Here is a 57,671-nt window from a genome sequence, read left to right as displayed (position 1 = left end):
TGTGGTGCAGTGTCTGGATTCCATGCTCTTGTTTCATCAGGTACGACGCCGAAGATGATTGAGCAAGAGGGACACGCACAGCCAATCGGTTATGGAGCAATGTTAATGGAGTCGTTTGTAGCAGCGATGGCGATGATTGCAGCTTGTGTATTAACACCGGGAACGTATTTTGCAATTAATAGTCCCGCAGCACTTATCGGTACAGATGTCTCACAGGCAGCTCAAGTTATTTCCTCATGGGGATTTGCTATTACACCAAATGAACTAAAAGATCTTGCTGTAAATGTTGGAGAGCAAACGATTTTATCACGTACAGGTGGTGCGCCAACATTAGCGATAGGTATGGCATATATTTTCTCACAAGTAATAGGTGGAACGGCCATGATGGCATTTTGGTATCATTTTGCGATTCTCTTTGAAGCCCTATTTATTTTAACAACGATTGATGCCGGAACGCGTGTCGGCCGATTTATGATTCAAGATATTTTAGGGCATGTATATAAGCCATTTGGGAAAACGGATTCTACATTAGCGAATGTAATCGCTACAACATTATGTGTATTAGGGTGGGGATATTTCTTATACCAAGGGGTAATAGATCCGCTCGGTGGAATTAATACATTATGGCCACTTTTCGGTATTGCAAATCAAATGCTAGCAGGTATTGCATTATTACTTGGAACGACAATTTTGTTCAAAATGGGGAAAAAGGCGTACGTTTGGGTAACACTTATTCCAACTGTGGGATTGCTTATTGTAACAATGACAGCTGGTTATCAAAAGCTATTTCATGAAAATCCTAAAATCGGATTTCTATCTCACGCGAAGGTGTTTCAGGGAGCGTTAGATGAAGGGAAAGTGTTAGCACCAGCTAAAAATGTTACTCAAATGAAGCAAATTATTTTTAATGATTATATCGATGCAGCGCTTTGTGGGATTTTTATGATAGTTGTAATCGCTGTGTTAATTTCAGCACTTCGAATTTGGATACAAGTATTAAGAAATAAGCCAATGCCGTTAAAAGAGGCACCATATATTCCTAGAGATGAAAGTGAGTCGAGGAACTATGCTTAAAAAGCTGTGGCAAGTATGGGGAGAAAGGAAGCGCTTTATTAGTTTGCTCGTTGGGGTACCAAGTTATGAAGTATATGTGGAGCATATGAAAAAGCATCATCCTGAAGAAGAGGTTTTATGTCAAAAGCAATTTTTTGCTGAGGCACAAGAAGCAAGATTTAACGCAAAGGGTGGAAAAATATCACGCTGTTGTTAATGAAAAAGGGCGAGTTTTCGCCCTTTTTATTTTTTGCTGTTTCACGTGGAACAGCAAAAAATAAATAAAAACTTTGGGAATTATAGGGATTTCGTATAAAATAAAGTAAGGAAAGGGATAGATAGAAAAGTAAGGAGATCATTTTATGTTAAGGGACTTATTTGTAAATACAACAATTATTCTTTCCTTTGTTTTTGTTGGAGGTCAGCTTTTAAGAGATAAGCCGTTAAAAGAAGGATTCTCTTTTGGGCAGAAATGTGTAGTAGGCATTTTTACTGGGATACTAGGTATATTACTAATGTATTTCGGTGTTCGTGTTGGTACCATCCTATTGGATTTACGCTACTTAGCTGTTATTCTAGCTGTTATTATTGGAGGGCCGATAGCGAGTACCATAACAATTATTATGATTTTAGTAACTAGACTGTTGTTTATGGATTATTCATTAGCTTCTCAAGTGGCCTTTTATACAATCATTGCGATAGGAATAGGGAGTATCTTTATTTCGCGTATGAAGCTTTCTTTAGGGGAAAAGTGGGTATGGTTACACGCATATATTTTATCTATTCTAATCCCAGCGTTATATATATGGTTAATTAAAGAGATCCACATAGTGGGATTATATTTAATTTCTAGTATTATTACAGGTTACATAACATTCATAAGTGCAAATTATGTTTTACAATCCAATGAGCTATTTCAAACGATGAAGCAATACGCAACGATAGATGCATTGACAGGTCTAGGAAACGTAAGGCAGTTTGATTTAGAGATGAATCGTCATATTAGTAATAAACACTTGAAAAACGATTCACTTTGTTTACTACTTATAGATATTGACCATTTTAAGCATGTAAATGATACGTATGGGCACCCAGCGGGAGACGAAGTGTTAAAACAAGTAGGGCATATTTTGCGAGAAATGTCAGCATTTCCGGATTTGGTTTTTCGAAAGGGTGGAGAGGAGTTTGCGCTTTTGATATCAAGGAAAGGAATAGCTTATGGAATTCATGTTGGGGAACAAACTCGTATAGCTGTTGAAAAACATTCATTTGAATTGTTAGATGGAACAAAAATAAAAATTACAGTTTCGGTAGGGGTTTCAGAGTATGAAGGGGCATCAGAGCAATTTATTCAAGCGGCGGATGATGCGTTATACTACTCGAAACGAAATGGTAGAAATAAGGTCAGCTCTGCATCTTAAAGATAAGATGACCGGAAGACATAAAGCTTATAAAAAACACTCACAGAGGCAATGTATGAACCTTGTGAGTGTTTTTATTTATATATTAGACAAGTTCTTTTGATACAACGAATTTACGATATGCACCATGGTGAGTTGGACCTACGTATTCGTTAATTTTGAATGAGTAACGAATAGCAGCTGTGATGAATTCTTTAGCAGTTTTTACTGCTTCTTTCACAGGTTTTCCTTTTGCAAGTTCTGCTGTAATTGCAGCAGAATATGTGCAACCTGCGCCGTGTGTATTTGTAGTATCAATTTTTTCTGATTCTAAAAGATCGAATGTTTCTCCATCATATAGGACGTCGATTGCAGTTTCCGTACCAAGTTTGCTTCCGCCTTTAATTAGTACGTATTTGGCACCTAAAGCGTGGATTTTCTTCGCTGCTTCTTTCATGTCCTCAAGAGAATTAATTTTCACACCGCTTAATTGGTAAGCTTCAAATAAGTTTGGCGTTACAACTAATGCCTTTGGCACAAGAACGTCACGTAAGCAATCGTTCGTTTCAGGGTGTAATGCTTCATCTGCACCTTTACATACCATAACAGGGTCAACTACTACATTTTTGAAATTGTGCTTTTCGATTGTTTCTGCAACCATTTCAATAATTTCTACTGATCCAAGCATACCTGTTTTTAAAGCGTCTACGCCAACACCTTCAATTGTTGTTTCTAATTGTGGTTTTAATGTAGAAGCTGGGATTGGAAATACGTTATGTGCCCAACCGTTATGTGGATCCATCGTTACGATTGTTGTAAGAGATGTCATTCCGTATACGCCCAGTTCTTGGAATGTTTTTAAATCTGCTTGTATACCAGCACCGCCACTTGTGTCAGAACCAGCGATAGTAAGTGCTTTATTTAATGTCATTATGAAAGCCCCCTCGAGTGATATAATGAAAACTATGTTTTCACCATTATATCAATGTTACGAATAAGTACAAAGTGAAAAGTAGATGATTTATTTTAAGAGCTATTTAAAATCTTGTATGCAGGAGAATGAGTATGTTTCGAGATAATCGTACGAATGAATTAGTTATATTAAAGGAAATTGCAGAAACTTTAAATACATCAAATGATACATATCATGTATTGCAAGCTGTCCTCGAGAAATTGCTAAGTGTAACAGGTTTAACGACAGGATGGATTTTTCTTGCGGATGAAAATGGGAAGTATACGAAGTTAATTGATTATCAATTACCAGAGGCACTTACATATGAAAATAAACGCCCGATGTGCGAAGGTGAATGTTGGTGTTTACGAGGTTTTGTAGATGGAAAATTAGAGAGAGCCGTTAATATTATTGAATGTAAAAGAATTAATAATGCAATTGAATATAATTGGGGGGATACGGAGGGCATTCTTCATCATGCTACGGTTCCTTTAAAAGCTGGGGGAGAAAAATTTGGGGTGTTAAATGTTGCAAGTCCGGGTAAAACACATTTTTCAGAAGAAGAATTAGTATTACTCCAATCGGTTGCCTTCCAAATTGGTACGGCTTTAAAGCGAACAAAATTATATGAAAATGAAAAGAGAAGAGCACATTATTATGTGAAATTAGAGCGTTTCATTCAAGATTTAAAAATGATTCATAAGTTTAATGTACTACCTGAAAAGGTGGTAAATCACGTAGGTGAAGTATTTCAATGGAATCAAGTAGCGCTTTTTATTAGGGAGGAAAAAGAATTATCTCTGCGAGCGTCTTACGTTCAGGAAGAGTTACAAGAGGATGTAAAAGAGGCGGCCAAGAAGGCGTTAGAACAAGATGAACCAGTTCTAATAAAACATCAAATAGGACATAATGTACATCTAAATCGTGCTGTTATTGCTACACCAATACATATTCAAAACCATATATTTGGTGTTTTATGTGTTAGTTTGAATAATGGAGAGTTTGATGCTAATACAATAGATGTAATTCAAGCATTATCGAACCATGTTTCGTTAATAATAGAGAATTTGAGGTTAAACGAGCAGCGCCGTGAACTTGTACGAATGGAAGAAAGAAATCGGTTAGCAAGAGATTTACATGATTCTGTTTCGCAAAAATTATTTTCATTAACCTTCATGACAAAAGGCGCAGAGGCAGTTTTAAAAGGTAAAAATGAAAAGGTAGATCAATCTTTGCATGAGATGCGTGAACTTGCGCAAGGAGCTTTGAAAGAAATGAGGACATTAATTTGGCAGCTTCGTCCGGCAGGATTAGAAAAAGGATTATTGCCAGCTCTAAAGCAGTACGGTGAAAATTTGGGACTGAAAATTAGGGAGCAAGTTACGGGTGTTCGTGATTTACCTCGTGTAGTAGAAGAAGCTTTGTGGCGCATAGGCCAAGAAGCACTGAACAATGTAAGTAAGCATGCAGGTGTAAAAGAAGCGACGATTTATTTTACAGTGAATGAGAAAAATGTATCATTAGAAATAGTTGATCAAGGAAAGGGCTTTGTGGAAAAGAATATAAAAGAAAAGAAATCGCTAGGTATGACTACGATGCGTGAAAGAGTAGAATTAGTTGGTGGAACAATTAAAATTGTAAGTAGTAATAAACGAACGAGCGTAAAAGTAAATGTACCATTATGATGTGAAAATGAGGGAAGTTTGTGAAAATAAAAGTATTGTTAGTTGATGATCATACAGTCGTTTTAAAAGGATTAGCATTTTTCTTAAGTACACAGGAAGATTTAGAGTTAGTTGGAGAAGCGAATAATGGGAAAGAAGCGTTAGTGAAAGTAGGAGAAACAAATCCCGATGTTATATTAATGGATTTATATATGCCTGAAATGGATGGTGTTGAGGCGACGGCATATATAAAAAAAGAGTATCCAAATGTGAAAGTAATTGTATTAACTAGCTTTTCTGATCAGGCGCATGTGTTACCTGCATTAAGGGCTGGAGCAAGTGGGTATATTTTAAAAGATGTAGAACCAGATCAGCTTGTTGAGGCTATTCGAAGCGCATATAAAGGTAATATTCAATTACATCCGGATATAGCAAATGCTCTTCTCTCTCAAACATTACCTGTAGAAGAAAAGGAAGAAGAATCTTCTATTCAAGTGGATGTGCTAACAGCGAGAGAAAATGAAGTATTGCAGCTATTAGCGAAAGGGATGAGCAATAAGGAAATTGCATCTGTTTTAGTTATTACAGAAAAGACGGTTAAGGCGCATGTAAGTAGTATTTTGAGTAAGTTGAATTTATCTGATCGTACGCAAGCGGCATTATATGCAGTTAAAAATGGAATTGTATAAGACGAAAGTCGTAAGACCAAGTTCGCCTTTAGAAGGTGGACTTTTTTTATGGAAAAATACGTCTATGTGAGGACGAAATTGTCTTTATATAAAGATAAAATATGTTTGTAAGCAACAAAACAACAATTACAAGGGATACCTTTTTTGAAAGCATATAACAACATAAGAGTGAGTACTAGGAGGAATAAATAATGGCAACAGTTTTATTCGTTAAAGCAAATAACCGTCCAGCGGAACAAGCAGTTAGTGTAAAATTATATGAGGCATTTTTAGCAAACTATAAAGAAGCACACCCAAATGATACAGTAGTAGAACTTGATTTATATAAAGAAGAATTACCATACGTAGGCGTAGACATGATCAATGGTACATTCAAGGTAGGTAAAGGATTTGATTTAACAGAAGAAGAAGCAAAAGCAGTAGCAGTTGCTGATAAGTATTTAAATCAATTCCTAGAAGCTGATAAAGTTGTTTTCGGCTTCCCATTATGGAACTTAACGATTCCAGCAGTATTGCACACATATATTGATTATTTAAACCGTGCTGGTAAAACGTTCAAATATACGCCAGAGGGTCCAGTTGGCCTAATTGGAGATAAGAAGATTGCATTATTAAATGCAAGAGGCGGCGTATATTCAGAAGGTCCAGCAGCTGAGGTAGAAATGGCTGTTAAATATGTAGCAAGTATGATGGGCTTCTTCGGCGCAACAAACATGGAAACAGTAATTATTGAAGGACATAACCAATTCCCAGATAAAGCAGAAGAAATCATTGCTACAGGTCTTGAAGAAGCAGCTAAAGTAGCAAGTAAATTTTAATTAAAATGATAATCGTCACTCGAAAAAGCAGCATTAACATGTAAACGTTAATGCTGCTTTTTTTATATTTTTAGTTCATCAGCAAGTTTTTTTAATTGAATTCGATCTCGTATGTAATAGGTTCTTCCGTCTTTTTTTAAGTAATTTTGTTGGCAAAACTGATTTAATACATATAAAAGATGACGGTAGCTGACATTTAAATATTCCGAGGCCTCAGTATGCTTTTCTATATAACAATTATTTTGTTCTGTTAATAAAATAAAAGCAGCTAATCGATTTTCAAAAGGATAACTATAGTTTTTTGCGTAATTTTCAGTGCGAGTAATTGTCTTTTCTCCAATAAATTTGCATAAGTGCTGTAAAAATGTTGCATCTTGTAATAAAAGTTGCTGACAATCTTTAAGAGGAAGTGCCAAACAAACACAATCTTCTAGTACTTCAACGGACTTAGTAATATTTTCTACTCCTATTAATCCTAATTCCCCGATAAAAGATGGTGCTTGAATAAAATTAATTAATGAAACCTTCCCGTTTTTATGACTCATATATATTTTTGCCTTCCCAGAAATTAAGTAATAGAGATAAGGGAGAGTATTTCCTTCGCTACATATCATCTCTTTCGTTTGAAAAGAATGTAGCTCTACATATGGCAAGACATGAAATGAAAATAGGGTATGGAATTGATGGATTTGCATGTATTGATAAATTTCTTCCTCATTTTTGCTGATTTTCATATTTTCACCTCTATTTATAGTATGAGATATCTCCTATTATCTTTACAAGAAGGAATGATACGATTTATGTAAATTTGTTTTTGTAGAAAAGAGAGTGTGATGAGTTTATGAAAAAATATAAAACATTGCTATTTGATGTAGATGATACATTATTAGATTTCCAAAAGGCTGAAAAAGTGGCTTTACGGGTGCTTTTTGAAGAGAAGGGAATCCCTTTAACAGACGAGATAGAGGCTCGTTATAAAAAAATAAATAAAGGTCTTTGGGATGCTTTTGAAAAAGGGGAACTATCACGCAATGAAGTTGTAAATACACGATTCTCTCTGTTGTTTAAAGAGTATGGAGAAGCAGTAGATGGAATATTATTCGAAAATAATTACCGTAACTACTTAGAAGAAGGAAATCAACTCATGCAAGGTGCGTTTGAATTTATAAATCAAATTCAAGGGGAGTATGAGTTGTATATAGTGACAAATGGTGTTTCTAAGACGCAAGATAAACGTTTGCGTAATGCAGGGTTACATTCATTGTTTAAAGATGTTTTTGTTTCGGAAGATACAGGTTTTCAAAAGCCGATGAAAGAGTATTTTGATTATGTTTTTGAACGGATTCCTAACTTTGCACCTGAAGAAGGGCTGATTATTGGGGATTCATTAAGCGCGGATATTAAAGGTGGATATGTAGCGGGAATTGATACTTGTTGGTTTAATCCAGAAAGGAAGTTAAATGATAGTGGGATTATACCGACATATGAAGTGCATAATTTTGAGGAGTTAGAAGCGTTATTGAAGCAGCATGTGTAATAAAAAAATAGACAGTGGAGCTTTCGTCCCCACTGCCTATTTTTATTTTCGTTATGTTTTGGGAGTGGAAAGGCATTCCCGATAGCAGCTGCACCAAGCATGGGCAATAGTAAATTAAGCGGGAAAAACATAAGTAATAGTAATGTTATAGCTATTGGCTTTCGTAACGCATAGCTTGAAATTGCTGTTGTTACGATGGCAACAGATGCTACTGGATCTATAGGAAGAATAGATGCTACAGCGTATCCGATACTTGACCCAGAAAATATAATTGGGAAGATATGTCCACCTCGCCACCCTGTGTTCAAACAAACGGCAGTAATGCACAACTTTAAAATCCCTGAAAGAAGTAGTATCCAAAAAGATAAATGGCTCCATTCAACAACTAATTCTTTTAATTGATGTTCCCCTGAAAATAATGTGTACGGAAGAAAGGTTCCCGCAATTCCTAATAAAATACCACCGATAATTCCGAGTGTCAGCTTGTATTCTCTAAAAGGGTGAATTAACTTTTCTAATGTGAATTCTAACTTGAAATAAAAGAAACCAACTATAGCACCGATACTAGCAAGTGGAAGAAATGCAATCCATTCATTGAAAGAAAGTGTACCTTCCCCGAAATCAACAATAAAGGATCCACGATTATCAAGTTTACTCAGTAGTAAATAAACAGAAAAACCTGCGAAAGTAGTAGCTAAGTATACAATCGCTTTTTTTCCTTTAGAAAAAGCAGCAATTTCTTCCCCCTCATTTTCATTTGGTGCTAAATAACCGAATAATGGTGCGTTAAAAATGACACTTAAAGTAGCGCCAATTCCGATCTCGGTTAGCTCATTCATACCCTTTAAGGCAAATTTAAAGCGATCCCCTACCCATGTGCACAGTCCGCCTATAATTCCAACTAGTGCGGCTTCTGGACCAAGACTAGCACCGAAAATTAAAACAATAATCGCTGTTAAAGTAGCCCGATGGACAAAGCGATATTCGATTCGACCAGTTTTTTTATATTCAGCCATTACTTCAGGCATAAGGCGTGGGTATGTACCGAAATGTTTTTGTGATAGACCAACAAGGACCCCGCCAATTATTGTTACGCAAAGGGTGTAATAAGAGGGAAAAGAGAGAACTTCAGGCAAGTATCCCCAAATAAAGTGGATTCCAATATTTATTGTGACTAAAAATAACCAGACTGTAGCTCCTACTATAGATCCTAGAAGAATGCCATATAGAGCAAGTATGTAATGCATATCTTTTTTATTTGTCATGTTATACCTCCGTTATGTAAATCTTAGTAGGGAAAAAAGTGAAATATACTAGTGAAAAATGGATTGAATATATATAGTATCTTTTTGAGAAGATGGCCTATTCAACATATAGGCTAACTTTTGGGGAATTTGAATTTATAGGTTAAATTACTTATTTAATTTTATAGACTGATTTGAGGTTTTTAAAGGTCTTTTTTGAAATAGACTAGAATATATTTCTTTTGTTGCTTTATATGAAACTGTTAACATTTATTTTAGAACATTCAGAAAAACTGTTTGACATTAGGAAATTATTGCTATAAAATCAACGGTAATTGCATAGTCTTATCAAGAAAAGGTGGAGGGACAGGCCCGATGAAACCTTGGCAACAGCCGTATAACGGAATTGTGCCAAATCCTGCAGGTAGTAATCCTGAGAGATAAGAAAGAGCCTTTAGAGCGTGTTTTCAAACTGCTCCTTTCTTGTTTTCAGGAAAGGGGCAGTTTTTTATTTTGTATAAAAGAAAGGAGAATGAGAGATGGGAGAATCATGGGGAAAAGGAACAATTTGTGTGCAAGGTGGCTATACGCCAAAGAATGGTGAACCACGTGTTTTACCACTTTATCAAAGCACAACGTATAAATACGATACTTCGGATGATTTAGCAGCTCTATTTAACTTAGAGGCAGAAGGATATATTTATACACGTATTGGAAACCCTACTTTAGCAGCATTTGAGCAGAAGTTATCAGATTTAGAAGGCGGTGTAGGAGCTGTTGCAACGGCTTCTGGGCAAGCAGCTATTATGCTCGCAGTTTTAAATATTTGTAGTAGTGGAGACCATTTACTTTGCTCTTCAACTGTTTACGGGGGAACGTTTAATTTATTTGGGGTGAGTTTACGTAAGCTTGGCATTGATGTTACGTTCTTTAATCCAAATTTAACGGCAGATGAAATTACGGCACTTGCTAACGATAAGACGAAACTTATCTATGCAGAATCATTAGGAAATCCAGCGATGAATGTTTTAAATTTCAAAGAATTTTCAGCTGCCGCTAAAGAATTAGAGGTACCTTTTATCGTTGATAATACATTAGCAACTCCTTATTTATGCCAAGCGTTTGAATATGGGGCAAATATTATTGTTCATTCTACGACTAAATATATCGATGGGCATGCGAGCTCTTTAGGCGGTATTGTAATTGACGGTGGAAACTTTGATTGGACAAATGGAAAATATCCTGAGCTTGTTGAACCAGATCCAAGTTATCACGGTGTAAGTTACGTTCAAAACTTTGGTGCAGCAGCGTATATTGTGAAAGCACGTGTTCAGCTATTAAGAGATTATGGAAATTGTATGAGCCCATTCAATGCATATATTAGCAATATTGGCTTAGAAACATTGCATTTACGAATGGAGCGTCATAGCGAAAATGCTCTTGCAGTTGCTAAGTGGCTTGCTAATCATGAACGTATTGAATGGGTGAATTATCCAGGCTTAGATAGTAATGAAAATTACTCATTAGCACAACAGTACTTGAAAAAAGGTGCTAGTGGTGTTTTAACTTTCGGTATTAAAGGCGGACTAGAAGCAGCAAAAGAATTTATCGCAAATGTAAAACTAGCAACTCTTGTAACGCACGTAGCTGATGCACGAACTTGCGTTATACATCCTGCTAGTACGACGCATAGACAATTAAATGCTGAAGATCAGCGTTTAGCTGGTGTTACATCTGATTTAATTCGTTTATCGGTTGGTATAGAAGATGTTTCTGATATTATTGCAGATTTGGAAGCAGCTCTAGTTGGAGGCAAAACACATGCCGATCATAATTGATAAAGATTTACCGGCTCGCAAAGTGTTGCAAAAAGAAAATATTTTTGTAATGACGAAGGAGCGGGCAGAAACACAAGATATACGTGCTTTAAAAATTGCTATATTAAATTTAATGCCAACGAAGCAAGACACAGAGGCGCAATTACTTCGCTTAATTGGAAACACACCGTTACAATTAGATGTTCATTTGCTTCATATGGAATCACATCTATCGCGTAATGTAACGCAAGAACATTTAACAAGCTTTTATAAAACGTTTCGTGATATTGAAAATGAAAAGTTTGATGGGCTCATTATTACAGGAGCGCCAGTGGAGACCCTTGCTTTTGAAGAGGTAGATTATTGGGAAGAGCTTAAACATATTATGGAGTATTCAAAAACGAATGTAACATCTACGCTCCATATTTGCTGGGGGGCACAGGCTGGCTTGTACTATCATTATGGTGTTCCAAAGTATCCCCTTAAGGAAAAAATGTTTGGTGTATTTGAACATGAAGTTTGCGAGCAACATGTGAAATTATTACAAGGATTTGATGAATTGTTTTTTGCTCCGCATTCTCGTCATACAGAAGTACGAGAGAATGATATTAGAGAAGTGAAAGAATTAACATTGTTAGCAAACTCTGAAGAAGCAGGTGTTCACCTTGTTATTGGGCCAGAAGGAAGGCAAGTGTTTGCCCTTGGACATAGCGAATATAGTTGTGAGACGTTAAAACAAGAATACGAACGAGATCGTGACAAGGGATTAAATATTGATGTGCCAAAAAACTATTTTAAACATAATAATCCAGATGAAAAGCCGCTTGTTAGGTGGAGGAGTCATGGTAATTTATTGTTTTCTAATTGGTTGAATTATTACGTGTATCAAGAAACCCCTTATATATTGTAAAGAAAGATTGTGTAACACGTGGTAACGTTTTCCTTGTAAAGATTAACCTTTATTTTTCCGAATGTTCAAAATACATTGTTTTTCAGATTTTTTACTCATATAATTTCATCTAAACACAATTTTTGAGGGGTGGACAGTACTATGAAAGAAATTCAAGTTGGGTTATTAGGTCTTGGAACAGTTGGCAGTGGTGTGGTTCGTATTATTACGGATCATCAAGAACGACTCATACACCAAGTAGGTTGTCCAGTGAAGGTAACGAAAGTATTAGTGCAAAACATTGAGAAAGAGAGAGAAGTAGAGGTACCCTCTACTCTATTAACACAAGATGCAAATGAAATTTTAGATAATCCAAATATTGATGTTGTCATTGAAGTGATGGGTGGCATTGATGATGCAAAATCATATATTTTACAAGCTTTAAAAAGCGGAAAGCATGTTGTAACTGCAAATAAAGACTTAATGGCATTACATGGAGCTGAATTATTAGCGACAGCAAAAGATAATAAGGCTGATTTATTCTATGAGGCGAGTGTGGCAGGGGGAATTCCAATTTTACGCAGTATCGTAGAAGGACTTTCTTCAGATCTTATTACGAAAGTAATGGGAATTGTAAATGGAACAACAAATTTTATTTTGACGAAAATGTCAGACGAAGGGAGAGCATATAACGACGTGTTAAAAGAAGCCCAACAACTTGGATTTGCAGAAGCAGATCCAACATCAGATGTAGAAGGTTTAGATGCAGCAAGAAAAATGACGATTTTAGCTACCCTCGGTTTCTCTACAAATGTAGAGCTTGGAGATGTGAAAGTAAAAGGGATTACCTCTATTACAGAGGAAGATATTGAATACAGTAAGAGCTTAGGTTATACAATTAAATTAATCGGTCTTGCAAAACGAGATGGTGAAAAATTGGAGGTTACAGTTGAACCAACTTTACTTCCAAATACACATCCTCTTGCAGCAGTACAAAATGAATATAACGCTGTGTATGTGTACGGTGAAGCAGTTGGGGAAACGATGTTTTATGGACCAGGCGCAGGAAGTTTACCGACAGCTACAGCTGTTGTTTCGGATTTAGTTGCTGTAATGCAAAATATTAGATTAGGGGTAACAGGAAATAGTGCTGTAGTCCCACAATATCAAAAAGTATTAAAAGAGCCAGACGAAATTGTCGTGAAAAAGTTTTTAAGACTGCATGTAAAAGACGAAATTGGTGTATTTGCAAAAATTACTTCATTGTTCTCTGAGCGCGGAGTTAGCTTTGAGAAAATTATTCAAATGCCGCTTGAAGAGAAAGGAAAGGCTGAAATTGTAATTGTAACGCATCGTGCGTCTCTTGCTGATTATGATTATATTCTACATACGTTGCAAGGGTATGAAGAAATAGATTGTTTGAAAGCGAACTATCGAATTGAAGGGGATGCTAAGTAGTATCTCTTACCATAAAACAGAAAGAGCCTATTAAGCAGCTTGCTTAATAGGCTCTTTTCTATTTAAAATCTGCGTACCAACTTGAATAAATGCTTGGATAATCCAGCCTGTTGTAAAGGATAAGATGATTGTTCCAAAATAGATAGGTCCATCTAATAAAAAGCTTAACGTTAAAAATAAAAAGGCTAATGAAATCTCTGTTCTTCTAAACGTCCATTTTTTCTTCTCGGCAACCGTTAAAACGAAAGCTTCTTGAGGCGCTGCACAAAGGTTTGTAGAGACGTAAAGACCAATTCCAACTCCAACGAATAGATTTCCGCAAATAAGTGTTATATATTTTGGAAGAGAGCGGATAGCGTCCATAATAGTTGTAATGGAACCAATCCAATCAACAAAAAGAGAAATAAGAACCATCGTTACAATTGTACCGATTGTAATTTGTTTTCTATTCCAAAAGAGTACGATAAGTGTAAAGGCAAAGTTAATCATGAAAATCCAAAAACCAATACTTATCCCAAAATTTTGATATAGTGCAATAAAGAAGGAATCATAAGGGCTAAGTCCAAAGGAAGTAATTGTCGTCATCATATTAATACCGATGGCAAGAATGAGTAAACCGCCAATGAAAAATATATATTCTAATTTGAATCGAAGCATAGTTGTATATCCTTTCTAAATGTATTTGCTAGGAAAGGATATATTGTGGAAAGCTTACCAGGTCAAGGAAGAATTTTTGTGAGAAGGGGAAAATGAGATGACAAATATAAGAAAGATTGCTGAACTTGCTGGAGTATCTGTTTCAACTGTTTCACGTGTACTAAATAATCATCCGTACGTAAATGAACAGAAACGAAAAGAAATTTTAGCGATTATAGAAGAATTAAATTACACGCAAAACGTGAATGCAATTCATTTAGTGAAAGGAAAAACGAATGTAATTGGCGTTTTATTGCCACACGTAAATGATCAATATTATAGCGCTATTATCGAGGGGATATCAAAAGAGACAGCAAAGAATAATTATAATATGATGCTTTGCCAGACGAATTATAGTGAAGAAAGAGAACTAGAAATTTTGAATATGTTAAAAATGAAAAAGCTTGATGGGGTTATTATTTGTTCTCGGACAAATAGTAAGGAGAAGCTTGAAGAATATACGAAATTCGGCCCGATTGTTATGTGTGAAGAAATAGATTCGAAGTATATTTCAAGTGTCCATATCGATTACTACAAAGTATTTTCACGTGGGATGAAAAGCTTAATAGATGCCGGTCATACACGTATTGGATATTGTATTGGAAGAAGTAATAGCGTTAATAGCCAAAGACGAAAGAAGGCGTACGAAGATTCGCTTCAACAGAGTATCGTAACATCGTTAGAGACCTGGAAATTTGAGGGATGTTTTACAGTGGAAGATGGACGCAATGTAATTAGAGAATGGGCTCATATGTCAGTAAAACCGACGGCGTTCCTTGTATCTTGTAACCATATTGCAGCGGGGATGGTTACAGAAGCAAAAAAACAAGGAGTTCGTATTCCAGAGGATATTACGATTATCGGGTGTGATGATCAAGAGGTGGCAGATATATTGGGTATAACGACGATTTCGCATTCTAGTAAAAACGTTGGAGTGAAAGCGTTTGAATTATTATATGAAAAGATTAATGAAGAGAAATTAGATGTGAAGCATATAGAGTTATTACCAGAGTTAGTAGATAGAGAAACGACATAATTGAGAAGGTGTGAAAATCGCTTTTCAAAATTTCGTTTGGTATAATTATGGACAATCTATGAGGGCTAAAAGGGGTTTTGATATGAGATCAAAAGTAGTAAAAGTAATTCTACTCATTACAATTGCATCTTTCTGTTTATTTGCATATGGCTTTGTTTCAGGTGTAAATGATGTATTAAATCCGAAAGCTTCAAATTTAATTAAAAAGACCGATGTAGTGGCAAAAGAGAAAAAGAAAATGGGAACGTTACAAATCGTTAGTTTAGGTGATTCATTAACGCGTGGCGTTGGTGATAAAGAAGGAATTGGCTATGTTGGGCGAATGAAAGAGGATTTACAAAAAGATTATAAGCAAAAAATTGCATTAACAAATTTAGCAGTTAGTGGTGCAAAAATGCCCGATTTATTAAAACAAATTGAAAGTAATGGCGCTCAATATTCAATTAAGCAAGCAGATGTAATTGTGTTAACGATTGGTGGAAATGATTTGTTCCCAGGCTGGGAATCACTTGGGAAAATAGATTTAGAGACGTATCGTCCTGACACAGAGACGTTTCAAAATGAAGCAAAGAAAATTATAGAAGAAATTCGTAAATTAAATACAGATAGTCCGATTTTTTGGCTTGGTTTATACAATCCTTTTGAAGATGTAGAAGATTTAAAAGGGTCTTCAAACATTGTTGTGGACTGGAATGCATCTTTAGAGAAATTAGCGCTAAACGATAAAAATGTGTATATTACACCGACATTTGATTTATTCCAAAACCGCGGGAAAGATTTATTATACTCTGATCATTTTCATCCGAACGAAGTAGGTTATACGTATATGGCAGAACGTTTAGTTCAAAATGTTGTAAGTAAATTAAAACTAGAACAAGGAGGGGTAAAATGACGACGATACTTTCTGTACGAGACTTGAAGAAGGTAATTGGAAAGAAGACTCTTGTAGAGAATATTTCCTTTGATGTAAAGCAAGGAGAAGTGTTCGGGTTCTTAGGACCAAATGGTGCTGGAAAGACGACTACCATTCGAATGTTAGTCGGATTGATTAAGGCGACAGAAGGTACGATTTCTATCGGTGGTTATTCGATTAAGGAAAATTTCAGAGAAGCGATGCGTCAAATTGGGAGTATCGTTGAAAACCCAGAGTTGTATACATATTTAACGGGATGGGAAAATTTAAAGCAATTTGCTCGTATGTTAGGTGATATATCAGATGAACGTATTATTGAAATTGCTGAAATGGTTCATTTAGATGAAAGAATTCATGACAAGGTAAAAACGTACTCACTTGGTATGAAACAACGCCTTGGAATTGCGCAGGCGCTCCTTGGAAATCCGAAATTGCTCATATTAGATGAACCAACGAATGGTTTAGATCCAGCAGGGATTAGAGAACTTAGGGAATTTATACATAAGCTTGTAAAAGAAGAAAATATGAGCGTGTTTATTTCAAGCCACTTGCTAAGTGAAGTGCAAATGATATGCGATCGCGTTGCTATTATTCATAAAGGAAAGATGATAACAGTTGCCAAGGTTGAAGAATTAATTAAAACAGCAAGTGATCGTGTAGAATGGATTGTTACACCGATTTCTAAGGCGAAAGATATGCTAGAAGCGGCCGAAGAAGTAAGGGAAGTGAGTGTAGAAGGCGATCGATTACTATGCCGCATGGATATTGCATCTATAAGTAGTTGGAATAAACACTTTGTCGCAAATGAAATAGATGTACATAGCGTTAAGGAGCTTGTATTTACGCTAGAAGATTTATTTATTGAACTCACAAGGGGTGAGCAGCATGCGTGAATTTGCGAATCTAGTTTTAAATGAATCAGAAAAGATTTACCGCAAGAAACGTATTTTTGTTGTCATGCTTATTTTAGCAATCTTGATCCCGCTTTTTGTGTATGCGCAGTATCGTGAAATAGAAACGACACAAAAAAGACTCGGTACAACTGATTGGAAGGTTTCATTGCAACAGCAAATTGTTGATTCTCAGAACCGGTTGAACAATTCTAGGTTGCCAGAAGAATGGCGTGATTGGTTAAAGGTAAGAGTTGAGCAACAACAATATTATTTAGATCATAATATTAATCCGATGGCACCGGGTGCACCGACTTTTGTCAGAGCATTTATTGAACAAGGAATTACATTATTTATTCCGCTTCTCGTAATGATTGTCGCCATTGATATCGTTTCAGGAGAACGAAGTGATGGGACGATGAAGATGTTACTTACGCGGCCGATTCGGCGCTGGAAAATACTCCTTAGTAAATACGTGACGATGTTATTTTTCATTTCGCTCATACTGTTTCTTGTAGGTTTGTTTGCTTACATATTATCAGGGCTTGTATTTGGGTACTCGGGATGGAATTTACCTGTTTTAATAGGATTCGTCATTGATAAGGAAACGTTAAATACGAACTTTGTACATCTTATTCCGCAGTGGCAATACATCTTAATGGCGTATGGACTAGCCTGGTTTGTTGCTATCGTTGTCGGAACTATATCATTTATGGTCTCTGTTTTAATTCGTAATACACCAGCTGGTATGGGCGTTATGCTAGCTGCATTAATTGCAGGCGGTATTTTAAGCTCGTTCGCAACATCTTGGGAAGGCGCCAAATATATTTTTAGTGTGAATTTATCATTAACGGATTATTTATCAGGAAAATTACCTGCATTACAAGGTTTATCGATGGGATTTTCTTTGATGAATTTAACTGTTTGGGCAGTTGTTTCTCTTGTTATTTCGTTCGTAGTATTTACAAGACAGGATATGGTGAATTAATTAGACAGGAAGTGACAGTATGGAAAATGTTTTAAAGAATGATTGGGAGCCATTATTGGCACCAGAATTCGAGAAAGAGTATTATCTTACTCTATCCAGTTTTTTGACAGAAGAATACAGCACGCATGTTGTTTATCCGAAGGTAGAAGATATTTTTAACGCTCTTCAGTATACAAGTTATGAAAATACAAAGGTTGTCATTTTAGGGCAAGATCCATATCATGGACCGAATCAAGCGCATGGTTTAAGCTTTTCTGTGCAACCTGGTGTTAAAACACCACCGTCATTGTTAAATATGTATAAAGAACTTCGAGATGAATATGGTTATGAAATCCCGAATAACGGTTATTTAGTAAAATGGGCGGAACAAGGAGTATTATTACTAAATACCGTATTAACAGTTCGTCAAGGCGAAGCAAATTCTCATAAGGGAAAAGGATGGGAGCACTTCACAGATCGTGTAATTGAACTGTTGAACGAACGTGAAAAGCCAGTTATTTTCATATTGTGGGGGCGCCATGCGCAGGCGAAGAAGAAATTAATTACGAATCCGAATCATCATATTATCGAATCTGTACATCCAAGCCCATTATCGGCAAGACGTGGTTTCTTTGGTAGTAAGCCATATTCTAAAATAAATACAATTTTAGCTAATATGGGCGAAAGAGAAATTGATTGGGAAATTCCAAATTTATAAATAGAAAAGGTAGTTAACAGTTGTTAACTACCTTTTTATTATCATTGTTGCTCGTTCTTTAATTTTGCATCTAGTACAAAAGTACCAAATGGGATAACTGATGAAACGAATGCTCCAAGTGCCCATAAAATTGATTTACGGTGTACGATTGTTACTTGAATTACTGCAAAGATGAATAGAATAAATAGAACACCATGAGCCATGCCTGTAATTTTAACAGCTGTTGCAAATCCTGCAAAATATTTTAATGGCATTGCTACAAATAATAGTAATAGGAAAGAAATACCCTCAACTAGTCCAATTGCTCTTAATCGTCCGATTGGTGTAGATAACATAAAGTAGCCTCCTTTAACGTATGCTTGTATATAGTAAATTTGTATTCTTTTTCAAAATAAAATAGTCTATTTTGTTTCATTATATACAAAAAGAAAGTTTACACTACGAGAATAGTGCAAAGTTCAAAATATAGTCACAAAAGCATGAGAATTTAAATAAAAACCTATTTGAAGTATTTGACTTCAAATAGGTTTTGTGAATGAAAATATTAAACAAGTACATCCGTTTTTAAAACGAATTTCTCTACAACTTTTGCAACACCATCATTCATATTTGTATCTGTTACGTAGTTTGCAATTTCTTTAATATCATCAGGTGCATTGCCCATTGCAACGCCAAGACCAGCAAATTCAATCATTGCTTGGTCGTTATAGCTATCGCCCATTGCGATAACTTCTTCACGCTTAATGCCAAGCTTTTGGATCAGTTTGTTTAAGCTCGTTCCTTTTGTAACACCGGCTTCTGTAAACTCTAAGAAGAATGGTTTCGAACGCATCACGCTTAATTGGCCTTCTAGTTGTTTTTGTAGTTTCTTTTCAACTTCAACAAGGCGCTCAGCCTCTTTATTCATTAATACTTTTACTACAGGCTCTTTAACTGCGTCTTTAAAGTCATCTACTACAACAATTGGCATACCGGTAATATCGCCCTCAATTTCAGTATAAGGATTATTTTCTTCCGTTACGATATCATCGCCCATATAAGTATGAATCCATACATCTTCAGTTTGACTAATTTCAAATAGGTTGTGAACGATTTCAGGAGATAGCGTACTACTAAAGATTTCTTCGTTTGTTTTACAGTTAATAATTTTTGCACCATTAAAAGATAGAATGAAACTGCCGTATTCTTCTAAACGAAGTTCTTTGGCTACATTGCGCATACCAAACGTTGGACGTCCAGAAGCAAGTACAACCTTTACACCTTGCTCTTGTGCAGTCATTAACGCTTCTTTCGTACGAGTTGAAATAGTATGGTCATCACGTAATAAAGTATCATCTAAATCTAAAACAATCATTTTATAAGTCATATAGAAAATTCCTTTCTTTAATTGAAATCAAAATACATGTTCATGAAGATGTTGAGGAATAATAGTAAGACATCAAACCTCTTTGAAAAGAAGTAGATAAATTATTATGAGTTGTTGCTCATAATATTGGTTAATAATCATTGGGGAAGAATAAAACCCCAATGATTAAAGTTTGATTTTATCGTAACAACTCTAAAGGTAGAGTGCAATAATGGAAGTTTTCCAATTTAAGATATTTGTTTTGCAGCGGAACGAGAAAATAGTATTTCTAGCAAGATTGCCATTACAGATCCAAGAACGAGACCATTACTTAAAAACGATGCTAGAAATGGTGGAAGTGTGGAATATGCTCCTGCTGGAACAAACATAACTCCGACTCCTGTAAAGATTGAAAGACCGGCTACTTTAAATAATCGTTCTTTATCCTGGACAGTTTCGTATTCTCGAAAGGCGAGACCAATCATGCTTGCGAATACAGGATAAATAGCGGCATAACCAACTGCAACAGGGATTGCTGCAAAGAATGAAGTAATCTTTGGAAATATACTAACGACAATAATAAAGCTTGACCCTAATATAAACGGGAGACGTTTATAAATATTAGTCGTTGCAATAAAACCTGCTGATCCAGAAATAGCGACAGGCCCAATAGCTGAAAATAGGCCGCCTAGCAATTGGTTGATTCCTGTTATAATGCCAGCTTGTTTAAAACGATCTAATGCAGCGTTTTCTTCATATTTAGAGACAACCTTTTGTACAACGCGAATACTTGCTAACATATTTGTTAGAAGTAAGAGTGTAACGAAAATGACCGTAATTACCATGTTCCATTCAACACGAGGCATTCCGAAAACAAATAAGGATGGAAAACGGATTATGTCTGTCACTGGTGTTATTGGATTAGATAATCCGAAACATGCGAATAATATCCAGCCGCATACGATACTGAAAAGAACGGAATATTGTCCAATAATAGGTAGCTTCATGATGAAAAAGGATAGTAAAATAACAATGAGTGAAAGAATAAATACGTTAGGTTGTACTTCTGTATGTTTTCCATCAAGGCCAAACATTCCCTTTAAGAAGGAGCCACTAAGCTGCGCGACAAGAAGAAATAAATACGTTCCAATGACTGTCGGTGTAAAATAGCGAACGAGTTTATCAATAAGTCCAAAAACGCTAAGAATAATACAAATAATACCGCTTAATAAGAAAGCATATTGAAGAACTTTAAGTGTCTCATTGCTTGATCCAAATAATACGACGCCTAAACTCGCATAAAGGGAGAAAATTCCCCACCAAAGGCCAGCAGGACCTTCTTGAATAGGAAGTTTATGCCCAAATATAGCTTGCAAGAGACCAGCAAAGCCTAGAACAAATAACGTTCTTTGTACGAATGCGATAGCTTCAGCACCATCAAGACCATAACTAGTTGCGACACTAATTGGTACAATAAGGCTTCCAGCTAAAATAAATAGTGCCCATTGTAAGGCGGAAAGAAATGTCTTCATTATATCAACCTCTTTCATAGATTCCGTATCTAGTATATACGTATTTTATTTCCACTGGCAAAGATTGTAGATAGAGAAAAGAGTTGAAACAAGGTATGAATGCACGTAAGCAATTATGGATAGCAGTTATATGTATGACTTTTGTTGTAATTCTAGGAACGATAGGATTTATGACGATTGAAGAGATTAGTTTGTTTCAAGCATTTTGGATGACAATGATTACTGTATTGACTGTTGGATACGGAGATTCCGTTCCTGTAACGCAAGCGGGGAAAGTATTTGCGCTCCTTATTATTCCTGTTGGCGTAGGTATTGTTACGTATGCAATTGGGGTAGTGGCAGCTATGATTATTGAAGGGAATTTATTTCATGCAGTACGGAGGAAGAAGATGGATAAACAAATAGCGCAGTTGAAAAATCATATTATAGTATGTGGTTGCGGTAGAGTGGGGCTTCAAGTTGTACATGAATTGCAAGAAAAGAATATTCCATTTGTCGTTGTTGATAAAGATGAAAGTATATTGGAGCAGGAAAAGCTTTTATTTGTACATGGAGATGCAACGGAAGATCAAGTATTACATAATGCCGGAATTTTAAAAGCAGCTGGTTTAGTTGCTATTGTTGCAAATGATGCCGAAAATGTATTTATTACATTAACAGCAAGAGGGTTAAACGATACGATTAAAATTGTGGCGAGATCTGAAAAGCCAGAAACTGAAGAGAAATTAAGGCGTGCCGGTGCAAATAAGGTTATTAATCCATCTAGTATGGCGGGTATTCATATCGCAAAAGGTATTGCAAATCCATTAACCGTTCATTATATTGATACAGTGTTGTATGGAATAGAACAGTCATTTGTCATTGAAGAAATTCTAGTTGGAAAAGATTCAATATTAGTTGGTAAATCGTTACTAGAGAGTAATGTAAGGAATCAGTTTGATGTAACAATATTAGCGATTTCAAGAAATGGGGATATTATACATAATCCAGCAGGGCAGGAAAAATTGAAAGAACATGATATGATAATAGTATTTGGTTCAGTAGAGAAGCTGGGACAATTTGAGAAAGAACTACAAAGTATGAGGTGATAAGGGATGCAAATATCAAGCGATAAGATTTTAAATAAAATGGCGAATGAAATTGCAAAGGCAAAAAGTAGTGAAGGACAAAAATCAAAAGAGCATTTATTAGTTGTACGTGCTTTATGCGATTTATTATTAGATGAGCAAGTTGAATCTTCTACGTATAGAGAGCCGCAAATTCAATCACAAATAATTGGATCACAGCCAGTAACGATGCAACCAATCGCACCGGTTTCTGGAGAACCAGTATATATAAAAGAAAGTGATGCAAACGGTAATTCTTTATTTGATTTTTAGGAGATAAATCGTTTGGCTTATATGTAAAAATTGCTTATGATAAAGGTAAAAAAGGGGAATTAAGATGAAAATTTTCTTTTTACTAGGTTGTATTGCAGCGGGGCTATCTGTTGCGTTAGGAGCGTTTGGAGCACACGGTTTAGAAAATAAAATTTCTGCAAAAATGTTAGAAGTTTGGAAAACAGGTGTTACATATCAAATGTTCCATGCAGTTGGGCTATTCGTAGTTGCATTATTGATGGATAAGATTCAATCATCACTTTTAACTACTGCTGGTTGGCTTATGGTAGCTGGGATTATTATGTTCTCAGGTAGTCTGTATGCGTTAAGCACAACAGGGATTAAGTTTTTTGGTCCAATTACACCTCTTGGTGGTGTAGCGTTTATCGTGGCGTGGATCTTAGTTGGAACTGCAGTTGTAAAAGGGTTATAAAGAACAAAAGCTGGCATATGCCAGCTTTTTTTATGGTCTTGGAGCATAAGTTGCTTGTTGACTAGGTAAATACGTAATTTCTTCTGGGAATTCTACATAATCTAAGTAAATCATTAATAGTAAATAACGTTTCCCTGATTGTGGTTCACTAATTACAATATGATCACGACCAGCAGCTTCGATAATACCTGTATACGATTGTGTACCGAGCGAGCTACCGCGCTCATAAGTCATTACAACTGTAGCTTGCTTGCCCTTGTTTAAGCGAAGGATGTTTTCAATATAGGATTGTTCTAGAGGTAACATGCCTTGAGAAATTGCATATTGGGCTTGCGCAGCTTGAGCTGCTTGTTGTTGCATCGCTTGCTGTTGTTGTTGCTGCCCAGCAGTCATTTGTTGCGGTTGTACATAAGTTCCAGATGGTTGATAAAATCCTGTTCCATAATACGGGTTTTGTTGCTGTGCCATTCAAAAATCCCTCCTCATTATCAATCCTTAATATACGCTAGGACAATCCTCGCCAGATGGCTGGAAGAAGCAGTGCTTTTTGAAGCGACCAGAGTTTTGTTGATTATACCAAGTTGGTGGACAAGGGCCTTCAGGTCTAAAAAACCATAAGGCAAAATTTGCAGGCCAAAAACGTTGTCCTTGAATCGTTCGCCTTGCTAAAGCGATATCCTGTTCTCTTGCACGTTGATAAAAATATCCTTTTTGCGTTGCCTCAAAACCACCAGGATTTTGATAAACCATTTGACGTAAATTACGTATTTTTTTAAAATCTAAACAATTTCCCCGGACACGATTTACCCCAACATTTCCGACCATTAACATACCTTGTTGCCCTTCTCCTTCGGCTTCAGCACGCATCAGTCTAGCTAATAGCTTTACATCTGCTTCGTTATACGCGATAACGCCCATTATGTGTCACCTCTCTTTTTGGAATACCTTGTGGAAAGAGGTTTATCTCTAGATGAAGTGTGTAACAATTACTAGTTCATACGTATGAGAAAAAGGACTCAGATATGACAACCAAAGGAAGTTTTACATTGAGAGTGGAAAATAAAAAAAGCTAGCGTGAGCCAGCTTTTTTATTAAAAAACTTTAGACCATAAGTTTGAGAAGAAATCTCCAATAGAGCGCATTGTTAAAACAAACCAATTTGCTTTTTCAACTTCTTCTGTCGTTTTTGCAGTAACTTTCATACTTTTACTACCGTCTAAGAAACCATATTTATCAGTTGATTCTAAAGTAATTGAGCCTACTTTGGTATCTTTCTTAATAGGAGCAACTAAATGTCCATCTTCAGAAAGAGATTTATCTAATTCAGTTCCAATTTTATAAGGATCTTTGCTACCTTTTTTCGCAATTACTGTTATTTCTTTTTCGGGTGCAACAGTTACTTGGTCTTCTTTCCCTTTTACTACAGAGATTGTATTGTTTTTATTAACTTTTAGTTTTTGTTTTTCAAAGTTATTAAATCCATATTCGATTAATTCACGAGATTCCGTGAAACGTTCATCCATTGATTTTGTTTTAATAATAACCGAGATAAGACGTACATCACCACGTTTAGCAGTAATGGTAAATCCGTATCCAGCTGTATCAGAACTTCCGGTTTTTAAACCATCAGTACCTTCATAAGCGAAAGCAGCTCCTGGTAACATCCAATTCCAGTTTTCCATACGAATTGGTTTTGGGTGATTGTCTGGGAAGTTTCTAAATCTTTGTTTTGTATCCTCTAGCATTTCTGGATACTTTGTAATCATTGCTTTTGAAAGCATACCCATATCACGAGCTGACATAGAGTTTTCTGCATTTGGATCAGTACCCTCAGGATGTTTTCCTTTTAAGTCAGCGTTATTTAAGCCAGTAGCGTTTACAAATTTATATTTCTTTAATCCTAGCTTTTTAGCATGTTCATTTGCAAGATTTAAGAAGTTTTTCTCACTTCCTGCAAGAAGTTCTGCTAAAGCAATACTAGATCCATTTGCAGAGAATATAACAATAGAATGATATAATTCTTTTACAGTATATTGACGTCCTTTTTCGAACGGTACATTAGAGAATTCATTATTACGAGAGACTTCATAAGCGTAATCAGAAATATTTACTTTCGTATCCCATGTGATTTTTCCTTCTTTAATTGCTTCTAAAACAGCGTAAACAACAATTAATTTTGACATACTAGCAATAGCTAGCAATTCATCTGGATTTTGCTCGTGAAGTATTTTTCCTGTATCTGCATCAAATAAAAGTGCAGCCGCCGCCTCAATATGTATTTTTTCTTCCGCATGGGATGTTGTTACTCTTAAGGGAGAAATTGACAATACAAGCAATAGTAAAATAGACAAGATTTTTTTCATATAGATTATCACCTTCGCATCGTTATTTAGCATATAGCTCGTATCATTTTAGCATATCTTTACATATAAAAAGGTTACAATTTTACAAGAAATTTGAAAAAATGTTGGTTTTTCTTCAAAAGTGCAGAAAAAAGGAGATTTTTGAGGATAAATATAGAGAAGAATAAAAAAAGGAACGAATTTCGTTCCTTTTCACCATTTATATGTGTAAAAATTTCTCTACTTTTTCGTCTGGTAAAATGTTTCCAACGAAGAATGTTCCAAATTCACCATAACGAGCACTTACTTCATCGAAGCGCATTTCGTATATAAGTTTCTTAAATTGAAGAACATCGTCAGCGAATAATGTTACGCCCCATTCGAAATCGTCGAATCCAACAGATCCTGAAATCACTTGGCGTACTTTACCTGCGTATTGACGCCCAATTTTACTATGGCTGTACATCATTTTTTTACGTTCTTCCATAGGAAGCATGTACCAGTTGTCATCACCTTGGCGACGCTTATCCATTGGATAGAAGCAAATATGATTTGCTTTCGGTAATTCAGGATATAAACGAGCTAAAATTTGAGGGTTTTGGTATGGATCCTCATCAGCTGGAAGGTAGTTGCTTAATTCAACAACAGATACGTAAGAATATGCAGGAACCATATATTCAGCTAAAGTTGTTTTATTCAATTCTGTCTCAATTTCATTTAACTCTTCCATTGTTGGACGTAAAATCATAAGCATAATATCAGCTTTTTGGCCAACAACTGTATACATTGCGTGACTACCTTTTTTCGCAGTAGCTACTTCGTTCCATTTTTCAACGACATTTAAAAATTCAGACACTGCTTGTCCGCGTTCGTCGCTAGATAATGTTTTCCATGCAGCCCAATCAATAGAACGTAAATCATGTAAACAATACCAGCCATCTAACGTTGTTGTTGCTTCACTCATTCTATTCACCTCAGTTAATGATAGTTTTACACGTTAACTATAGCATATATAGTTTTAAAATCATCTATATAAAACCTTGGCGCATAAAATTGTCACATTTAAGTGTTTAAGCAAGGTGAATTTAACGGCTGAATTTTATGAAAATATAATCATTTTTATTTTATCTATTTTTTGGGAGCTATAAGTTTAAAATATAGAAGAAAAGCAGTATTCTTAAAGATAGAGTTTTTTTAACATATGTAGGAGGGTTTATTCGTGAGCAACTTATTTACAACAGTAAAAGAAAAAGTTCAAGGAAAAGGCATTTCTATCGTACTTCCTGAAGGAACTGATGAAAGAATTTTAGGCGCTGCAGAGCGTTTAGCAAAAGAAGAGTTAGTAAAACCAATCTTAGTTGGTAATAAGGAAGAAATTAGCGCAAAAGCTGCTAGCATGAATTTAACATTAGCAGGCGTTGATATTTACGACCCAGCTACATACGAAGAAATGGATGCAATGGTAGCATCTTTCGTTGAACGCCGTAAAGGTAAAGCAACTGAAGAAGACGCTCGCAAAATCCTTAAAGACGAAAACTACTTCGGTACAATGCTTGTATACATGGGCAAAGCACACGGTTTAGTAAGTGGTGCAGCTCACTCTACAGCTGATACAGTTCGTCCAGCACTTCAAATTATTAAAACAAAACCAGGCGTTACAAAAACTTCTGGCGTATTCATCATGGTACGTGAAGAAGAGAAATATGTATTCGCTGATTGCGCAATTAACATTGCACCAAACAGCCAAGATTTAGCTGAAATCGGTATCGAAAGTGCGAAAACTGCTGAGTTATTCGGCATTGATCCACGTGTTGCTATGTTAAGCTTCTCTACAAAAGGTTCTGCGAAATCTCCAGAAACAGAAAAAGTTGTAGAAGCAACTCGCATTGCAAAAGAAATGGCTCCTGAGTTAACTTTAGATGGAGAATTCCAATTCGATGCTGCATTCGTACCATCTGTAGCTGAGAAAAAAGCTCCAGGTTCTACAATTAAAGGTGATGCTAACGTATTCGTATTCCCAAGCTTAGAAGCTGGTAATATCGGCTACAAAATCGCTCAACGTTTAGGTAACTTCGAAGCAGTAGGACCAATCTTACAAGGCTTAAACATGCCTGTAAATGATCTGTCTCGTGGATGTAACGAAGAAGAAGTGTACAAGTTAGCTTTAATTACAGCAGCTCAAGCACTTTAATTCTATAATGAATTGAAATAAAGACCGTCGCTATTATAGCGACGGTCTTTATTTTTCTAAGCCAAGTGCTTTATTATTACGATCAATAATACGTTGTAAATTCGTCTCATATAAAGGAATCTCGTCTATTGTTAATTGAGATGTTGTTAACTTTGGAGCGAACTGCTGCAATGTTTTTAAAAGACGCATCATTAAATCTTGTACTGTAATGGTTTCACCAAGTAATTCTGAGAGTGAGGCCATCGTACTTGGTACAATTTCAGGGTATGTAAAGCGTGTTTCTTCCCCTTGAATTGCTAGGTTGTAGAAATCACGAACGAGTGCGGCACGCTCAGAGCCACTTCCGGTAGCGCAGAGGTAAATTTGGACAGCGACACCGCCGCGAATACGACGTTGTGAAATACCAGCGAATTTTTGATCGCGAATACTTAAGTCATAACTACCAGGACAGTAAGAGCCAACAATTTCTTTTGCCTCGATAGTAACGTCGTAATCCTTTAACATCTCCTTAATCAAATGCCACATTGTATCGTATCCAAGATCAATATCGATACCTTTTTCTGTTTCTTGAAATAAAAGTGATACATTTAAAACACCTTCATCAAGCACGACCGCAAGCCCGCCAGAATTACGAACAATAACATTGAAGTTGTTTTGTTTTAAAAAAGAAATACCTTCTTCTAAATGCGGAAGGCGTGAATCTTGAATGCCAAGGACAATTGTATTGTGATGAACCCAAGAACGCATTGTTGCGGCTGACTTGCCATTTCCAATGCTTGTGCATAATGTGTCATCCATTGCGAATGACTGAAGTGCATGGAATGTTGGTCCCAAACTAGACTGATCTACAATGCGCCACTCTGGCTGAGATAAAATGGAACGGGAATTGCTCATATAACTAACCCCTTATCTTTAAAATGACAATCTCTATTATAGCAAAAAATGAAAAATGGAGTTTTCTCACATATAAAGGGGGAGCTTAGAGGTGAAATAATAAAAAGGATGCATTGCATGCATCCTTCTTATTCTGCAATTTTTTCTAAATTACCGTTTCGGTCCATTCGGAAAGATGTTTGAGAACGTTCTTCGTCATCCATGACTGCCAATTTACGAGCACGGTTCATAATGTTCATAAGTGTTTCGTAATCTTCTTGTACAGTATGAGATTGCTTTTCTAATTTTTCTAGTTTCTTTTCTAGTTCCTCATTCCGAAGGATTTGTGCTTTAATTTCTTGTTTCAATCTCGTATTCTCGTTTTCAAGAGCTGTCACTTTTATATTTGAAGATCCGACTGTTTGTAAAAAATAAATAACATCTTGCATTGTCATAGAGCTTCTTGCAGCAGGAGCAGTAGATTCTTGATATGGAATAGCTTCTTTATATTGTACGATTGATTCTTCTTGTACTAATTCTTCATAATCAGTTATCGAATCTGAAGCTGGTGGTGTATAAAGTAAACGTTTTTTCGCTTGTTCACCGCTTGCAGCACGCATTTTATCTTTACGATGTTTTTTTGCTAGTTGAAGAGCTTGTTCATAGCTATAGCGAACGACAGCATTCCAGCGGAAACCACAAGCAGCAGATGTACGATTTAACTGATCCCCTACTTCCTCAAATGCATTTAATTGCGTACTTCCTTCTCTAACATGACGAAGTACCGTTTCAGCAAGTAATAAATCATCCTCATCTGTCCAAGCATCTTGTCTTACTTTCATAGATTCAACTCCCTTTCTTTTTATGAACTTCCTATTTTTATAATGGGCAAAAAAATAAACTTTTATACAAAGCTTTTAAAAATATGGTAGATTTCGATGAAAGGTAAAAATTTTCCCATGAATGGTGAGCGCTTCTGTAGGAGAGCATATAAATATGTATCATTATGTAGAGAATAGGCTTTGTAGGGAAACTTGCAACGAGCTTCAAAGAGCGGTAAAATACCATTTAGTGTTTATTTTTAAATGTACTTGAGAAAAGTTTAAAATAGAGGAAGTGTTATGTAATGGGAAACGAGTTTCGCGTGTGCGATGACTGTCAGGCAACGAACATTAAAACGTTAGTTCCGAAGTTAAAAAAAGTAGATTCATGTGCAACGATTGAAGTTGGATGTCAGTCTTACTGTGGTCCTGGTCGTAAAAAATCATTCGCATTTGTAAATAACCGTCCAGTTGCGGCTCCAACAGAAGATGAGTTAATCGTGAAAATTGAAGCAAAGTTAAATAAGTAAGAAAAAGAAGAGTGAAAAGATTACTCTTCTTTTTTTATGCCCATAAGAGGAATGATTTATTCTGCGAAAGTACTCTTGTGTGGACGAACATTTTCTAAAGGATGAACATAACTTTTGTATTAAAATACCAATTTGTATAAATTTATATTTCAAAATAATGGTTGACAGTCTTTTAAAGCGATAGGTAGAATAGAAGTGTCTGATTCTGAGAATCATTATCAGGGAAATAACAATTCACCTAATTTTTTTATTACTATTTGAGAATAAATTTCATTTCAATAAATATATGTTGTTGGTTAGGATGGTTGAGGGATGGAAGCGAGCGCAAGCAGTATAGAACAGCAAGAAGAGAATGTTAAAGAGATTAAGAGCAGACCGCTCATCGCTTCTATTATTTTAGTAGCGGGTACAATTTTGTTAGCTTTAAGCATGGCAGTTTCTATTTCTTTTGGGGCTGCAGATATTAGTTTAAAGACTGTATGGCAAGCTGTATTTCAGTTTGATGGATCTATTACACATCATAACGTAATTCAAGAGCTTCGCATGCCTAGAGCAATAGGGGGCGTAGTTGCAGGTGCCTTTTTAGCGGTATCAGGAGCAATTATGCAAGGTATGACGCGAAATCCACTTGCTTCACCATCGTTAATGGGGATTACAGATGGAGCTGTATTTGGAATTGCAATTATGTATGCATTTTTCCCTAATTCACCTTATTTAATGTTTGTTATCGCATCTTTTATTGGAGCTGCGTTTGGTGCAAGCATTGTATATGGAATTGGATCTTCTTCACCAGGTGGATTAACACCTGTGAAATTAGCTTTAGCAGGTGCAGCTATTAGTGCTTTATTAGGGGCAATTTCATCTGGAATCGCGTTGTATTTCAATCTTGCCCAAGAGGTGAGTATGTGGAATGCAGGCGGAGTCGCTGGAGTGAAATGGCAAAGTATTAATATGTTAGTGCCAATTGGCCTTGTTTGTCTTTTTATCGCAATTATGATGTCGAGATATATTACAATTTTGAGCTTCGGTGAAGAAATTGCGATTGGACTTGGTCAAAATACGACATTGATTAAATTTATCGGAACAGTACTTGTTCTTGTTTTAACGGGTTCCGCAGTTTCCATGGCAGGATCAGTTGGATTTGTTGGTCTTGTAATTCCGCATATGACTCGTTTCCTCGTAGGCTCGGACTATAGATGGGTTATTCCATGTTCTGCGGTCTTAGGTGGGCTGTTAATTGAATGTGCAGATATGTTATCTCGCGTTATTAACCCGCCATTTGAAACGCCAATTGGAGCAATTACAGCGCTAATTGGGGTTCCATTCTTCCTCTACTTAGCACGTAATGAAGGGAGAGGAAAGATGTGAGGACGAGTGTCTTAACAAAAAAGAACATTTCTATATTAACGATTTTAGTAGGACTAATCGTTTCTATATTTCTTATTAGTTTAAATACAGGAACTTTTAAAATCCCGCCAATGGACGTATTAAAGTCATTGGTTGGACTAGGGGCTGAAGATCAGTCTGTTATTTTATTTGAATTCCGTATGCCGCGTATGGTAATTGCTATACTAGTCGGATCTGCTTTAGCTATGTCAGGCGCGATTTTGCAAGGTTTATCACGAAATCCGCTTGCTGATCCAGGTATTATAGGTATTAATGCTGGAGCGGGATTAACAGTTGTTATATTCGTCTACTTCTTCTTCGGAAAAGTAGGGACTGGTACATTTTTATCTGTATTCATTCTTCCATTCTTCGCACTAGTTGGAGCGATATTAGCAGCGGTAATTATTTATTTACTAGCATGGAAAGACGGCGTTTCATCGACTCGATTAATACTAGTCGGTATTGCCGTTGCAGCTGGATTTGGAGCTGTTAGTTTAATTTTCTCTATGAAGATGACATCTAACGATTTTCGTTTTGCTACGATTTGGCTGGCGGGAAGTCTATGGGGTACAGATTGGAAATTCGTATTAAGTGTACTTCCATGGATGGTTATTTTCTTACCGCTTGCTATAAGTAAAGCACACATATTAAATGTAATGAACCTAGGCGATTCTACAGCAGTTGGCCTTGGTGTAAACGTAGAAAAAGAAAGACGTAAATTATTATTTATTGCAGTTTGTTTAGCAGGGGCATCTGTTGCTGTTGCCGGCGGAATTGGCTTTATCGGTTTAATGGCCCCGCATTTAGCAAGGCGCCTTGTTGGTGGTAAACATCAAATTATGTTGCCCACAGCTGCGCTAATAGGAACGTTTTTACTTTTATTCGCAGACGTAATTTCAAGAAGTGTACTAACAACTTCAGAAATACCAGTCGGTCTTGTTATTTCTGTAATTGGTGCACCGTATTTTATTTATTTACTTATGAGGACAAAATAAAGGGAGGCTTTTCGTATGGCAACTTTAGCGGTGGATGCGGTATCGGTTGGCTATAATGAAGGTTTAATTATTGATGGATTAACAGTTGAAATTCCGGAAGGGAAAATTACAACAATTATTGGACCAAATGGTTGTGGGAAGTCCACATTATTAAAAACGGCGTCTCGTATTTTGAAGGCAAAGCAAGGTACTGTTTATCTTGACGGAAAAGCAATTGAGAAACAGCCAACGAAAGAAATTGCAAAGAAAATGGCGATTTTACCACAAACTGCAGAAGTGCCAACGGGTCTTACTGTATTTGAGCTTGTGTCATATGGAAGATTCCCTCATCAAAAAGGGTTTGGCACGTTGAAAGAAGAGGATTATCGCTACATTAACTGGGCACTGGAAGTGACAGGAATGAAAGAATTTGCGAATCGTCCAGCAGAAGCGCTATCAGGCGGTCAACGTCAACGTGTTTGGATTGCAATGGCTCTTGCACAAGGAACAGAATTACTTGTATTGGATGAACCAACGACGTACTTAGATATGGCTCATCAATTAGAAGTATTAAACTTATTGAAAAAGTTAAATGAAGAAGAAGGTAGAACGATTGTTATGGTTATCCATGACTTAAATCACGCTTCTCGTTTCTCAGATCATATGATTGCATTAAAAGCAGGTAAGTTAATGAAACAAGGAACGCCAGATGAAGTTATGACAAGTGAAACACTTCGTAACGTATTTGAGATTGAAGCTCAAATCGTTCCATGTCCAGTAAACTGTAAGCCAATTTGTTTAACATATGATTTAGCGATGATTAGTAATCAATTGCGTAAAAAAGCATAAGTAGAACCCCCTCGTGAAGAGGGGGACTTCTAATGGACGTTGAGCTTCTTATATAAGAATGGGAAGTTGAACGCCCGTTAGAATGGGTTATTAACAACAATTAATAAATATATATTAATTAATTGTTATCTTTGTTTCTTATAGTTCGTTGTAACTTATAAGATAAATACAGCTAGAAGGAGTGGGAACATGAAGAATTTTAAAATGGCACTATTAGCAATGGTACTAGTTGTGACTTCTGTACTATTTGCAGCTTGTTCTAACAAAGAAGAAGAAAAGAAAGCAGATGCAAAGACTGAAGAGCGCACTGTAAAACATGCAAAAGGGGAAATTAAAATTCCTGCAAACCCAAAGAAAATTGCTGACCTTAGTGGTTCAACAGAAGAATTATTAATTTTCGGTATGAAACCGGTTATTACTGCTAATACATCTCAAGAAAAAATTGATGCACATATTGAAAAGAAACTAAAAGACGTTAAACCAGTTGGTTCTGCTTGGGGCGATAAAATTAACATCGAAGCAGTAGCTGCTGCAAAACCAGATTTAATTCTTGTAAATAATCGTCAAGAAAAGATTTATGATCAATTATCTAAAATTGCACCAACAGTTATGTTAAACACTCCATTAGATCAATGGCGTCCAAAATTTGAAGAAGTAGGTCAAATCTTCGGTAAAGAAAAAGAAACAAAAGAATGGTTCAAAAAGTATGATGAAAAAGCAAGCAAATTACATGACAAAATCGTCGCTAAAACTGGTGAAGCAACATTCATGAAAATGGCTGCGTATCCAAATGCTTTCCGCGTCTACGGTGACTACGGTTACGGTAGCGTAATCTTTAATGATTTAAAACTACCAGCAGTTAAAGGTACACCAACTGATAAACCACTAGTACAAGTACAAAAAGAAGCTTTAATCGATTACAACCCAGATTACTTATTCGTATTTACAACTGGTGACGGTTCTCAGCGCTTAAAAGAATTTCAAGAAGAATCAATTTGGAAAAACATGAACGCTGTTAAAAACAACCACGTATTCACAATTAAAAATGAAGACTTAAACAAAGGTTACTTCCCATTAGGGAAAGATATGATCTTAGACGAAGTTGCTGAATTCGTTTTAGGTAAATAATGTATAAAGGAAATCACTTTTACTTCGGTAAAGGTGATTTTTTCTTTTTATAAAGGTAATTAATACAGTCTTTCATTTCTTTCTGTTTCTCATTTCGTTTATAATATAAAGTAAGAATGTAGTAAAGAAAGGGGGATGTCGGAAAGTGGTATATTTAAACGACAAACTCAGCGAAACAAAAGTGTTTAAAGACCCAGTACATAAATATGTGCACGTGCGTGATCGTGTTATTTGGGATTTAATCGGAACGAAAGAATTTCAACGCTTGCGCCGTATTAAGCAGCTTGGAACGACATTTTTTACATTTCACGGTGCAGAGCATAGTCGCTTTACTCATTCGTTAGGTGTATACGAAATTATTCGTCGTATGATTGATGATGTATTTGATGGCAGACCAAATTGGAATGCTGAAGATAGATTGTTATGTTTATGTGCGGCATTACTTCATGATGTCGGCCACGGCCCATTTTCTCACTCGTTTGAAAAAGTATTTTCATTAGATCATGAGAAATTTACGCAAAAGATTATTGTTGGCAATACGGAGATTAATGATGTATTAAGTCGTGTTGATAAGGAGTTTCCACAAAAGGTAGCAGATGTAATTGCAAAAACGTCTACTAATAAATTAGCGATTAGTATGATTTCGAGCCAAATTGATGCGGATCGTATGGATTATTTATTAAGAGATGCTTATTTCACAGGCGTAAAGTACGGAAACTTCGATATGGAACGTATACTGCGTGTAATGCGTCCGTATGGGAATCAAGTAGTCATTAAAAATAGTGGTATGCATGCTGTTGAGCATTACATTATGAGTCGTTATCAAATGTATTGGCAAGTATATTTCCACCCGGTAACGCGAAGTGCAGAAGTTATTTTAACGAAGATTTTACACCGTGCGAAATCACTGCACGAGAAGTATTATACATTTAAAAATCATCCTGTTCATTTCTATTCTTTATTTGAAGAAGAAGTAACAGTAGAGGATTATTTAAAGTTAGACGAAAACGTTATGTATTACTACTTCCAAGTATGGCAGGAAGAAGAAGATCCAATTTTAAGCGATTTATGCCGTCGTTTTATGAATCGAAATCTATTTAAATATGTAGAGTTTACAGATAAACACGGTTTAGATAATTGGATGGAATTAAGTAGTTTATTTAAAAAGATTGGACTTGATCCGGAGTATTATTTAGTAGTTGATTCAACATCAGACTTACCGTATGACTTTTATCGTGCAGGAGAAGAAGAAGAGCGTTTGCCAATCCTACTTCTTATGCCAAACGGAGAGCTTAGAGAGCTTTCACGTGAATCGGATATTGTTGAGGCGATTACAGGTAAGAAAAGAACGGACCAAAAGCTATTCTATCCACATGATTTAATCTATGAAGATGGAAGAAAAGGAAAATATAAAGAGAGAATTATTGAGTTGTTAGAAGGAAAGAAATAAGAAGCAGCTAGTGGCTGCTTCTTATGAAAAACTTGAAATTATTTGTCGCTTAAGCGTTTTCCGCCAACTGCATAATGGTTTTTAGACATTTCTTCGATGAAAACAACGATGTTTTCTTCAGGAGCACCAGTTGTTTCGCTTACTGCTGCTGTTACTTTCTCAGCAAGAGCTTTCTTTTGTTCTTCTGTGCGTCCTTCTAGCATTTTCACTGTTACGTATGGCATGTACAATCGCTCCTTTTATGTAAGTTACACTCTTATTATAGCGGATTATGGGGAAGAACAATCGAAAAAACAAATAATTTCTTTTTTTGACATATGGAAGAGGAGATGAAGTATGGATCAGTTATTTAGATATCCATTGCACGAAATTCCGTTAGTAGCAATGGCAATTATTATTGCACTATCCGTTCACGAATTTGCACATGCATATGTTGCATATAAATTTGGAGACGATACAGCAAAGAGACAAGGGCGTTTAACGTTATCACCGATGGCCCATTTAGACCCTATCGGTTTGATTGCAGTATTAATTCTTGGATTCGGTTGGGCAAGACCAGTTCCTGTTAATCCATATAACTTTAAAAGACCGCGTCTGGCAGGTATATTAGTTTCAATTGCAGGGCCGATTAGTAACTTAATTTTAAGTGCAATTGGTTTAATTATTTGGTATAGCTTATTAAAATTTGGTGTATTATACTCAATTCCATCTGCAGTGGCAGATACGTTAGCTCAATTTTTCCAGATTTTTATTATGCTGAATATCGTTTTACTTGTATTTAACTTATTACCAATCCCGCCACTTGATGGATATCGAGTTATGGAAGATTTAGCGCCAGCAAATATTCGCGCGAAAATGACACAGTATGAAAAATACGGGGCAATTGCGTTATTAATTCTTGTTATTACACCGCTTAGTAATTATACAATTCAACCTATTTTTCAGGTAGTTATTCCGCATGTATTTGTATTTTTAGATAGCATCATTGCGCCTATTTTTGGCCTTTTATAATTTTTAAGTGAGGAGGATTTTACATATGACAGAGAAAAAGAAAAAAATCGGTTTTAATATCGTGAAAAATGATTCAACAGATGGACATGGTGGATTTGGTGTTGGGGCATTAAGCTTAGAAAACATTTCACCTGTATTTGTTGATGTACTAGAGAAGACTGCATTCGTTGATATCGGTGCGATGCATGCGCGTAGTACAGTAGAAAAAGGTATTAAGTTTTTAACAAATAAAGATGAAGTTCCAAACGGAAAACCATTTTGGCTTGTTTGGGTAACAATTGAAAGAACTGCGACAGGTGCGTATTACGCAGGTGTAACAGCTTGTGAAATGACAGTTGATCGTGAGATTCGCCGCGGATATAAATCACTTCCAGAACACGTAAATAAAATGGATAAATCATTGAAGCGTCACATTATGGTTGACCATATGGATGAATCATCTAAAAAGGTACTTGGTACGTTCTTGAAAGAACATAATGAAGCGATTTGGAACGAATCTAGTGAAGAATTGCGCCGTGCATTATTAAGTGAATAAAAAATAGCTGACGGGTGCCCGTCAGCTATTTTTTTTACCAAGGAAGATATTTTTTCCACCAACTTGTTTTTTTCTTTTCTTCAGTCGTTTTTTCAAATTCTTCTTTATCATCAACGTGATCCATACAATATTCAGTCGGTTCGGTACCTTTAGCGAAATACATTTTCACAGAAATAGGACAATTTTTTGTAGCAATTTTACCGTTCTCTGGATTGATATTAACCGCTACGACGTCACTTGGTTGTTTAAATTCTTTTTTAGGCTGTCCATCTAAGCCTTTCTCCATCGTATCAGTCCATATTTTCTTCGCATATCCTTGTTCTGCTACGTTTGAAATAGATTTAGGTTGATCATATCCGACCCATACACCTGTTACGATTTGCGGAGTAAATCCGATCATCCAACTATCCGTTTCAGTAGAACCAGATTTGCCGGCATATGTTCTTGATAATTTTGATAACATCGATTGGCCAGTTACAGCAGCATAGCTGCTTAGTTTCTTATTAAACATACCAGTCATCATTTCTTCCATTACAAACGCTTTGCTCTTGTCGAGAACTTGTTTACTCTCTAAATGAGCATCGTATAATATATTTCCTTCATGATCCATAATGCGGCGAATGAAAGTAGGTTTTACTTCTTTTCCACCGTTTGCGAACATGCTATAAGCGTTAACCATTTCAATTGGTTTTACTGGTGATGTACCGAGAGCTAGAGAAGGCACATCTTTTAATGCACTTTTAATTCCAAATTGTTTCGCTGTTTTTGCTAGCGTGTCATCTCCTAAAAACAAATTCGTTTTCACAGCATAAATGTTATCAGAGACTGCGAGAGCTTGTGCCATCGTTACGAAATCATCTGCATAATAATCTTTATAGTTCTTCGGTTTATACTTTGAAACGCCGTCACCTAGGGTGAATACAGTATATTCGCTTTTTAAGCGCGTAGCAGGCGTGAATCCTCGTTCTAATGCCGCATAATATAGAAATGGCTTAAATGTAGAACCAGGCTGACGAATGGCTTGTGTAGCCCTGTTAAATTGACTCATATTATAATCAGTTCCACCAACAAGAGCAGCCACTTCACCTGTCGTTGGATTCATAGAGACGAGAGCAGTTTGTATGTTTGTTGTGTCAGGTATATGATCTTTTACAGCTTGTTCTGCTACAGCTTGTAGTTTAGGGTCTAGCGTTGTATAAATTCGTAAGCCACCTCGTTGTAAAGCTTGTTCGTCTAATCCAACATCACGAAGAAGCGAAGCTTGTACAGCATCTTGGAAATATGGTGCGACCTCTGCTACTTTTTTCGTATCTAATGAGGCAAAAGTTAGTGTCTCTTTCTTCGCTAAGGTTGCTTGTTGCTTCGTAATATATCCTTGCTTCACCATTTCATCTAATATGAGAGCTTGTCGTCCTTTAGCGCGATCCTCTTTCAAAAAGGGAGAATAGACACTTGGCCCTTTCGGGATACCTGCCAGCATACTAGCTTCTGCTAATGTTAACTCTTTTGCCGTTTTATCGAAATATAGACGGGACGCAGCTTCGATGCCATAAGCGCCATGTCCGTAATAAATTGTATTTAAATATCCTTCTAAAATATGATTTTTATTATAGTTTACTTCAAGGCGGATAGTGTACATTGCCTCTAATAATTTTCGTTTCCACGTTTTATCATGATCTAAATACAGATTACGTGCGTATTGTTGTGTAATTGTACTAGCTCCTTGTACCTTTGCCATCGCTTTTAAATCAGCAACAATTGCACCTGCAATCCGTTTCACATCGAAGCCGTGATGTTTATAAAATCTTTGATCTTCAATAGAAAGGGTCGCTTCTTTTACATAAGGTGAAATTTCATTAAGAGAGACATTGTAACGTTTTTGAATTTCGTTACTTTGTCCAATAACAGTATCATCGTTTGCGTAAAAGACGCTTGTTTGCGGGACCGCAACAGGAGGAGGTCCCATAATTTTTGCAACTATAATAATAACAAAAAAAGAAAAAACGAAGAAAAGGACGCACGAAAACATTGCGGTGAAGAAAAGACGTTTATATTTTTTAAGTTTTGGATTCATAGTTTGATCCATCTTTTTTCAGCCCCTCATTAATACAAGCGTTATTGTATTAGTATTGAGGGTTTTCGTTTATTTTAAACAATGAAATTTCGAAAATAAAAAGCTCCTTCCATTAAGAAAGGAGCTCAAAGGCACGTGCTGGCCAATCGGTAATGATGACATCTACACCATAATCAATCATAGTTTGTAAATCTTTGTATTCGTTAATTGTATATGGACGGAAAACATATCCTTGCTCTTGTGCTAACTGCACAAATTCTTTCGTTAATAACTGGAAGTTTGGATGTAATCCACTTGCTTCTCTATGTTTTGCTTCGGAAATTGGATCAGTAAGTGGTGTATCATATAAAATTGCTCTTGGGATTTCAGGAGCAATTTCTGCTAATAATGAAACAGAGTCATGGTTAAATGATGAAAATACAATTTGATTAGAAAGATGATATTCACGCACAAGTGCAACAGCTTTTTCCTCAATATTTGGGTAATGAATAACATCTGTCTTTAATTCAATATTTAGTTGTAAGTTCGTTGTGGAAAGCCAAATGAAAACCTCACGCAACGTTGGGATTTTTGCTTCATGGAAAGAAGGGTCTTTATAGCTACCAGCGTCCAATAATTGTAGTTCCTCTACCGTTTTTTCAGAAACAAGTCCAACGCCATTTGTTGTACGATCGACGGTTTCATCGTGAATTACGACAAGTTCACCATCTTTTGATAAGTGGACATCGAGTTCAATTCCGTGAGCACCAATGCGTTCTGCTTCTTGGAAGGCAATCATCGTATTTTCGGGATGTGTTCCTTTTACTCCGCGGTGAGCGAAAATAAGTGGTTTACTCATGTGAAATTCTCCTTATTATCTCTTTTCTTTTATTATGAAACTGCTTTAGGGAAAATACAATTGAATATGACAAACATTTACAAAAGTCTAACAGTTGCAGGAAAGTTAACGTTAACGTAAAATGTAATAATCAAGTGAAGGGAGGAATAAACATGTATAAAATTGATGAAGTAACAAAGCAAGTCGGTTTAACAAAACGTACACTTCGTTATTATGAGGAAATTGGTTTAATTCATCCCCCAGAACGTAGTGAGGGAAATATCCGTCTGTATACGGATGAGGATATTGCCAGAATTAAAAGAATTGTAGAAGCGAAAGAAGTGCTAGGAATCACACTTCAAGAAATGCAGCATTTCTTATCACTAAAAGAAAGAATGGAGCAAAGAAGAAATAGCGAAAATCCTCGTGATCGTGAAGTGATTCAAGAAATTAAAGATATGCTTGAAAAACAAGTGCAAACGTTAGACGAAAAAATGGAGCAAATGCAACGTGTAAAGGCAGAACTAGAAGATAGTTTACATCGTGCAGTAACATTTTTAGAGAGCACAAAAGGAGAGTAATCAAAATGGAGAGCAAACAAAAACTAGGGAGATTGATTACAGTGGTGGCTACCTTCCTTGCCTTTTCGGGTATAGGAGTAGTCGACCCAATTTTGCCGATTATTGCAGAGAAAATTGGTGCATCGCATTGGCAAGTTGAAATGTTATTTACCGCTTATATTTTAACGATGGCAATTATGATGTTACCAGCTGGTATATTTGCATCGAGATTTGGTGATAAACGGATGATGACAATCGGTCTTGCGATTGTGACTGTATTTGCGTTTATATGTGGTATGTCACAAACGATTGCTCAATTATCTCTTTTCCGCGCTGGATGGGGATTAGGGAATGCGATGTTCTTCGCGACGGCGATGACTTTATTGATTGCATTAAGTAAAGAAGTTCATGAAGCAGTAGGATTATACGAAGCAGCTATCGGCTTAGGTATGGCTGGCGGACCGTTATTAGGCGGGATATTAGGTGGTCATTCTTGGCGTTATCCGTTTTTCGCGACGAGTATGTTAATTTTCTTAGCATTTATTTTAGTATTCTTTTTTGTAAAAGAACCAGAACGAAAAGTGAAGCGTAAGGCTGCTGGCGTAGGGGAATTACTTAACTTGGTGAAGTATAAACCATTTATGCAAGGTGCCATTTCAGGGATGCTATACTACTACGGATTTTTTGTCGTGTTAGCATATTCACCACTTATTATGCATTTATCAGCTATTCAATTAGGCTTTGTATTTTGCGGATGGGGACTCGCGTTAGCTTACGGTTCTGCAATTTTAGCACATAAGCTAGAAGGGAAATATGAACCAAAAACATTATTGAAGGGTAGTTTACTCGTATTTGCGATTTTCTTAATTGCACTATTCTTTGTGAAAATTATGTGGTTACAAATTACTCTTATCGTTTTATCAGGATTGGCGTCTGGCTTAAACAATGCATTATACACAAGTTATGTAATGGATATTTCACCTTATGAAAGATCTGTTACGTCAGGTGTTTATAACTTTGTTCGTTGGTTAGGTGGTGCGATTGCTCCGATTTTATCAGGAATTATCGGTCATACTGTTTCACCACAAAGTCCGTTTTTAGTAGGTGGAATTGTGGTGTTAGTTGGTTGTATTATGATCCTAATTCCAATTCGTAAACCAGTAGAAATAGAGACAAAAGCCCTTTCTTAAGAAAGGGTTTTCTTTCCTTTTACGGTGCAAACCCTTTCCGCACATATGTTAGAACCCTCTGACTAAAATATATTTTCGGTATTTTTGTACTTTTAACTATACATTTTGGATGTTTTGTTTTATTTTTGTTAGGGGACATTAATGATGTCCCTATTATAAATTTGCATTGAAAGGCGTGATTGTACGATGGAACTATGGTTCACTGAAAAACAAACAAAACATTTTGGGATTACGGCGCGTATTAACCGCACATTACATACGGAGCAAACAGAATTCCAAAAACTTGATATGGTTGAAACGGAAGAGTTCGGAAACATGCTTATTTTAGATGGCATGGTTATGACAACAGAAAAGGACGAGTTCGTTTATCACGAAATGGTAGCGCACGTACCTTTATTTACACATCCAAACCCTGAAAACGTATTAGTTGTTGGTGGCGGTGATGGTGGTGTTATTCGTGAAGTGTTAAAACACCCAAGTGTAAAGAAAGCAACTCTTGTTGAAATCGATGGAAAAGTAATTGAGTACTCTAAACAATACTTACCATCAATTGCAGGCGCATTAGATAATGAGCGTGTAGAAGTAAAAGTAGGAGACGGTTTCCTACATATCGCAGAAAGCGAAAATGAATACGATGTAATTATGGTAGATTCTACTGAGCCAGTAGGACCAGCAGTAAACCTATTTACAAAAGGCTTCTACGCTGGAATTTCAAAAGCGTTAAAAGAAGATGGTATTTTCGTTGCACAAACGGACAACCCTTGGTTCACACCAGAGTTAATTACAACTGTGTTTAAAGACGTAAAAGAGATCTTCCCAATCACTCGTTTATACACAGCAAACATTCCAACTTACCCAAGTGGTCTTTGGACGTTCACAATTGGATCTAAAAAACATGATCCATTAGAAGTAAGTGAAGAGCGTTTCCACGAAATCGAAACGAAATACTACACAAAAGAATTACACAATGCAGCATTCGCATTACCGAAATTTGTTGGCGATTTAATTAAGTAAGAGAATTGTATCAAACAAATAAAGTGTAAGTAGCTCATTTAAGGTGTTTGTCCAGAAGACTTGAACATGCTAGCTACTTACACTTCTGTAAAGAAAATCGTCTTCTTGTTGTTAAAAAGAAGACCCGGTAAATCGAGAAAGAGGAGCAATTCGCTCCAAATTTGAGAAATAGTGAAAGGTTGGGATACCTTAAGTTCCACATAAGGAGGAAAAGAATATGCGTTTTGATGAAGCTTATTCAGGTAAAGTATTTATTAAAAGTCATCCAAGTTTTGAAGAGTCAAAGGTAGTTATTTATGGGATGCCTATGGATTGGACAGTAAGTTACCGTCCGGGATCTCGTTTTGGCCCTGCACGTATTCGTGAAGTATCAATCGGTCTTGAAGAATATAGCCCGTATTTAGATCGTGAACTAGAAGAGGTAAAATATTTTGATGCGGGTGATATCCCATTACCATTCGGAAACGCACAACGCAGCTTAGACATGATTGAAGAGTATGTATCAAAACTTTTAGATGCCGATAAGTTTCCACTAGGTCTCGGCGGTGAGCACCTAGTGTCTTGGCCAATTTTTAAGGCAATGGCAAAAAAATATCCGGATTTAGCAATCATCCACATGGATGCTCATACTGATTTACGTGAATCGTATGAAGGGGAGCCTTTATCCCACTCTACACCAATTCGTAAAGTGTGTGATTTAATTGGTCCGGAAAACGTATATTCTTTCGGAATTCGTTCTGGAATGAAGGAAGAATTTGAATGGGCGAAAGAAGTAGGTATGAACTTATACAAATTTGACGTATTAGAACCGTTAAAAGAAGTATTACCGAAACTTGCTGGCCGCCCAGTCTATGTCACAATCGACATTGATGTATTAGACCCAGCTCACGCTCCAGGAACAGGAACGTTAGAAGCTGGCGGTATCACATCTAAGGAATTATTAGATTCCATCGTAGCAATTGCAAATTCAAATATAAATGTAGTTGGAGCAGACTTGGTAGAAGTAGCTCCAGTCTACGACCATAGTGATCAAACACCAGTCGCAGCAAGCAAATTCGTGCGGGAAATGCTGCTCGGTTGGGTGAAATAAAAGTGAAGCCACCGATCATTCTAGCCACTGCAGCTAGATAAAATAAAAGCCCTCTATATGATTAGAGGGCTCTTATTTTTTCGTTATGTGTCGGTAAGTCGATATATTAAAAAAATCGCCGATATAATTCGAGTTGCGCTGATATATTAAAAAACCGCCGATATAATTTCATTTACTGTTACGCGACACAAAAAAAGAGCTATTCCTAAACGATGGGAATAGCTCTTTTTCTTATGCAACCTTCTCTTCCGAAGTAACTCCGCGAATTTCATCAGCAGAGCGGATCGGATATTTACGGAACACAATAGATCCGATGTATCCGACAATAGTGGTAACGATCCCACATAATATAGCAGCAATTGTTACTTTTACAACGTCATTAAATCCGAATAAGACAAGAAGTCCTGGGATTGGTGATGCTGTTCCTGGTGCATTATTAACGAGCTGGAACAGAGAGGTAATAATACCAGCAAGTGCACCGCCAACGAAGTTTGTCGCATAAATTGGAATCGGATTTGCTGAAACAACATCGGCTTGTGTTAAAGGCTCGATTGCTACAGCAATTGTATCTTTCTTTGAACAAATTTTTAAGCGTTTAAAGAAAATAAAGTTCATTGGGGCTGAAGCTGCTACAGCCAGACTACCAATTGCCATTGGTAAACCTGTTAATCCAAGCATTGCAGTTAGTGCCATAGAACTCAGTGGAGAGGTAGAAATAACTGTTATTAATCCACCAAGCATAATACCCATAATGATAGGACTTTCTGTAGTTGCAACTGAAATCATAGAACCGATTTTACCAAGTGTGGCGTTAACGAGCGGGTCCATAAGCATTGCCATTCCGCGTGAGATTGGTGCAGCGATAAATAGGATTGCTAAAAATTCCACACCAGCTGGTAATTTCTTTTCGAGAAATTTCACGACGAAGGCACAAACGTATCCAGCGAAAAATCCTGGTAAAATACCAAATCCACTAGTAGCGATACCAATTAAAACAGCATATACGGGGGAAACACCGATTGCTAATGCGACTAAAATTGCTGCTGCGACACCGCTCATACTACCGGAAGCTTCTCCTACTGATTGTAAAAAGTCATTATGAAACATTTCTCCACCTATATAACGGTGAAATGCTTCAATAAGAAAACTTGCAATTGCTGCATTAGCTAAAGCGCCCATCGCCTTCATTCCGTAAGGCGCACGGTAACTGAAAAGTGTAAATAGACAAAGTACAACAAGTAATAGTGCTAAACCTTGCAAGATAGCCATTTGAAAACTGTCTCCTTTGATTTTTGTAATAAAAATTCGTATCATTCAATAATAATATAAAAGTGTATGAAACGGAAAAATTTTTTCTTGGGAACTGGTTGTAAGAAAAAATCCCTTACAATAATGTAAGGAAAGTGTAAGACTTTTAGATAGAGTATAGTATGCTCTTTTCCGTATAATACAAGTATAGATATAATACTAGCGAGAAAGAAGTGCAAACAGGAGGTTCATGTATGAAATTGGTAATTAAAGTTTTAGCTGTATTCGCCATTATTCTAGGTGGAACAGCGTATTATTTGAACACAAAAACAGAAGGTGTACATGCTTTTGTAGACAACTTCTTTTCAAATAAAGAAATACAAGATTATTATGCGGTTATAGATAAAGGTGAGAAAAAAGACGGAGAATACTTGTATACTTTTAAAGGGTATACAGAAGATGGAAAGTTACAAGTTATTAAAAGAATGATGAACCGTGAATTGCATACGGGGGCGTTTATAAAAATTTATGCAAAAGGTATGCAAGGAAAAGGATGGGCTGAAATCCCGAAAGAATCCATTCCGCAAAAAGCGTTGGAAAAAATAGAAAAACCATAAAAGGAGCGACTCATTCGCTCCTTTTTTAGTACGTTAAAATAGTGATAGATGTCTTCTCTTTGTGAGAAATAATTTTTGCACGTCCACCAATTGGAAAAGTGAAAATCGGGGTTGTATGCCCGAAACTTGCGTTTGCAATGATAGGAATATGTGCAAGTTCAGGTTTTGAAGCAATCATTTCTTGAATGTCTTCTATCGTACATTCTGCACCTTTTTGCATCTTTCCTATAACGATTCCCTTTATGTATTCAAAACCTTTCTGCTGCATAAGGGAATGTAAATAACGATCAAAAGTTTTAAGAGTAGATGTTCCAGTTAAACTATCTTCTTCAATAAATAAAATTTTCTCCTTTAAATTTGGCATATATGGTGTACCTTGCAGTAAGTTAAATGTGCTCATATTGCCACCGATAATATCTCCCGTAGCTTCTCCTTCTTGAATTGAAACATATCCTTCATTTTTAATAAATTCTCGATTTTCCTGATCTATATACCAAGAATCATCGCTCCATGTTTCAGATGGAAGGACTTCAATAGGCTCATTAGAAGTTAAGCACTTTAAAAAGTAATCGGTTGTATACCCGAGCCCTTTCTCCATTCCAAACGAAGAGAAATGGGGTCCTGAATATGTAACAAGCCCTGTTTTTGCGTAAATTGCATTATTTAAGGCAGTAATATCAGAATAACCACAGAAAAATTTCGGATTTTCACGAATTAAATCATAATCGAGATGTTTCAATAAACCATTTGAGTTGTATCCGCCAAGTGTAGTCAAAATAGCTTTTACATTAGAGTCTCGAAATGCTTCATGGAGGTCTTGAATGCGGGAAGAAATAGAGGAGGAAGCAAATCGATCTATCTCATCAGCATATTTTGAGAATGTAACTTGAAAGCCCATGTCAGTTAATCTTTTTATAGCAAGTTTTCTATTTTCATTTGAAACAATACTTAAACTACACGATGGTGAAATCACTCGTATTTCAGCACCCTTTTTTAACTTTGTTGGTATCACTACATTCACCTCTTTAATTGAAAGAATATTTAGATTTAAAAAATATTTTATCATATGAAATAAAGTAGAAGTGAATTATTTTTTGAAATGGAGTTTTCCTGATTTTTCAGCAGACAGACAGAGTCTTTTTTTGATATGATAGGAAAAGTGATTTATTATAAGTAGTATTTAATATCTATAACATTTGAAAGGTGTGCAAGACGTGGAGAAACAACTTGCAGGCTTGCCGGTACACGTTCATTTCGTAACAGAAATCCGTGAAGGGGCGAGGAAGGAAACCGTTGCTTTTGAAGCAAATGGTCAATACTATGTAAAAGGTCAAGGTACATATGTAACATTCCAGGAGCCGAACGAACAAGGCGAAGTGAAAACAATTATTAAAATTCAAGATGAACAAGTTCTCATTATGCGTTCAGGTGCTGTTTCTATGCGTCAGACGCATGTGAAAGGTGAATGGACAACTGGTACGTATACGAGTGAACTTGGTACGTTTGCATTGCAAACAAAGACTGATAACGTTCTTTTTAAATGGTCGGATGAAAAGAAAAAAGGACAACTCTTCTTAACGTACGCATTGCTTCTAAGTGAACAAGAAGCTGGCAGATATACTATTACAATTAATTTGAAGGAGGCAAAATAATGAATTCCTTAGAACAGGTAAAAGGATTGATTAAAGAAGAAATTCAGGCTGCTGTATTAAAGGCAGAATTAGCGACAGAAGAACAGATTCCAAACGTTGTATTAGAATCTCCAAAAGATAAAACAAATGGTGACTTCTCTACAAATATGGCAATGCAACTTGCACGCGTTGCGAAAAAAGCACCTCGTATGATTGCAGAAGAACTAGTTGCAAACTTCGATAAAGCAAAAGCTTCTATTGAAAAAATCGAAATCGCTGGTCCTGGTTTTATTAACTTCTATATGGATAATAGCTACTTAACAGATTTAATTCCAACAATCGTAAACGCTGGTGAAGCTTACGGTGAAACGAATACTGGTAAAGGTGAAAAAGTACAAGTTGAGTTCGTATCTGCGAATCCAACAGGTGACCTTCACTTAGGACATGCACGTGGTGCGGCAGTAGGTGACACTTTATGTAACCTATTAGCAAAAGCAGGCTATGATGTATCTCGTGAGTACTACATTAATGACGCTGGTAACCAAATTCATAACTTAGCTCTTTCTGTTGAAGCTCGTTACATGCAAGCTTTAGGCTTAGAAAAAGAAATGCCAGAAGACGGATACCATGGTGCGGATATCATTGGAATTGGTAAACGTTTAGCAGAAGAATTCGGTGATCGTTATGCGAAAGCTGATGAAAAAGAAAGCTATGAATTCTACCGTGAGTACGGTTTAAAATATGAATTAGCAAAACTTCAAAAAGACTTAGAAAGCTTCCGCGTTAAATTTGATGTATGGTTCTCAGAAACATCATTATACAAAAACGGGAAAATTGATCAAGCACTTGCTGTATTAAAAGAGCGCGACGAGATCTTTGAAGAAGACGGTGCAACTTGGTTCCGTTCAATGACTTACGGTGACGATAAAAACCGTGTATTAATTAAAAATGACGGTTCTTACACATACTTAACGCCAGATATCGCGTATCATCGTGATAAATTAGAGCGTGGTTTCGATAAGTTAATTAACATTTGGGGTGCTGACCATCACGGTTATATTCCACGTATGAAAGCTGCTATTCAAGCACTTGGTTACGATAAAGACACGCTTGAAGTAGAAATCATCCAAATGGTACAACTGTATCAAAATGGTGAAAAAATGAAAATGAGTAAGCGTACGGGTAAAGCAGTTACACTTCGTGAGCTTATGGAAGAAGTAGGCGTGGACGCAATGCGTTACTTCTTCGCAATGCGTAGCGGTGACTCTCATTTAGACTTCGATATGGACTTAGCTGTATCAAAATCTAATGAAAACCCAGTATACTATGCACAATACGCTCACGCTCGCGTATGCAGCATCCTTCGCCAAGGTGAAGAATTAGGATTAGCTACAGGCGGAGATGTGAACTACAAACTTGTTACTTCTGAAAAAGAAGTAGAGTTACTGAAAAAACTTGGTGAATTCCCAGCGGTAGTTGCGGATGCAGCACAAAAACGTCTACCACACCGTATTACAAACTATGCATTTGAATTAGCAGCAACATTACACAGCTTCTACAATGCAGAAAAAGTATTAAACCAAGATAATTTAGAATTAAGTAAAGCTCGTTACGAGTTAATGAAAGCAGTACGCACTACACTTCAAAATGCATTAGCAATCGTAGGAGTATCTGCACCAGAAAAAATGTAATAAAGAAAAGCGGAAGCGGCTCGTTTAGAATAGGAGGGGGATGGAGCTCCTGACAGAGAGGCGCACTTTGCCTCGGAGGAAGGCGCGAAGCCACCGAGTATTCTAGCCGCTGAAGCTGGACAATAAAGAAAAGCGGAAGCGGACTTTCGTTTTTAAATAAAAGGCAATCACACGATGTTGTGATTGCCTTTTTATGTGGAGATAATAAAAAAATAAAATTTTATCAAACAAAAAGGGAATTTGCGTCGTCTTATATAAATGACAGGAGGCTTATGATGGAAGAAAAGGTAGAAGAATTAATTGATATATATAAGAAGCAAATATATTCCTTATGCTATAAGTTAGCAAAGACGAAAGAAGACGCGGAAGATATTTTTCAAGAGACATGGATAAAAGTTTTTTCATCGCGGCACCAACTTTCTTACGTGGAGAATTATAAAAAATGGATTACTACAATTTGTGTTCGTACGTTTTATGATTTTTATCGTAAGAAAAAAAGGTGGAAAGATCGAATATTGGATTTGTTTCATAAAGAGGATAGTGGAGAAATAGATTTCGCAGATGATGTGAATATATCAGAAGAATTTATTCAAAAAGTGGAAGCGGAAATGATACGGGAATTTATACAGCTATTGAATGAAAAATATAAAACCGTGCTCGTACTCTACTATTATGAACAATACTCTTATAAAGAAATGAGCGAAATATTAAATACACCGATTGGTACGGTAAAGTATCGGCTTAATTATGGGAAAAAGAAAATGCGAGAACATTTGGAGGGGTTCGTTCATGAAGGAAGATAAATTTGAACAGAAAATAAAGAGCAGTTTAGCAGAAGAGATAACTCCAAGCGAAGAGCTAATAAATAACACGAAGCAGGGCGTGCGAAAGGCTCAGAAGTTAGAGAGGAAATGGATGATTTGTATTCACACCATTTGGATTGTTTTGTTAACAATTGTTATAGAACAATTTGTCACTCATTTGGATTATAAAATTCCTATGTTAATAGCCATTGTGATTATGATGCATGTATACATTCCGATATATGTTGTAATACAGTCATTTTTAAAGAAGGAGTATAAATTACATGAAAGAGTTCGCTAATCCGTTTGTACTATTTGAAGTAGCTGGAGTGACGATGTTTTTAGCTTTTATAGCACTTTTAATATGTGTTGCATCATGGGTATATACAGATGCTAAAGCACATCAAATGAGTAAAGGATGGAGTGTCTTAGCGGTTATATTTCCATTTTTTATCGGTTTTTTGTTATATATGGTAAGAAGAAGTAAAAAGAAAGTTGAAGGAGAATATAAGATGAACTTCGTTAAAAAACAGAAAGTAACATTAGTTGCGATATTGGCAAGTACAATGTTTGTATTACTTAGTGGTTTTGCTTTTGCACAAACGTTAAATGACGCGTGGAAAGCAGGAGATATATATTTAGAAAATGAGAAGCAAGGGGAGACAAGTTACGAGGCGAAATTCTCATCATGGGATATTGCCGGTAAAGATATTGAACTTCAGTATGAGAAGGACACAGAAGTGACATTTTCTTATGAGACAGATGCAAAACGAGGGAACTTATGCTTTAGCGTGTATGAAAGACGAGGAGAAGGTATAAAAGAGTTAAAGGAAATCTGTGAATCGAAAAAAGGTAGTTTTACAGTTACTTTAAAAGCAAATGAAGAGTATGTATTGAATATAAGCGGATTAAAAGTGAAAGATGGATTCGTAAAAGTGAATTGGCAAGAGAAATAAAAGGGGCCCTATAAAGGACCTCTTTTTTATTGAATAGTATAAGTAACAGAAAAACTAACAGGACTATAGTAAACGTAAGGTGCATGAAATTGAACATACATATTTCCATCTGTTTTTGCAGTGAAAATTCGGCCGTAACCATCAGAATAACGTCCAATTAGGTTATGATTTGAGTCATAAACACTGTAACTAGGAGTTTTGCTGTTAGGATGAATTGTTAGTTCTTGTCCTTTTTGAAGGAAAATAGGTTCTTGTTCAGAACTACCTCCAGTTTGCAAAGAATAAAATTTTGTAAAGCTTTGTTCTTGAGCGGCAGCAGCGACTTTTGTTTCAGGAATAAACGCAGTAGCTCCAGTAATTCCTGCTAAAGTTAATGCACCTGCTAAAATCATTTTTTTCATAATAGAAAAAGCCTCCTTATTAGTTGTAATCGGTGTTGTTACAGTTAATATTGTATACGATAATGGGTAGGATAAAATATGCTTTTATGCATATATATTTTTTCTCAATAAAAGACCACCGATAAAATCAGTGGTCTTTTAAATGATTAAGCAGCTTTCTGTTCAGTTTGAGGAACAGGTTTTTGAAGCGAGTTATAAACTCCTGTTCCGATAACGTCTAATGCCATTCTCATTCGTTCAGGTGAAATGTTTTCTAATACGTTATCTTGAGGTGTATGGTATACCTTCTCAATATGATAGATTAATGGATTCCAACTATCGACACCCATCCAAATGAATAGAGCAGCAGGAATACCAGCTTCAGCAAATGGAACATGATCACTAGAACCGAATTTACCTTGTAGGACGAGGTCATTATTTAGTTGTTTACCTGCTTGCAAGGCAGCGTCTGTTACAAAGTTTGTAGAGCCATCAGGTGTCATAGCGTATAAATTCTTTGCTTTATCATAATTTGTTGCAACCATGTCGGCGTTAAAGACACCTAAAATACGGTCGCGTTCTTTCTGGGATAGACTATTCACGTAATAATCCGAACCAAGTAATCCAGTTTCTTCAGAACCAAAGGTAATAAAGCGAATTTCTTTATCAGTTTCTACATTTTGAAAAGCACGAGCTAGTTCTAATACTAATCCAGTTCCAGAAGCATTATCATTTGCGCCAGGTGCTCCGACAACACTATCATAGTGCGAGCTTACAACGACTGCTTTCTCATTACCTGTACTCTTTTTTGGTTTCTTTTTGGCGATAACATTTAGAGATGTTAATTTAGATTCATGTCTCGCTTTTAGGGAAAGAATTGTTGTCCCTTTTTTAGCGATTTCTTCTTTAAATGCATTTCCTTGCGCATAAGCAAGACCAAAGACAGGGATAGACTGCTTTTTCGTTAGGCGGGGATTGAAGGTTTGTCCATAATTTCCGCGTCCGCCAATTAAACTGTATAAAAGAACACCTTTTGCACCTTTGCTAACAGCATTTTCAACTTGTTTATTATAGTCTGTAACTGTCGTTCCTCTTTCAAATAAAACAATTTTACCGTTTACTTCATTTGGAATATCTTCTAATTTTGTCCCACCTTGAACAAAGATAAGGGGAGCTGTAACAGCTTCTGTAGAAATGAGTGCATTAGGAGCAGCACCAGCTTGCCAATTACGTTTTGTTGATAGTGGTGATTCAATGAATCCAATGTATTGATCGGGCACCTGAAATGGTTGATATTCTACGTCATAGCCCATTGATTTAAGCTGCATACCAATGTAACGAGAAGCCCATTCTTCGGATTTTGTTCCACCGGGGCGAGGACCAATTGTTTCAGATAAGAAACGAACATGTTCAATCGCGCGGTTTGGATCAATCTGTTTTGTAATAGATGGAGTTTGTGTAACCTCTGACGTGGAATCCGCTTTTGCTTGCCCAATTGGAGCTAAGCTAACAGCGAGTGATACAGCAAGCAAAGAGCTTACTATTTTTTGTTTCAATGATTTTCTCATTTTTTCCTCTCCTATTCTTCTATTCTCTGTGACTGACAAAAGAAGACGGATAATGACTTTATTTTACCTTCGAGTCTTTTATTTTTCAATATTCTGACATTGAGAAATAAAAACAATATATGCATATTTGCATATTTTTGAGGAAGATATGTATGCTATCATTTTAAACGAAGGTTCGCTTTCTACTCTGAAAGCTCCTACATTGCATGAATCTAGTGTACCCAAACTTTAGATTATGTAGAGAAATGGAACCACTGTAGGGTTTCATTTCTCATGTTTGAATCAGTTGATGGTAATTATGTTTCCGCATTTCATAATTATTATCAGTGATATATGTAAGGCATCCATATGAAAATAAGAGGCTGTTCAAAGGTTTTCCGTACTTTTGGGCAGCCTCACCCCGTTAAAAGGACGATACTTTATGTATCGTCCTTTTTGTATAAAAAAACATCCAATCAATTGAGAGATTGATTGGATGTGAAAAAATTATTAATAATTTTTTTTGCGTTTTGTAGCCAAAATACTTAATAATCCAGCTAGTAGAAGAAGGATACCTACTGTTTGTGTAGGGTCTTCTTTATGACCTGTATTTGGAAGGTGTTTATCCGTATTTCGATCATCTTGCTGTTTGTTATCTGTTTTATTCGATGTTTCTTCGGAAGTTCCGTTTTCGTGTTTCTCAGATGTTTCATTGCCTTTGTTCTCTTCTTTATTTGGAGGAGTAACTGGCTTGTCATCTCCACCTGACGAAGATTCAATCTTTTTATTTGAAACTGTAATTTGTAGTGGTGTAGCTTGGGCTTTATCAATTGTAAAGTTTATTGGTGATGCATCTAATTGATAGCCTTTAGGAGCCTGTGTTTCTACTAATTGATAATTACCAGGTTTCAAATCATTTACGATTATTTTTCCGTGTTGGTCTGTTTTTAAACCTTCTCGGATGATTTTTCCATCTTGGTCTAAAATATTGAAAATGGCACCTTCAAGTGTTCCATGGTGATCAATATCAACTTTAGTTAACTCAATTGAACCTGTTGTTAAACTATTTAAAGCTGTAACAGAGGTAATCTGAGATTGTCCTTTCGTAATTGTGAAAGGAATTGGTTTAATGTTTAAATCATAGCCAGTTGGAGCTTTCGTTTCAATGAACTGATAATCTCCCGGACGTAAATCAGAAACAGAAATCTTCCCATCTTTATCAGTAGTTAAATCAGAACGAACATCCTTGCCGTCCAGATCTACAATTTTAAAGATTGCTCCTTCAAGAGTAGTACCATCGATGTCATCAACTTTAGTTAATTCAACTGCGCCTTTAGTTAAGCTGTTAGTAGCAGTAACAGAGGCGATTTTTTCTTGTCCTTTTTTAACTGTGAACTTAATAGGTGTTTTGTTTAAGTCATAGTGTTCAGGAGCTTTCGTTTCGATAAACTCATAGTCTCCTGGCGGTAATTCATCCACAACTAAACGGCCGTTTTTATCAGTAGTTAAATCGGTACGAACATCGTGTCCATCCTTATTAACAATTTTAAATACTGCACCTTCAAGTGTTGTGTTTTGCTTGGCATCATCAACTTTAATTAACTCAACACTACCTTCCGTTAAGCTATTAATAGCTGTAACGAAGACATGCTTTGTTTGACTTCTTTCGATTGTGAACTTAATTGGTTCTTCATTTAAGTCGTAATGTTTAGGAGCTTTTGTTTCAATAAATTGATAGTCTCCTGGTTGTAAGTCTTTAGCGATGATTTTTCCGTCTTTATTGGTAACTAAATTCGTACGAATGTCGTTACCGTTCAGATCAGTAATTTTAAATACCGCACCTTCTAGCATTTCTTTCTTATCTATAGAGTCAACTTTCGTTAATTCCACGCCACCTTTTGTTAGGCCATTCTTAGCAGTAACAGAAGCGTGAGTTAGTTGACTTCTTTCGATAGTGAAGCTAATAGGTGTTTTATTTAAATCGTAATCTTTCGGAGCTTTCGTTTCAATGAATTGATAGTCTCCTGGGCGTAAGTTCGTAGCAGTAATCTTACCATCTTTATCAGTAGTTAAATCAGTGCGAACAATTTTACCTTTCGCATCGATGATGTTAAACACTGCATCAGAAAGTTTTGTATCTGGATTTATATCATCCACTTTTACTAATTCTACAGCACCTTCAGTTAAGCTATTTGTAGCAGTAACTTGGAGTTTTTCTTTTTGGCTTTTCTTAATTGTAAACTTAATAGGTGTACTATCTAATTTATAGTGTTCAGGAGCTTTCGTTTCAACAAACTGATAGTCCCCAGGACGTAAATCAGAAACAGAAATTTTTCCGTGTACATCTGTTGTAAGCTCAGTACGAATGTCTTTACCATTCAGATCAGTAATTTTAAATACCGCATCTTTAAGAGCAGTACCATCTACATCATCCACTTTAGAAAGTTCCACAGCGCCTTTCGTTAAGCTATTTGTAGCTGTAACGGAGATAGGATCAACTTGGCTCTTTGTAATTGTGAATGGAATTGGCTCTTTGTTTAAATCGTAGTGTTTCGGAGCCGTTGTCTCGATGAATTGATAATCACCAGGACGTAGGTCAGAAACGCTAATTTTACCTTGTTGATTCGTAACAAGATTTTTGCGAATTACAGTACCATTCATATCCACAATTTTAAATACTGCGCCTTCAAGAGTAGTGCCATCGACGTCATCCACTTTAGAAAGTTCCACGCCGCCTTTTGTTAAACTATTTTTCATAGTAACGGTAGCAATATCTTTTTGGCTTTTTTCAATTGTAAATATAATTGGTTTTTTGTCTAAATCATAGTGTTCAGGAGCCGTTATTTCAACGAATTGGTACGTACCAGGACGTAAGTTTTCGATAACGATTTTACCTTCACTGTTTGTTTTTAAATCTGTTTTAAGTACTTTGCCATCTTGATCTAGTAAATTAAATACCGCATCGGCAAGTTTTGTTTGAGTGTTTAAATCATCAACTTTAAGTAATTCGATACTACCTTGTTTTAAGCTATTTGTAGCAGTTAAAGAAATAGCTTTCTTCTGTCCTTTTTCAATAGTGAATTTGATTGGTGTTTCATCTAAAACGTAATGCTTCGGAGCTTTCGTTTCGATAAATTGGTAATCACCAGGACGTAGGTCGTTAATTTCGATTATTCCTTGTTCATTTGTAACAAGGTCTTTATGAACTACATCACCATTCATATTAACAATTTTAAATACTGCATCTTTAAGAACAGTGCCATCAACATCATCAACTTTAGAAAGTTTAACTGCACCCTTTGTTAAAGCATTTGTAGCAGTGACATGAAGAGTTTCAGTTTGGCTCTTTTTAATTGTAAATACGATAGGTTTTTTATCTAAATCGTAATGTTCAGGAGCAATTGTTTCAACGAATTGATACGTACCAGGACGTAGGTTTTCAACAACAATTTTACCTTCATCATTTGTTTTTAAGCCTTCTTTAACTAGCTCTCCGTCTGCATCTAATAAATTAAATACGGCGTTAGCAAGTTTTGTATTTATATCAATATCGTCAATCTTTGTTAGTTCAACGCTACCGTTTTTCAAAGCATTTTTGCCTGTAACATTGATTTCTTTCGTTTGACTTCTTTCAATTGTAAATGGAATCGTTGTTTCATCTAATACATAGTGCTCAGGAGCTTTTGTTTCAATGAACTGATAGTCTCCAGGGCGTAAATCAGAAACAGAAATTTTACCGTTTTTATCTGTAACAAGATTCGTATGAACTTCCTTACCATTCATATCAACAATCTTAAAGATTGCACCTTCGAGCATCGTACGATCGATGTCGTCAATTTTTGTTAATGTTACTGCACCTTTCTTTAAACTGTTAGTAGCAGTAACAGTAATATTCTCTTTTTGACTTTTTTCGATAGTGAACGGAATAGGGTCTTTGCTTAAGGTATAGTCTTTTGGAGCTTTTACTTCAATAAATTGATAGTCTCCAGGACGTAGATCAGAAGCAGAAATTTTACCGTTTTTATCAGTCGTTAAATCTTTGCGAATTACCTTTTTAGTATCATGAGCGTCAACGATTATAAATTCTGCACCTTCAAGAATAGTGCCATCAACATCATCAACTTTTGTTAAAGTGACGCCACCTGTAAGTAAACTGTTTTTTACAGTAACAGGGATAGGAAGATCTTCCTTACTACCTTTTTTAATTGTGAACTTAATAGGTGTTTTGTCTAATTTATAATGTTCAGGGGCTTTTGTTTCGATAAATTGATAATCCCCTGGTGCTAAATCAGGAATAACTAATACTCCGTAATCATCTGTTGTTAAATCTTTCATAATTTCTTTGCCAGTTGCATCTTGCAATGTGAATACAGCGCCGGCAAGAGCTTTACTACTTTCCACATCATCTTCTTTAATAAGTTTAACTTTTCCTTTCGTTAAACTATTTTTAAATGTAAGTGGAAGGAGTTTTTGTTGTCCTTTTTCGATTGTAAATTCAATTGGTTCTACATTTACATCGTAATAAGTTGGAGC

The 57,671-nt window shown here is 36.2% G+C and carries 57 protein-coding genes, 1 pseudogene and 1 riboswitch (2 of these 59 running past the window's edge); of the genes and pseudogenes, 37 read left to right on the top strand and 21 right to left on the bottom strand.

The window, feature by feature from the left end:
* From cstA to MR136_RS10200, 3 genes are all read left to right on the top strand, one after another.
* Positions 1–1,074, top strand: the 3' portion of a protein-coding gene (cstA, locus tag MR136_RS10210) for a carbon starvation protein CstA (protein ID WP_000854312.1). 1,002 nt of this gene lie to the left of the window's left edge; only the last 1,074 of its 2,076 coding nucleotides appear in the window; its start codon lies beyond the left edge, outside the window; it ends in the stop codon at positions 1,072–1,074.
* Complete coding sequence (locus MR136_RS10205) at positions 1,067–1,270, top strand: YbdD/YjiX family protein (protein ID WP_000914503.1); 204 nt, start codon at positions 1,067–1,069, stop codon at positions 1,268–1,270. Before cstA ends, MR136_RS10205 begins: the two co-directional genes overlap by 8 nt.
* Positions 1,271–1,415: 145 nt before the next feature.
* Positions 1,416–2,474 carry a GGDEF domain-containing protein gene (locus MR136_RS10200; RefSeq protein ID WP_242259362.1) on the top strand — a complete coding sequence of 353 codons (1,059 nt, stop codon included), beginning with the start codon at positions 1,416–1,418 and terminating at the stop codon, positions 2,472–2,474.
* An 85-nt stretch (positions 2,475–2,559) separates the two neighbouring features.
* Here the strand turns inward: MR136_RS10200 and pdxK are convergent, their stop codons facing one another.
* The gene (pdxK, locus tag MR136_RS10195) at positions 2,560–3,384 is read right to left on the bottom strand and encodes a pyridoxine/pyridoxal/pyridoxamine kinase (RefSeq protein WP_000174252.1); all 825 of its coding nucleotides are present in this window, start codon (positions 3,382–3,384) and stop codon (positions 2,560–2,562) included.
* Positions 3,385–3,518: 134 nt separating this feature from the next.
* Between pdxK and MR136_RS10190 the strand changes: the two genes are divergently transcribed.
* From MR136_RS10190 to MR136_RS10180, 3 genes are all read left to right on the top strand, one after another.
* The gene (locus tag MR136_RS10190) at positions 3,519–5,090 is read left to right on the top strand and encodes a GAF domain-containing sensor histidine kinase (protein WP_000488138.1); all 1,572 of its coding nucleotides are present in this window, start codon (positions 3,519–3,521) and stop codon (positions 5,088–5,090) included.
* 20 nt (positions 5,091–5,110) lie between these two features.
* Positions 5,111–5,758, top strand: coding sequence for a response regulator (locus tag MR136_RS10185; protein ID WP_000695801.1), 648 nt, complete (start codon positions 5,111–5,113; stop codon positions 5,756–5,758).
* 191 nt (positions 5,759–5,949) lie between these two features.
* Positions 5,950–6,576: an FMN-dependent NADH-azoreductase gene (locus tag MR136_RS10180; protein ID WP_000246734.1), complete on the top strand. Its 627-nt coding sequence runs from the start codon at positions 5,950–5,952 to the stop codon at positions 6,574–6,576.
* Positions 6,577–6,638: 62 nt separating this feature from the next.
* On the opposite strand, the gene MR136_RS10175 is transcribed toward MR136_RS10180, so the two are convergent.
* Positions 6,639–7,310: a transcriptional regulator YeiL gene (locus MR136_RS10175; RefSeq protein ID WP_000703310.1), complete on the bottom strand. Its 672-nt coding sequence runs from the start codon at positions 7,308–7,310 to the stop codon at positions 6,639–6,641.
* Positions 7,311–7,417: 107 nt separating this feature from the next.
* Here MR136_RS10175 and MR136_RS10170 point away from each other — a divergent pair, with 107 nt between their 5' ends.
* Positions 7,418–8,113 (top strand): YjjG family noncanonical pyrimidine nucleotidase, encoded by a 696-nt coding sequence (locus MR136_RS10170; RefSeq protein ID WP_061457934.1) that lies wholly within the window; start codon positions 7,418–7,420, stop codon positions 8,111–8,113.
* Between the two features lie 38 nt (positions 8,114–8,151).
* Here MR136_RS10170 and MR136_RS10165 read toward each other — a convergent pair.
* Positions 8,152–9,378: pseudogene (locus MR136_RS10165) on the bottom strand (chloride channel protein); the annotation flags it as partial.
* A 321-nt stretch (positions 9,379–9,699) separates the two neighbouring features.
* A riboswitch (SAM riboswitch) is annotated at positions 9,700–9,804 on the top strand.
* Positions 9,805–9,896: 92 nt separating this feature from the next.
* Between MR136_RS10165 and MR136_RS10160 the strand changes: the two are divergent.
* The 3 genes from MR136_RS10160 (at position 9,897) to MR136_RS10150 (ending at position 13,521) form a co-directional block, all read left to right on the top strand.
* Complete coding sequence (locus MR136_RS10160) at positions 9,897–11,195, top strand: bifunctional O-acetylhomoserine aminocarboxypropyltransferase/cysteine synthase (RefSeq protein WP_000504787.1); 1,299 nt, start codon at positions 9,897–9,899, stop codon at positions 11,193–11,195.
* Complete coding sequence (gene metA / locus MR136_RS10155) at positions 11,179–12,084, top strand: homoserine O-acetyltransferase MetA (RefSeq protein ID WP_001121536.1); 906 nt, start codon at positions 11,179–11,181, stop codon at positions 12,082–12,084. The genes MR136_RS10160 and metA overlap by 17 nt, the downstream gene beginning before the upstream one ends.
* 141 nt (positions 12,085–12,225) lie before the next feature.
* Complete coding sequence (locus MR136_RS10150; protein WP_000659109.1) at positions 12,226–13,521, top strand: homoserine dehydrogenase; 1,296 nt, start codon at positions 12,226–12,228, stop codon at positions 13,519–13,521.
* Positions 13,522–13,551: 30 nt separating this feature from the next.
* Here MR136_RS10150 and MR136_RS10145 read toward each other — a convergent pair whose 3' ends face one another.
* Positions 13,552–14,178, bottom strand: a complete 627-nt coding sequence (locus tag MR136_RS10145; protein ID WP_000943418.1) for a YczE/YyaS/YitT family protein — start codon at positions 14,176–14,178, stop codon at positions 13,552–13,554.
* A 97-nt stretch (positions 14,179–14,275) separates the two neighbouring features.
* On the opposite strand from MR136_RS10145, the gene MR136_RS10140 reads away from it, so the two are divergent.
* The 5 genes from MR136_RS10140 to MR136_RS10120 are packed head-to-tail and all read left to right on the top strand — an operon-like array spanning position 14,276 to position 18,741.
* A complete protein-coding gene (locus MR136_RS10140) occupies positions 14,276–15,253 on the top strand; it encodes a LacI family DNA-binding transcriptional regulator (protein WP_000181979.1) in 978 nt (325 codons plus the stop codon).
* Positions 15,254–15,263: 10 nt separating this feature from the next.
* On the top strand, positions 15,264–16,145 hold the full coding sequence (locus MR136_RS10135; protein WP_002180592.1) for an SGNH/GDSL hydrolase family protein: 882 nt from the start codon (positions 15,264–15,266) through the stop codon (positions 16,143–16,145).
* The gene (locus tag MR136_RS10130; RefSeq protein WP_000207717.1) at positions 16,142–17,059 is read left to right on the top strand and encodes an ABC transporter ATP-binding protein; all 918 of its coding nucleotides are present in this window, start codon (positions 16,142–16,144) and stop codon (positions 17,057–17,059) included. Before MR136_RS10135 ends, MR136_RS10130 begins: the two co-directional genes overlap by 4 nt.
* Positions 17,052–18,044 carry an ABC transporter permease subunit gene (locus tag MR136_RS10125; protein ID WP_061457933.1) on the top strand — a complete coding sequence of 331 codons (993 nt, stop codon included), beginning with the start codon at positions 17,052–17,054 and terminating at the stop codon, positions 18,042–18,044. The genes MR136_RS10130 and MR136_RS10125 overlap by 8 nt, the downstream gene beginning before the upstream one ends.
* A gap of 19 nt (positions 18,045–18,063) precedes the next feature.
* Positions 18,064–18,741 carry a uracil-DNA glycosylase gene (locus MR136_RS10120; protein WP_000432519.1) on the top strand — a complete coding sequence of 226 codons (678 nt, stop codon included), beginning with the start codon at positions 18,064–18,066 and terminating at the stop codon, positions 18,739–18,741.
* A 41-nt stretch (positions 18,742–18,782) separates the two neighbouring features.
* Here the strand turns inward: MR136_RS10120 and MR136_RS10115 are convergent, their stop codons facing one another.
* From MR136_RS10115 to MR136_RS10105, 3 genes are all read right to left on the bottom strand, one after another.
* Complete coding sequence (locus tag MR136_RS10115) at positions 18,783–19,076, bottom strand: DUF3817 domain-containing protein (RefSeq protein ID WP_000953396.1); 294 nt, start codon at positions 19,074–19,076, stop codon at positions 18,783–18,785.
* A 209-nt stretch (positions 19,077–19,285) separates the two neighbouring features.
* Positions 19,286–20,107, bottom strand: coding sequence for a Cof-type HAD-IIB family hydrolase (locus tag MR136_RS10110; RefSeq protein WP_000221407.1), 822 nt, complete (start codon positions 20,105–20,107; stop codon positions 19,286–19,288).
* A 227-nt stretch (positions 20,108–20,334) separates the two neighbouring features.
* Positions 20,335–21,618: a purine/pyrimidine permease gene (locus MR136_RS10105; protein ID WP_061457932.1), complete on the bottom strand. Its 1,284-nt coding sequence runs from the start codon at positions 21,616–21,618 to the stop codon at positions 20,335–20,337.
* Positions 21,619–21,713: 95 nt separating this feature from the next.
* On the opposite strand from MR136_RS10105, the gene MR136_RS10100 reads away from it, so the two are divergent.
* The 3 genes from MR136_RS10100 (at position 21,714) to MR136_RS10090 (ending at position 23,430) form a co-directional block, all read left to right on the top strand.
* Positions 21,714–22,706, top strand: a complete 993-nt coding sequence (locus MR136_RS10100; RefSeq protein ID WP_002180590.1) for a potassium channel family protein — start codon at positions 21,714–21,716, stop codon at positions 22,704–22,706.
* Between the two features lie 6 nt (positions 22,707–22,712).
* Positions 22,713–22,997, top strand: a complete 285-nt coding sequence (locus MR136_RS10095) for a YwdI family protein (protein WP_001167345.1) — start codon at positions 22,713–22,715, stop codon at positions 22,995–22,997.
* A gap of 64 nt (positions 22,998–23,061) precedes the next feature.
* Positions 23,062–23,430, top strand: coding sequence for a DUF423 domain-containing protein (locus tag MR136_RS10090; RefSeq protein ID WP_000688320.1), 369 nt, complete (start codon positions 23,062–23,064; stop codon positions 23,428–23,430).
* 30 nt (positions 23,431–23,460) lie between these two features.
* Here MR136_RS10090 and gerQ read toward each other — a convergent pair whose 3' ends face one another.
* From gerQ to hemQ, 4 genes are all read right to left on the bottom strand, one after another.
* Positions 23,461–23,898: a spore coat protein GerQ gene (gene gerQ, locus MR136_RS10085; RefSeq protein ID WP_000068638.1), complete on the bottom strand. Its 438-nt coding sequence runs from the start codon at positions 23,896–23,898 to the stop codon at positions 23,461–23,463.
* 27 nt (positions 23,899–23,925) lie between these two features.
* Positions 23,926–24,348 carry a cell wall hydrolase CwlJ gene (gene cwlJ / locus MR136_RS10080; RefSeq protein ID WP_000538153.1) on the bottom strand — a complete coding sequence of 141 codons (423 nt, stop codon included), beginning with the start codon at positions 24,346–24,348 and terminating at the stop codon, positions 23,926–23,928.
* A 173-nt stretch (positions 24,349–24,521) separates the two neighbouring features.
* Positions 24,522–25,793 (bottom strand): serine hydrolase, encoded by a 1,272-nt coding sequence (locus MR136_RS10075; protein ID WP_061457931.1) that lies wholly within the window; start codon positions 25,791–25,793, stop codon positions 24,522–24,524.
* Positions 25,794–25,992: 199 nt separating this feature from the next.
* Positions 25,993–26,736, bottom strand: coding sequence for a hydrogen peroxide-dependent heme synthase (gene hemQ, locus MR136_RS10070; protein ID WP_001287595.1), 744 nt, complete (start codon positions 26,734–26,736; stop codon positions 25,993–25,995).
* A 255-nt stretch (positions 26,737–26,991) separates the two neighbouring features.
* Between hemQ and pta the strand changes: the two genes are divergently transcribed.
* On the top strand, positions 26,992–27,963 hold the full coding sequence (gene pta / locus MR136_RS10065; protein WP_000067215.1) for a phosphate acetyltransferase: 972 nt from the start codon (positions 26,992–26,994) through the stop codon (positions 27,961–27,963).
* A gap of 48 nt (positions 27,964–28,011) precedes the next feature.
* Here pta and lipL read toward each other — a convergent pair whose 3' ends face one another.
* Both lipL and MR136_RS10055 read right to left on the bottom strand, forming a co-directional pair.
* The gene (gene lipL / locus MR136_RS10060; protein ID WP_000071951.1) at positions 28,012–28,857 is read right to left on the bottom strand and encodes an octanoyl-[GcvH]:protein N-octanoyltransferase; all 846 of its coding nucleotides are present in this window, start codon (positions 28,855–28,857) and stop codon (positions 28,012–28,014) included.
* 128 nt (positions 28,858–28,985) lie between these two features.
* The gene (locus MR136_RS10055; RefSeq protein WP_000868358.1) at positions 28,986–29,678 is read right to left on the bottom strand and encodes an RsfA family transcriptional regulator; all 693 of its coding nucleotides are present in this window, start codon (positions 29,676–29,678) and stop codon (positions 28,986–28,988) included.
* Positions 29,679–29,962: 284 nt separating this feature from the next.
* On the opposite strand from MR136_RS10055, the gene MR136_RS10050 reads away from it, so the two are divergent.
* From MR136_RS10050 to MR136_RS10025, 6 genes are all read left to right on the top strand, one after another.
* A complete protein-coding gene (locus MR136_RS10050; protein ID WP_000526071.1) occupies positions 29,963–30,187 on the top strand; it encodes a YuzB family protein in 225 nt (74 codons plus the stop codon).
* Between the two features lie 312 nt (positions 30,188–30,499).
* On the top strand, positions 30,500–31,555 hold the full coding sequence (locus MR136_RS10045; protein ID WP_000388294.1) for a FecCD family ABC transporter permease: 1,056 nt from the start codon (positions 30,500–30,502) through the stop codon (positions 31,553–31,555).
* On the top strand, positions 31,552–32,568 hold the full coding sequence (locus MR136_RS10040; RefSeq protein ID WP_001260757.1) for a FecCD family ABC transporter permease: 1,017 nt from the start codon (positions 31,552–31,554) through the stop codon (positions 32,566–32,568). Before MR136_RS10045 ends, MR136_RS10040 begins: the two co-directional genes overlap by 4 nt.
* Before the next feature lie 15 nt (positions 32,569–32,583).
* Entirely contained in the window at positions 32,584–33,396 is an 813-nt protein-coding gene (locus MR136_RS10035; RefSeq protein ID WP_000212068.1) for an ABC transporter ATP-binding protein, read from the top strand.
* 189 nt (positions 33,397–33,585) lie between these two features.
* A complete protein-coding gene (locus tag MR136_RS10030) occupies positions 33,586–34,524 on the top strand; it encodes an ABC transporter substrate-binding protein (protein WP_000787724.1) in 939 nt (312 codons plus the stop codon).
* Positions 34,525–34,669: 145 nt separating this feature from the next.
* Positions 34,670–35,974 (top strand): HD domain-containing protein, encoded by a 1,305-nt coding sequence (locus MR136_RS10025; RefSeq protein WP_000262742.1) that lies wholly within the window; start codon positions 34,670–34,672, stop codon positions 35,972–35,974.
* Positions 35,975–36,012: 38 nt separating this feature from the next.
* On the opposite strand, the gene MR136_RS10020 is transcribed toward MR136_RS10025, so the two are convergent.
* The gene (locus MR136_RS10020) at positions 36,013–36,198 is read right to left on the bottom strand and encodes a 2-hydroxymuconate tautomerase (protein WP_001147171.1); all 186 of its coding nucleotides are present in this window, start codon (positions 36,196–36,198) and stop codon (positions 36,013–36,015) included.
* A 112-nt stretch (positions 36,199–36,310) separates the two neighbouring features.
* Here MR136_RS10020 and MR136_RS10015 point away from each other — a divergent pair, with 112 nt between their 5' ends.
* Positions 36,311–36,985, top strand: coding sequence for a site-2 protease family protein (locus MR136_RS10015; protein WP_000372444.1), 675 nt, complete (start codon positions 36,311–36,313; stop codon positions 36,983–36,985).
* Between the two features lie 25 nt (positions 36,986–37,010).
* Positions 37,011–37,520: a YwhD family protein gene (locus MR136_RS10010; protein WP_000136678.1), complete on the top strand. Its 510-nt coding sequence runs from the start codon at positions 37,011–37,013 to the stop codon at positions 37,518–37,520.
* 34 nt (positions 37,521–37,554) lie between these two features.
* On the opposite strand, the gene MR136_RS10005 is transcribed toward MR136_RS10010, so the two are convergent.
* A complete protein-coding gene (locus tag MR136_RS10005) occupies positions 37,555–39,606 on the bottom strand; it encodes a transglycosylase domain-containing protein (protein WP_000372956.1) in 2,052 nt (683 codons plus the stop codon).
* Positions 39,607–39,706: 100 nt separating this feature from the next.
* Positions 39,707–40,432 carry a glycerophosphodiester phosphodiesterase gene (locus MR136_RS10000; protein WP_000042779.1) on the bottom strand — a complete coding sequence of 242 codons (726 nt, stop codon included), beginning with the start codon at positions 40,430–40,432 and terminating at the stop codon, positions 39,707–39,709.
* Between the two features lie 152 nt (positions 40,433–40,584).
* Here MR136_RS10000 and MR136_RS09995 point away from each other — a divergent pair, with 152 nt between their 5' ends.
* The 4 genes from MR136_RS09995 (at position 40,585) to speB (ending at position 44,265) form a co-directional block, all read left to right on the top strand.
* Positions 40,585–40,992 carry a MerR family transcriptional regulator gene (locus MR136_RS09995; protein WP_000276560.1) on the top strand — a complete coding sequence of 136 codons (408 nt, stop codon included), beginning with the start codon at positions 40,585–40,587 and terminating at the stop codon, positions 40,990–40,992.
* Between the two features lie 5 nt (positions 40,993–40,997).
* Positions 40,998–42,161 carry an MFS transporter gene (locus MR136_RS09990; protein WP_242259361.1) on the top strand — a complete coding sequence of 388 codons (1,164 nt, stop codon included), beginning with the start codon at positions 40,998–41,000 and terminating at the stop codon, positions 42,159–42,161.
* 186 nt (positions 42,162–42,347) lie between these two features.
* Entirely contained in the window at positions 42,348–43,175 is an 828-nt protein-coding gene (gene speE / locus MR136_RS09985) for a polyamine aminopropyltransferase (RefSeq protein ID WP_000424696.1), read from the top strand.
* A gap of 217 nt (positions 43,176–43,392) precedes the next feature.
* Positions 43,393–44,265, top strand: a complete 873-nt coding sequence (speB, locus tag MR136_RS09980) for an agmatinase (protein WP_001209831.1) — start codon at positions 43,393–43,395, stop codon at positions 44,263–44,265.
* 231 nt (positions 44,266–44,496) lie between these two features.
* Here speB and MR136_RS09975 read toward each other — a convergent pair whose 3' ends face one another.
* Positions 44,497–45,534 (bottom strand): PTS sugar transporter subunit IIC, encoded by a 1,038-nt coding sequence (locus MR136_RS09975; RefSeq protein WP_000996319.1) that lies wholly within the window; start codon positions 45,532–45,534, stop codon positions 44,497–44,499.
* Positions 45,535–45,767: 233 nt separating this feature from the next.
* On the opposite strand from MR136_RS09975, the gene MR136_RS09970 reads away from it, so the two are divergent.
* A complete protein-coding gene (locus MR136_RS09970) occupies positions 45,768–46,130 on the top strand; it encodes a YxeA family protein (RefSeq protein WP_000779921.1) in 363 nt (120 codons plus the stop codon).
* A gap of 25 nt (positions 46,131–46,155) precedes the next feature.
* On the opposite strand, the gene MR136_RS09965 is transcribed toward MR136_RS09970, so the two are convergent.
* Positions 46,156–47,142, bottom strand: coding sequence for a S66 family peptidase (locus tag MR136_RS09965; RefSeq protein ID WP_017672904.1), 987 nt, complete (start codon positions 47,140–47,142; stop codon positions 46,156–46,158).
* A 202-nt stretch (positions 47,143–47,344) separates the two neighbouring features.
* On the opposite strand from MR136_RS09965, the gene MR136_RS09960 reads away from it, so the two are divergent.
* The 5 genes from MR136_RS09960 (at position 47,345) to MR136_RS09940 (ending at position 51,211) form a co-directional block, all read left to right on the top strand.
* Positions 47,345–47,782, top strand: a complete 438-nt coding sequence (locus MR136_RS09960) for a YwiB family protein (protein ID WP_000414867.1) — start codon at positions 47,345–47,347, stop codon at positions 47,780–47,782.
* Entirely contained in the window at positions 47,782–49,452 is a 1,671-nt protein-coding gene (gene argS, locus MR136_RS09955) for an arginine--tRNA ligase (RefSeq protein WP_001086454.1), read from the top strand. Before MR136_RS09960 ends, argS begins: the two co-directional genes overlap by 1 nt.
* A 275-nt stretch (positions 49,453–49,727) precedes the next feature.
* On the top strand, positions 49,728–50,255 hold the full coding sequence (locus MR136_RS09950) for an RNA polymerase sigma factor (protein WP_242259360.1): 528 nt from the start codon (positions 49,728–49,730) through the stop codon (positions 50,253–50,255).
* Positions 50,242–50,556: a hypothetical protein gene (locus MR136_RS09945; protein WP_000656685.1), complete on the top strand. Its 315-nt coding sequence runs from the start codon at positions 50,242–50,244 to the stop codon at positions 50,554–50,556. Before MR136_RS09950 ends, MR136_RS09945 begins: the two co-directional genes overlap by 14 nt.
* Entirely contained in the window at positions 50,540–51,211 is a 672-nt protein-coding gene (locus tag MR136_RS09940) for an anti-sigma factor (protein ID WP_242259359.1), read from the top strand. Before MR136_RS09945 ends, MR136_RS09940 begins: the two co-directional genes overlap by 17 nt.
* 26 nt (positions 51,212–51,237) lie before the next feature.
* Here the strand turns inward: MR136_RS09940 and MR136_RS09935 are convergent, their stop codons facing one another.
* From MR136_RS09935 to MR136_RS09925, 3 genes are all read right to left on the bottom strand, one after another.
* A complete protein-coding gene (locus tag MR136_RS09935) occupies positions 51,238–51,612 on the bottom strand; it encodes a hypothetical protein (protein WP_000738221.1) in 375 nt (124 codons plus the stop codon).
* Between the two features lie 146 nt (positions 51,613–51,758).
* The gene (locus MR136_RS09930; protein ID WP_242259358.1) at positions 51,759–53,159 is read right to left on the bottom strand and encodes a M28 family metallopeptidase; all 1,401 of its coding nucleotides are present in this window, start codon (positions 53,157–53,159) and stop codon (positions 51,759–51,761) included.
* A 489-nt stretch (positions 53,160–53,648) separates the two neighbouring features.
* Positions 53,649–57,671, bottom strand: the end of a protein-coding gene (locus MR136_RS09925) for a SpaA isopeptide-forming pilin-related protein (RefSeq protein WP_242259357.1). It continues 5,331 nt past the right edge of the window; only the last 4,023 of its 9,354 coding nucleotides appear in the window; its start codon lies beyond the right edge, outside the window — the gene reads right to left on this strand; the stop codon is at positions 53,649–53,651.

The organism is Bacillus cereus group sp. BfR-BA-01311 (assembly GCF_022664295.1).
Classification (GTDB): domain Bacteria; phylum Bacillota; class Bacilli; order Bacillales; family Bacillaceae_G; genus Bacillus_A; species Bacillus_A cereus.
The sequence above is the reverse complement of the archived record's forward strand: the minus strand, read 5'-3'. Positions and strand labels throughout refer to the sequence as shown.

Coding starts and splice junctions, on each gene's coding strand:
- MR136_RS10205 (WP_000914503.1), top strand. CDS start 1,067: ATGCTTAAAAAGCTGTGGCAAGTATGGGGAGAAAGGAAGCGCTTTATT.
- MR136_RS10200 (WP_242259362.1), top strand. CDS start 1,416: ATGTTAAGGGACTTATTTGTAAATACAACAATTATTCTTTCCTTTGTT.
- pdxK (WP_000174252.1), bottom strand. CDS start 3,384: ATGACATTAAATAAAGCACTTACTATCGCTGGTTCTGACACAAGTGGC.
- MR136_RS10190 (WP_000488138.1), top strand. CDS start 3,519: ATGTTTCGAGATAATCGTACGAATGAATTAGTTATATTAAAGGAAATT.
- MR136_RS10180 (WP_000246734.1), top strand. CDS start 5,950: ATGGCAACAGTTTTATTCGTTAAAGCAAATAACCGTCCAGCGGAACAA.
- MR136_RS10175 (WP_000703310.1), bottom strand. CDS start 7,310: ATGAAAATCAGCAAAAATGAGGAAGAAATTTATCAATACATGCAAATC.
- MR136_RS10170 (WP_061457934.1), top strand. CDS start 7,418: ATGAAAAAATATAAAACATTGCTATTTGATGTAGATGATACATTATTA.
- MR136_RS10160 (WP_000504787.1), top strand. CDS start 9,897: ATGGGAGAATCATGGGGAAAAGGAACAATTTGTGTGCAAGGTGGCTAT.
- metA (WP_001121536.1), top strand. CDS start 11,179: ATGCCGATCATAATTGATAAAGATTTACCGGCTCGCAAAGTGTTGCAA.
- MR136_RS10150 (WP_000659109.1), top strand. CDS start 12,226: ATGAAAGAAATTCAAGTTGGGTTATTAGGTCTTGGAACAGTTGGCAGT.
- MR136_RS10145 (WP_000943418.1), bottom strand. CDS start 14,178: ATGCTTCGATTCAAATTAGAATATATATTTTTCATTGGCGGTTTACTC.
- MR136_RS10140 (WP_000181979.1), top strand. CDS start 14,276: ATGACAAATATAAGAAAGATTGCTGAACTTGCTGGAGTATCTGTTTCA.
- MR136_RS10130 (WP_000207717.1), top strand. CDS start 16,142: ATGACGACGATACTTTCTGTACGAGACTTGAAGAAGGTAATTGGAAAG.
- MR136_RS10125 (WP_061457933.1), top strand. CDS start 17,052: ATGCGTGAATTTGCGAATCTAGTTTTAAATGAATCAGAAAAGATTTAC.
- MR136_RS10120 (WP_000432519.1), top strand. CDS start 18,064: ATGGAAAATGTTTTAAAGAATGATTGGGAGCCATTATTGGCACCAGAA.
- MR136_RS10115 (WP_000953396.1), bottom strand. CDS start 19,076: ATGTTATCTACACCAATCGGACGATTAAGAGCAATTGGACTAGTTGAG.
- MR136_RS10110 (WP_000221407.1), bottom strand. CDS start 20,107: ATGACTTATAAAATGATTGTTTTAGATTTAGATGATACTTTATTACGT.
- MR136_RS10105 (WP_061457932.1), bottom strand. CDS start 21,618: ATGAAGACATTTCTTTCCGCCTTACAATGGGCACTATTTATTTTAGCT.
- MR136_RS10100 (WP_002180590.1), top strand. CDS start 21,714: ATGAATGCACGTAAGCAATTATGGATAGCAGTTATATGTATGACTTTT.
- MR136_RS10095 (WP_001167345.1), top strand. CDS start 22,713: ATGCAAATATCAAGCGATAAGATTTTAAATAAAATGGCGAATGAAATT.
- MR136_RS10090 (WP_000688320.1), top strand. CDS start 23,062: ATGAAAATTTTCTTTTTACTAGGTTGTATTGCAGCGGGGCTATCTGTT.
- gerQ (WP_000068638.1), bottom strand. CDS start 23,898: ATGGCACAGCAACAAAACCCGTATTATGGAACAGGATTTTATCAACCA.
- cwlJ (WP_000538153.1), bottom strand. CDS start 24,348: ATGGGCGTTATCGCGTATAACGAAGCAGATGTAAAGCTATTAGCTAGA.
- MR136_RS10075 (WP_061457931.1), bottom strand. CDS start 25,793: ATGAAAAAAATCTTGTCTATTTTACTATTGCTTGTATTGTCAATTTCT.
- hemQ (WP_001287595.1), bottom strand. CDS start 26,736: ATGAGTGAAGCAACAACAACGTTAGATGGCTGGTATTGTTTACATGAT.
- lipL (WP_000071951.1), bottom strand. CDS start 28,857: ATGAGCAATTCCCGTTCCATTTTATCTCAGCCAGAGTGGCGCATTGTA.
- MR136_RS10055 (WP_000868358.1), bottom strand. CDS start 29,678: ATGAAAGTAAGACAAGATGCTTGGACAGATGAGGATGATTTATTACTT.
- MR136_RS10050 (WP_000526071.1), top strand. CDS start 29,963: ATGGGAAACGAGTTTCGCGTGTGCGATGACTGTCAGGCAACGAACATT.
- MR136_RS10045 (WP_000388294.1), top strand. CDS start 30,500: ATGGAAGCGAGCGCAAGCAGTATAGAACAGCAAGAAGAGAATGTTAAA.
- MR136_RS10035 (WP_000212068.1), top strand. CDS start 32,584: ATGGCAACTTTAGCGGTGGATGCGGTATCGGTTGGCTATAATGAAGGT.
- MR136_RS10030 (WP_000787724.1), top strand. CDS start 33,586: ATGAAGAATTTTAAAATGGCACTATTAGCAATGGTACTAGTTGTGACT.
- MR136_RS10020 (WP_001147171.1), bottom strand. CDS start 36,198: ATGCCATACGTAACAGTGAAAATGCTAGAAGGACGCACAGAAGAACAA.
- MR136_RS10015 (WP_000372444.1), top strand. CDS start 36,311: ATGGATCAGTTATTTAGATATCCATTGCACGAAATTCCGTTAGTAGCA.
- MR136_RS10010 (WP_000136678.1), top strand. CDS start 37,011: ATGACAGAGAAAAAGAAAAAAATCGGTTTTAATATCGTGAAAAATGAT.
- MR136_RS10005 (WP_000372956.1), bottom strand. CDS start 39,606: ATGGATCAAACTATGAATCCAAAACTTAAAAAATATAAACGTCTTTTC.
- MR136_RS10000 (WP_000042779.1), bottom strand. CDS start 40,432: ATGAGTAAACCACTTATTTTCGCTCACCGCGGAGTAAAAGGAACACAT.
- MR136_RS09995 (WP_000276560.1), top strand. CDS start 40,585: ATGTATAAAATTGATGAAGTAACAAAGCAAGTCGGTTTAACAAAACGT.
- MR136_RS09990 (WP_242259361.1), top strand. CDS start 40,998: ATGGAGAGCAAACAAAAACTAGGGAGATTGATTACAGTGGTGGCTACC.
- speE (WP_000424696.1), top strand. CDS start 42,348: ATGGAACTATGGTTCACTGAAAAACAAACAAAACATTTTGGGATTACG.
- speB (WP_001209831.1), top strand. CDS start 43,393: ATGCGTTTTGATGAAGCTTATTCAGGTAAAGTATTTATTAAAAGTCAT.
- MR136_RS09975 (WP_000996319.1), bottom strand. CDS start 45,534: ATGGCTATCTTGCAAGGTTTAGCACTATTACTTGTTGTACTTTGTCTA.
- MR136_RS09970 (WP_000779921.1), top strand. CDS start 45,768: ATGAAATTGGTAATTAAAGTTTTAGCTGTATTCGCCATTATTCTAGGT.
- argS (WP_001086454.1), top strand. CDS start 47,782: ATGAATTCCTTAGAACAGGTAAAAGGATTGATTAAAGAAGAAATTCAG.
- MR136_RS09950 (WP_242259360.1), top strand. CDS start 49,728: ATGGAAGAAAAGGTAGAAGAATTAATTGATATATATAAGAAGCAAATA.
- MR136_RS09945 (WP_000656685.1), top strand. CDS start 50,242: ATGAAGGAAGATAAATTTGAACAGAAAATAAAGAGCAGTTTAGCAGAA.
- MR136_RS09940 (WP_242259359.1), top strand. CDS start 50,540: ATGAAAGAGTTCGCTAATCCGTTTGTACTATTTGAAGTAGCTGGAGTG.
- MR136_RS09935 (WP_000738221.1), bottom strand. CDS start 51,612: ATGAAAAAAATGATTTTAGCAGGTGCATTAACTTTAGCAGGAATTACT.
- MR136_RS09930 (WP_242259358.1), bottom strand. CDS start 53,159: ATGAGAAAATCATTGAAACAAAAAATAGTAAGCTCTTTGCTTGCTGTA.